The organism is Legionella gratiana, from assembly GCF_001467695.1.
GTDB lineage: Bacteria > Pseudomonadota > Gammaproteobacteria > Legionellales > Legionellaceae > Legionella > Legionella gratiana.
Window position 1 is genome coordinate 617,769 of record NZ_LNYE01000029.1, and the last position, 57,671, is coordinate 675,439.

Below are 57,671 nucleotides of genomic sequence, written 5' to 3' on the forward strand. Positions count from 1 at the left end.
ATATTATTAAACCACTTAAATATGAATGGGAAAATGCTGGAAGGACGTCATTTTATAGCATTACTATTATCGTTGGCATTACTATTATCGTTGGCATTACTATTATCATTGGCATTACTATTTGACTCTAATTTTTTTTCAAAAAACCCCTTATGTAACAATCGACTAGACTCAAGATCTCTAACGATTTTATCTAAGTCAGAAAAATTACAACTATTCGAGTTATATAAATTCATTATTCCTGCTAGTGTTTGATCTAAAAGAGATTGATTTTGCTCTAATGTTCCAAATATATTACAATTTATTTCGCCAAAGTTCGGATCAAATATAAGATAACCTGTAGTCTTTGTGTTTTCTCTGATAATTTTAATAGCTATAACATGCCCAGGAAGACCGCCTAGATGTACTTGAATAGTTTGTTGGGAATTAAATTGATGATGAATAATGTCGTGATAATTATTTAATTCGTCAATATCCCGATTAATATCAAAGTCCTGATCGTCATGGCTTTGTTTTGAATGAAAATAGGTTATTTTGTCTTTAAACTTATTGACATCTGAGGGATCTTTTAGGGAAGATTTTTCAATTTTTGATTTTAATTTTTTTATATAGGCACCCATATCATAAGGACTTTCTTTATGTTTGATAACGTGCCTCGCCCAATCAACACATAAGCCAGCGCATACGCCATTTTCATTTAAGCTATCTGCTCCAAAAGCTTCATTAAATCGCTTAATTAAATTTTTTTGCTCAAAAAAACTGTTCGTATTAACAAAAATAAAATTTTTAGGCAATTGATTAAATTTTTTCAACTGCTCTAAATCCGCAACCATTAATATATAATTTTTCTGAGAACAATTAAGTCCATTAATATCAATTTCTGGTATATTATTACAATATATCACCGCGTTTTCTTTAATTGTTACGTTTCGCAAATCTAATTTCTTACCTACTACAGTTGATGATATAAATAAGTTATCGCATGTTATTCGAGATAAATCCAAACAAGCATCAGGTAGATTAAGGTGAGAAAGACGTAGGTTATTTTCAATAATTAAATCATTTCCTTGTTTGCAGTCAAGCAACGTTTTTACATCGACACTTTCTATGACTATCCCTGCGGCTATTGCTTCTTTTATTTTTAATGTAAGTGTATTTTTATCAAGATTTATATATTCTACAGTTTTAAAGTTTATTTTTGATAAATCCAGATTGTACTCACTTAATGTAGATGGACTAATATTAATTAGATCTGTTGAATAACCATTATTGATTAAAATTTCTGATAAATTAAGCTGACTTCTATCATCAATATGCTTAATTAAATTAATCAGATTTTTTTCAGAAATAGTTTCGGTATTTGAATATATTTTTTTACTAGAAGTATAAACACCTTGTGTACCCAGTGAATGAAAAGCCGTATCAACTTTTAAGTTATTCTCTTCCAGCATTAACCAATACGTATCACAATTACTATTAGGCACTATTACATCCGAAAAAGTTACCTGTTTTCTCACATTAGTATCTTTCACGGAACTCAATCCAGAAAGATTACAGTTTTTAAAATTTAAAGTATTACAAACCAATGAGTTGATTGTCGCACCTTCAAATTGACACCGCTCAAATGTAACCTCTTTTGCTTTAATTTTGTCAATAGAAACTGCATTATGGTTATCATCCCATTCAAATTTAGCATCTGAAAATTCTAAATGAATATCTCCTAAATCATATCCACCATAAATATCCTTCACACCAATAGAGGTTACTATTATCCCTGTGTCTTCATTACAACCAAGCAATTGTTTTACATTAATGTGTTGAAGACGACCACTTGTCTGATAATGAGATAAGACTTTTTCCATTAGATCAGAGTATGATATTGTTATGTAGTTAGTTTTTTCAAACATGATTTAAATACTTCCTACTAGGCAAATAGTACACCTAAAAATAGTATAGAACACAATGTAGCAGATTTTTGTAATTAACTGGGGTGGTAAATATCGGTGTTTACATCATTCTCATTCCAAAATGGCTGTGCTTTTTTTTGAGTGATATTGAGTATATCTTACCGATAGGATAACCCTATGGGGCGCTTGCTCCTGCAGCGAGAATAAATAATGTTTCTGTATTAAACGCTTTGAATCTGCTTTGCTTCAATTCAACAAGCATATCAAATATTTATGGTAAACGATTTTCTATGAATTGCGCAAATACCAAGTCGAGCTATGGCCTCTTTGTGCACGGAGGTAGCATACCCTTTATGATGACGAAACCCATAACCGGGATATAAAACATCTAAACTCGCCATTTCTTCATCTCGAGCAACCTTTGCAAGAATAGAAGCAGCACTAATAACATTGACTAATAAATCGCCATGAGTAACTCCCCAACAAGCCATAGTAACCTTAGGTATATGTATGCCATCAATAAGTACTTTATGAGGAGTAACAGGTAATGCTTCTATTGCTCGCTTCATCGCCAGTAACGTAGCATGATGAATGTTGAGTAAATCTATTTCCTCAACTTCTGCACGACCATAGGCATAATAAAGAGCTTCTTGCTTAATTTGGAGGCTAAACTGTTCACGCCGTTTAGGAGTTAACTTTTTTGAATCGGTAAGACCAAAGATTGGCTTTCGCAGAATCACTGCTGCGGTAATCAATGGGCCTGCTAAAGGACCGCGCCCTGCTTCGTCTACTCCGGCTACAAGAAACATACTACTACCTCTTTATAATAAAATTATAGTACTCTCAATAAAGGTAGCCCTTAAGACTAAAGTAAAGCGGATATTTAGTAAGATCTTACAGAAGAGAGTAACACTCTTGAAATTCTTTTTCGTGGCGCTTATTCATTTTTTGAATATGATGAGCAGATTAGGGAGACACATTTTGAAATATAAACTATTCTTAGAATGTATCTATTTTAGAATGTTACATCATATGCCAAAAATAAATCATCTGTCTCAAATGATACAGAAATATTCCAATCAGTGTCCTGATAAGATTGCACTTATCTGCAATCAGGAAAAAATAACCTATCGCCACTTCGATGAAACAATCAGCAATATCGCTATGAATTTTGCGAATCAGGCTCCACCACACTCTAGAGTTATTTTACATTTACCAAATTCACTCCAGCTTATTTATGCTTATTTTGGTTGTTTCTCTGCTGGATTAACTGCAGTACCTATAAGTATCAAACTCAAGCCCCCAGAAATTAACTATATTTTAGAACAAACTAATCCTACTTATTTCATTTCTCATGATAAATATCTAGCTGCAGTGCAGGAAATCAATTTTGATAACGACCACTTAAAAAAATTATTTATCATCAACGGAGACAAACGAGTCAAACTCAAATGGAATATTGTGACACAGCCATTTGAAGATTTATTAATACAAAATAATGATCTTTTTTCTTTACCCTCGCCTGAAAATGACGCCGCAGTATTTTTTACATCAGGATCGACAGGTGTGCCTAAAGGAGTTGTGCACTCTCACTCATCGTTACATGCAATGGCTGAAAATATTGCTTACTGTGGCTCCCTTACACATGAAGATCGATTTTATGTCAGTGAGGCAATGACGAATGCTAGTGGTTGTACGCACGTTATGTCAGCTCTATGTAAAGGAGCAACAGCAATCTTAGCCGACGAAATTAATAACATACCTAATTTCGTGAACGATCTTCATCTTTATCAACCAACTGTTATATGCATCATGGGAAAAGCAAATTTTGAAATAATAAATGATCCCTCAATTACAGCTGATGATTTTCAGAGTGTTAGAGTTAATTTAACGGGCGGTGATAAAATCACTAAATCGTTATTGCAAGATTTTAAAACCAAAACTAATGTTGCCCTTTGCCAAGGATATGGAATGAGTGAAGTTTTATGCATTACCATGAATAAAAGCCACGATCCAAACAAGCTTGGTTCCATTGGAACTGCAACCAAAGATGTCACTATTTTTTTAATGGATAAGAACGGAAAACCTGTGCGCGCAGGCCAGGTAGGTGAGGTCTATGTTTCTGGTCCCAATGTAATGTCACACTATTGGAATGACACAGTGCTCACTCAAAAAACTATAAAAAATGGTATGTTACGTACAGGTGATTTAGCTTATAGGGATCAAGATGGATATTATTGGTTTTACGGACGACAAAAACAACTCATCATTCGTGAAGGAAATAATATTTCACCATTTGAAATTGAAGAAGTATTGATGCAACACGAAGCGGTGAAGGTGGTTGGAGTAACGGGTAAACCAGATCCCCTCGAAGGTGAAGTACCCATCGCCTTTGTAGTATTAAAAAATAAAAGTGTTGATTGCGACGAATTATTAGCATTTGCAACAAAGCGGTTAGAAGAATTTAAGATACCCGTTGCCATTTATATAATCGATCATTTACCTCTTACCAAATCAAACAAGATCGATAGGAACAAGCTCAAAGAACTAATGCGTTATCATAAAGTTTCATACCCTAAAAATTCCACCTAATGTGATTCATAGTGTCGCTCATAGAGGGATTCTCTGCCAATTCGGCGCGAATTTTTTGAAAATCACAACAGCCCTGCTTGGAAAATGCGTTAATGATATCACGCGCGTTTTCAGTATAACCACTTTCATCGGAATGAATAATTTTATCTTTAATTACAATAATGGCATTTGCTATATCTTCCTCTTTTGAAGGATCAAGCTTTCCCACAATATCTCGTATCTCTTTGATGATTTGCTCTTTCAAATCCACATGAAATCATTGCGCTTATTTTTTCGTCGGATGGGAGCGTGCTGATGATTTTCTGTGCAGAAGATAAATCTTTAGTTTCCAGAAAACCGCTACATTGTTCCAAAACTGGCAATATTTTAGCTTCAATTATAACTCTATTTTCGATGATGCCTTTGATCATGTTCATGCGTTCTTTAGCCACAGCCGCTTCTGGAATATTAATATCCTCTGGCCAATCAATTTCCTTAGGGAACTCTTTTAATAGTTGCTCCAATTGTTCAACATCATTCTTTTGCAAAGCAACGATACATTTACCAAGAACTGGACTCACGCTCTCCTACCCTTTCTCCAATCAGTTGCATTCATCCTACTTACTGGTTCCGCGATAAGTAAATACATAGTGACGATGCACATTTCGTTGGCTTCCAACAACACTACTGTCCTAATTTTTAGCTAATTAGTGTAGTAGTTCACACTTGACCTAAAAGCTGCCGGTTTTTTAGAAACGTCTATCAAGTCAAGTTAGAATGCAATAAGCTATTTCCAGCTTTGCTGATCAAATAAGCCTTTGACAGAATACTCTGCTGAAAACTCACGGATAAGCCGCGGGACATCGATTGGCTATTTTGGACAGGCTTGTTTGTTTAGTTCTTCGAGATTTTCATTAATTTCTTCACACAAAATGCTGTCATATGTTGACTTTAATTCCTTAAAAAATCCGAAATCATTCTTACCGGTAAAAACAGAATGTGCGGCTAATGCTAAATGAGCAATTCCTACAGTCAATAAACCAACGGCAATATTAGCTAAGATATAGCCTGCTGTAGTGTTCTCAAAAATCTCTTTTTTTGAACTAATAAGATGCTGTGTTTCTTCAACTTTTATTGAGAAATTTTTCTTGGCATTTTTTTCATTTGCCATTGTGGTTAATGCATTAACGTTGGTATTTAATTTTTGCACTAATTCTGCTAACGTTTCTTTTTGTGTATCATCTAAATCAGATTGATTCTTGTTTAACCGATCAATCTGGTATTGAATATCCTTTAGTTTACGTGAAATATAGTTTCTTTCTCTTTCTGAAAAAGTTGATTTGTCATTATTGATATCTTCTTTTTCGTGATTAACTATGTGATTATTGAGATTTACTTGGGAAAATAAGGCAATTGCCTGTTCAATGGTAAATCTTGAATCAATATCAGCACGCATCATTCCCTGCAACATTGTGCGAATAATTTGTTTATTAGGCTCATCTAAGTCGATACCCGAAAATAAAGAATCCAACCGCACATTTAAGGCATTATGATAAGCCGCGTTAACGCTCAAAGGCGAATAGCTACTCACATCAACTCTCCAGAGAAGCGCTAAAACTCTACCTAGAGAAAATACATCAATTTTTGTAGTTTGTCTTGCATTCTCAAATAGTTCAGGAGGAGCATAAGCCAACGTGCCAGGACACTTTCCATCGAGTCGGTTAGCATCAACGCTTAAACCAAAATCAAAAATGTTAACTTGTATAGGATTAGACTCCAAATCTATAAAAATATTCTCACCTTTTATATCACGGTGAATAATTCCTCTATCTGTTACTTGTTCTTTTAGAGCCTTTAATAACAATTGAGTTAATTCGAATCGTTGCGTTAAAGTTAATATCTGGGAATTATTATAATCAGCAAAAAGAACATCAAAAAGCTCTTTTCCTTTTAGCTTTTTCATTACTGTATAGCTCGTTTCTCCTTCAACTGTGGGTTTTTTTATGCCCAAATGAGTAGCACCTTTAGCCAAATTATATTCTTGCAATGCAGCTTCAACCGGATTGCTGATATTGTGTTTTTGAATTTTAACTGCACGTGTTTTACCATTAAGCCCATGAGGTTTAAATTGAACTCCATTTGAAGAAACTGCTAATGTACCCTCTATTTCGTAAACCTCACCAAATTGTCCTTTTCCTAACAGACGATTACTAATAAATTCATAACGGTACCCACTTTTATTTTCTTTACGGTCACGTCGTACAACATCAGAAGTAAATTTAAATTGTATGCCATCTTCAAAAGCAAAAATTTGTCCTTCTTTCCATACCTTAATTTCTGATGCCTGTGAATTAAAAAAATTTGCTAGTTTCTGTGAATGCTCAAGAGATATTTGTGCAGGATTTATAGTAAGCATGATGGAACCTTTTTATAACGATACAATTTAATTATGCTTACTAATTATTAGGGAAATATTAAATCTTATATAAATTTTTTATATAGGGTATTCCTAAAAGTTTTACTTTCGAGACTTAACTTAATGAACAACATAAGCAGTAATGTTAGCTTAAAACATCTCTAATTTATTGACACCAGCTAAAAATGTTGTGATGCCAAACCATTTCAATTAAAGAAATGACAAATTAGCTAAGATGAGAAAAGTTACACCTTTTTTTTTCTTCCCCTCTGCTCAGTAGAATATTCATGATGCCTTGCATATTCCCCAGGGATTTCCCCAGCAACCCATCAAGTACAAACACATTATCTTGCGATAAGCCACTGCTATCATGACCATGTACATAATAAATCATCAGATCTTTATGGCGGCATTCTCGCTTAAGATCTTCATAAGTTCGATTCCAAATAAGCCTTTCTAATCCTCGTGCAGCCATACCACTTACATTAACACGGGGATTAAATAAACCACTAAATAGTTTAGCCAAATTTCCGTCAGTATACTTTAATTGTAGCTGTTGATTTATAGAGATAATACTATTTTTAATAGATAAGGCATGACTATCATCAAAAGGAACATTAAGCTCATTTGCAATTTTACTTATCACATGAAGATCAATCGGAGCATGAGAATATATGATTAAAAGGTCCTCTTCATTTACTTTCTCATAAGTGTAGGATAATGCTTTAAGCTTTGGCAATATGGCTTTTGTAATTGCTAATTGCAACCACTCTTTATTAACCCAACCATTTCGAACAATTTTTATGAGCATTTGCAGGGACTCAGTTACTACCGAAGAGATTGTTATTTCTTTATAAGGTTTATCAAATCCATAAAGCTCAAAAAACAGTAAAAACTCAACATCATGATTTGACAAAATAATTTCATAATCAAGGTGATGTTTATGTAAATGCGCCAGAATTTTTAAAGTAAAATAATCATTAGACCCTCGATCAGCAAACATATCCCCTAAAAACCTAATTTTCTTTAAAAGGTTTACTGATGAGCTGTCTATAATTCGATTAAAACAATTAATATGTTCTTTGGTAAGTTTTTCTGAGGGTAAACAATAAATTTGGACAAAAATTTCGTAATCCCTCTGGTTTATTTTAATAACTCCATAGCGAATTAAGAAATTTAATAGTAATAAGGCATTTCCATGTAAATCACCCATACTAATTTCATAATCAACCTCGCTTTCTTGGTGAGGAAAGAGACGAAGATCACAATGTATTAATTGTTTTTTAAATGGCAATCGTCACCAAATAATTTAATAAGCATAGAACAAAGTCTAGCAAGTTTTTCAAGAAATTGACAATCTGACGTTAGCTTTATAGTGAGTGTTCAGCAGAGCATCAAACCCTATTTTATCTAAGATAGTGTAGTAATAAATAGATTCTAAGAACCAGTCTAAATACTGGTTCTGCATGCTTAGCTGCTGTTGTGAAATAGCACCTGTTATAAACGTAACAGGATACCTTGCTCGGGTTTAATTAATTCGACACCGATATCATTTTCCTGGGATAATTCGCTTATAACCTGACTTCCTGCATCTTCCTCAGAATTTGAAAAGTCAACTAATCTGGGTTTAATATGAGTCACAACAACTGGCAATCCTCGTAGTGAGTTTCTTAAATTTAAAGAATCAACAATCGATGCCAATTGTCGCAACTCAAGCATAAATAAGTTTGGTTTTAAATGACCAAATAATTTGTCGTCTGGCTGTGAATTTAAAAAGGAGCACTCGAGCATGATGGCATGAAGCTGCTTATTCCTTATGAGTGGCGCAATTTCTTTCCAAATACGCTCCATGTTTGTCGATTTTTCAATGCTATCAGCGCCAGTATCACCAAAATATAAAATATATTCAGTCTTATAACGTATTAAAAAAGCGCTTGATGCCATTCCACCATGACTCAAAGGGAACACTTTTACTTGCAGATCAGTATTCGGAATATCAATCCATTGTACTAATGGCATCGTTTGATAATGCTGATAATTTAAGTGCGGAATTTCTCCTCTATCTCCAAAATTTCCCCAAACCGACCAATTAAAAATATTTTTCTGCAATGCCTGCATTGTTTCTTCACGCGCCATAATGGTTTGCCGCTCTCGTAATTCGGGTTGCGCCATCACAAGCCCCATAAGATGATCAAGATGTGCGTGAGAAATAAGATACGCTGGAATATATTTTTGCAGCAACTCTTCAACATTTTTATTACGTAGTGATTGTCTATCGACTGCAACTTCAAGCCCATGTACTAAAGTACCCCCATCAAGAGCCGTATAATTTTCGCTCTCAATGGTTTTTAATAAATAAGCTGATAAATTTCCATCCTTTAAACCACCATGGACTCCAAGAGGAACAATTTCGAAGACAGGTGCACAATATGCTGCATTAGATAAAAAAATAAAAATTGTAATCAATAACTGGCGCATGAGGATTTCCTTAAAATGATTCAGTTTCCTGCGTTAATCACCGTATATACAGTAGAAAATAGTAGCAATAATAGCACGCAATTGCTCTTGTCAATAATTTAATTAATCCTTCTGGTCCCCGTTCTCCAACTCAAGACTCTCATTTTCAAAGATCTTTAGCTACAGTGCTTTCTGTTTTGGGGCCATCCGCGCCCTCTTCTCCACAAGCGCATAATGTAAGCTCTTAAAGGTGCTATGCAAATCCATGGTTTCGGAATTTTAGTCTGGTAATACTAATAAATTCCATTTTTAGGACTTACACCAATTAAAGAGCACTTTCTAAGCTCATACATATGAAAGGTATTAGTGATGATATTATCTATAGAAACCATCCTTTTGTAGTGCGATTTATACGAACATCCCGTCAGGTGTTTTTAAATTAAACTTCAACGAGCTGATACAGTTAAACCCCTCTCTTTTTCGTCTTCGTGTTCCCTCTGTTGCTTCGGCAGTTGAACCTACTACAAATGGGCCCTCTCGCTACGATTTAACTGCCGAATTTAGGTTAATATAATGACTCTAACATGCTCCCTTCATAAGGACGAATCATATCATGATTATGTAATTGCTGGATTAAGTTTGGATTTGCAATAAAAGGTCTGCCAATTCCAAGTAAATCAAAGTCATTGTTTTCAATTTTATCTTGTCCTTCTTTGAAATCATAACTCCCACAAGCAATTAAAGTCCCTTTATAATGCGAACGTATGAAACTTGTCATAGTTTGATTATTCAACTCTTTGAAAGTCGTTTTATCATTAAAATTACCGGTATGAACGTAGGTAATTGGAACGAGATTGAGTTGTTCTAATAAATATTTGAATACAAGAGCATCACGGTTATCGCCAATAATTTCATTAAGATAAGCCCCTGGTGAAAGTCGAATCCCTACTCGTTCAAAACCAATAGCCTCACCGCAGGCTTTAACCACTTCTAAGGCAAAACGCGCCATATTTTCAGGAGTTTCCCCATAAACATCGGTCCGATGATTGGTGTGATAATGTAAAAACTGATCGATGAGGTATCCATTCGCTCCGTGAATCTCCACCCCATCAAAACCCGCTTCGATTGCATTTTTGGCTGCAATTGCATAACTATTAATGATGTCTTTTATTTCATTTAAAGTAGCTGCACGTGATGCTCCATAGTTTAAGCCCACCGCTCGTGTCACTCTGCCTGTCATTATCGTTTCTGAGGCAGAAATAGGTAATTGACCATTTAAAAAATGGGGATGCGACACTCTACCCAGATGCCAAATTTGTGAAAAAATGTGGCCTGATCTTGCGTGGACTGAATCTGTTATTCGACGCCAACCCTCAATGTGTTCACGTGTAAAAATACCTGGCACATTACTATATCCTTTTGCATCAGCACGAATAATGGTTCCTTCGGTGATAATTAATCCTGCATCGGCCCTTCGTGTATAATAATCTTTCATCAATGATGTTGGGCTAAGATCATCATTAGCCATATTACGCGTCATTGGAGCCATTACAATACGATTTTTTAACCGGATTTTTTTATTCAATTGGAACGGTGATAAAAGTAAATCAAGATTCATAGCGACTCCTTTAATTAAATCTATATATCGCAAATTTCCGATTTTAATACAACGCGTTTTTAAGTTGCTCCATGAATTCACTAATAAAGGATTTATTGAGCTTGCAGTAGGTCCATTGACCTCGGCGTTCCATTATAATCAGCCCAGCCTGCTGAAGTTGCAAAAGGTATTGGGAAACCGTGGATTGTGACAAACCTATTTTTTGTTCAATTAAACCCACACAAACACCATCCGTGCTTACATCGCAATGCGACGAAGTGAAGTGTTTGCTTGGCTCTTTTAGCCATTCAAGTATTTGAAGGCGATTCTCATTAGAGAGCGCTTTTAAAACAATTAATCGATTCATATAGACCAGTATATCGGGATTTCCCGATATGTCAAATAGTTTAATAGAGCTTATGGACCATACTCGTTGTGAAAAGATGCTTTTTCAAAAACAATTGACCGTTAGCGAGTGCTCTATTTATGGCCAATAATAGGTGTCAATTCAGTGTCTTGTGTGTAAAAAGAGATTAATAGATTAACCGCTTTTTTACTTCCTAAGAGCTTCATTAAATAAGAGATCAGCAAGTTATCCTTTTTTAATAAAACTGCCTCTGCGGGGGGTAGTTTTTCAATCGCCTCACCGTTAACAAGAGATTTAAAATAGGTAATTACTTTTTGTAATGCTTTTTGCTCATTGTGATATTGTCTAAAGAAAGGAGGCTGCTTTGAATCTAAATACTCATTTATCGTATCAATTCTCTTTTGTAGACAAGCTACTAAATCAAGGGTTAACTTTTTGGATATATGTTGTGTCTCATGTAAATACATGACAGGAACAGGTACTCTTTCTTCCTTTTTAAAATCTAAAGCTACTAACTGACCATTTTGATTATTGCCACAACCCCATAACGCTCCAGAAGCACTTAAAAATAAGGAGTAATCATCCCCGGCAGCTATAGCAATAATATTTTCTCCTTTCAAAGCGGTGATTTCAGTAGGTATAAGACATCCTTCTTTATTATCTTTAAGACCCAATTGTCCAGAATAATTATTCCCGCAGGCAAAAACTTTACCTGATTTACTTAAAAAGAGAGAGAAATCTGCTCCTGCTGACATAGCAGTAATTATTTCTCCTCTCAAAGTGGTTATTTGGGTTGGTATAAGCCTACTCTTTTTATCATTTAAACCCAATTGGCCAAAATCATTATGGCCACAAGCAAAGACTTCACCTGATTCGCTAAGAAAAAGGGAAAACTGATTGCCCGCAGCCATAGCAATAAGACGTTGGTCTTTAAGAGTTGTGATCTCAGTTGGTGTATGTCTCTTTTCTTCATCACCCAAACCAAGCTGGCCATATTCATTTTCACCACAAGTATAAACTTTACCTGATTTACTTAAAAAAAGTGAAAAATCATCTCCAGCCGCTATAGAGATAATTTCTTTGTTTTCCAAGGCGATGATCTCGGTTGGCTCAAGTTCATCCTCTTCTTCACCAAAACCAAGCTGACCACATTCGTTATCGCCACAAGCATAAACTTTGCCTGTTTTACTTAAAAAAAGTGAGAAATAACCACCTGCAGCTATACAGGTAATTGTTTCATTTTTTAAAAACTTAACCTCTATTGGTTGCACTCTCTTCTCTATATCACCTATACCTAGCTGACCATATAAATTCTCACCGCAGGCATAGACTTTACCGGATTTACTTAAAAAAAGAGAAAAATCCTCACCATTGGCCATACTCGTAATGGCTTTATCTCTTAAAGTGACTATTTCAGTTAATTTTCGTCTGTCTTTTTTATCGCCCAAACCGAGTTGACCGTATTGATTGTTTCCGCAAGCAAAAATTGTACCTTTATTTAAGATGAAAGTGGAACTTGTACTAGCAACAATAGGGAATGACAATTGATATAGAGCTTTATGATATAAGTATTCAATCGGTAGTGCTATTTTTTTACTCAGTCCAGATTGAGATTTTAATTTCATGAAAGCCAACATTTTGATAGCTTTCACCATTTCAGAAGGAGAAAGATGCTTTAATATCTCGAACCATAAATCTTGGTGTAAAGAACTCCAGTCATCTTTAAATCGCTCTCTATCCTTTCTAAGAGAATTTATTATATCAGAAGTGCTTTTCATAACTGCTTTATTAATTGATCGTGGATTTTTATTTTTTCATTATGTCACAACATTAAACACACCTCAAATTATTATCCTACTCAATATAAAAGCAAAAAACCGAAATTCAACAAGTAATTTACTTATGAACTTTATTAATAAATTTTAAATAACAGATTAGATCATCCAAATCTTTATCATGTAGTCCAATATAACTCGAACCACTCATTCGACCATTGGGAATTTTTCTTACTGATTGAGGATCACGTACAAACTGCTTAAACTGTTTGATGTCTGGATAATAATCAAATGGATTTTTAGGCCACATTAAGTCCGGCCCTATACTTGCCTTTCCTTGATAATTTATTGTATGGCAAGAAGAGCAATGACTCACATAGACCTTATAGCCATTTAAAATTTGTTTTTTTCGAGATAATGGGAGATTCTTTGGCGCAAGTATTACTCCAGTCATTGAAGTATGTTCGATTATTTGGGTAACACTCCATGCCCAATACTCATCTGAAATATACGAACGTTCTGGGTTTGTCCATATGAGGGCATAAGGCCCTGCTGTGGTATTAGTATAATTATCCAGAATTGGCCATTTATTTTTTGGTTCAATGACCAAGTACGCTATAGATGCATTTTCATTACAGTTTAATACATAATGTGCTGGGATTAATACCGAAAAATTATCTTCAGCTATAAACTCGAGAATGCTGTTTGGTTTAATGGAGTAATCCTTCAATAAATTACATAATCTAATGCCCTTATAATTCATTAATCTCTTAGGATAAGCGCGACTGTAATCCATTTTTATTGTTTCTAACTTCATATTAATCAAGGCAAATCGTGAAAAGGATGTCATTTTTGCATGGGTAATTAGAGTCAATGATTTGCTGTCTGGTGCACTGAAAACAAGTTGACTTCCTAAACTAGCAAGTAAGATACTCATCAATAAACAGAAAACGTTCATTTAATTAGCTCTCAAAACAATCTCAATGAATGTCAGATGAGAGTAATTGAATTAAGGCAAACTTATTACCGTATAAATACGGTAGCGTTTAAAATGAGATAAAATCTTTTTTACTCAGAAAACTGGGGGGAATATACCTTAAATAGCCACTGCTTATCGCAAGACATATCAGTTCTGCTTTTGATACACACCTCATTTTATTTTTAATATTCTCTAGATAAAATTCGATAGTTCTTTTTGATAAATTAAGTTGTTCTGCTATTTGTTTCGCAGTCATCGCTCTAAGAGTAAAAAATAAACATTCCAATTCTCGATGTGAAAGCTGAAACGGATTGTCCACAGCATCTATATAATATTCGTGAGGCTTATGGTGTGTGCCATTATTTTTTGCATCATAAGCAATCAATTGTTTTATAAAATCGGATTGAACTAGTGGCATGCAATGATAAAGGATCCCAATAATCGCATTTTCTTTATTCATAATAGGTTTTTTTATAAGATAATAATAAGAACCATCATACGGTAAAGATGAACGGTGAATGCAATGCACTGTTTGACCTCTTAAGGCTAGGACATCATTCTTACGATGAAAATTATAATTTTCTTCAGAATAGTCCGGCAGTTCAAAATCACTAAGTCCTTGTATTTGGCTAGGCGATTGAAGACCCATAAGTATCGCCAAATTAATGTTACAGGTTAAGTAGATTCCCTGAGAATTTTTCATTGCTGCATAACCAGGAATCTGGGACCATAATTGAGAGTAATCTTGAAAGTTCATAAAATCCTTAGTATTGAACCTACAATAATATAAAACCAAAATATCAGACTTGAAACATTTCATCCAAGATTATTTCACCTGAGTTCCACTGCCATTGACTAAGAAACTGGCAGTCATCTTCGCGAAACTAGGAATCCATGTTGATGGAGGCACTAAGCTTATATAGAAATAGATTCTAATCTTTTGGCAAGCGTGCATTTACCCCTTTACTCCACATGTAGATGTGTGCACAGATCATTCTTGATTAAGTAGCCATTTCAAGTCCACGTTAATGAAAAATATCTTATTGATTTATATATTTATTTTGTGCTAATTTCAAAGATACGCAGATCAATAAAGGAGCACACTAAAAATATAATTAACACTATTGCAAACAATTTTTGTAATTAAGGGATGCACTTTACAGGAGAGTACTATGTTTGAATATTTCATGCAAAAAGCAAAAAACACTTATTTGTATTTTTTTGACTATAAACAATATGTGTTTATCGATAGATGTAATATGTTATTAAATCAACTTTTTGACAAAATTAAAGAGATAGAACCTGAGTATGTGAGTCATTTTAATTGGGATGAACTTAAAAGTGAGTTTAAAAAAGATATTTCTAATCTTATTTCTATTGATAACTGGACAGTTTTTCATGATATTGTTGTTAATTTAAATGAAAAATCTTTAACCGATATTACTGATTTTGCTGCAGGAATATTTGTAACCGTTTTATTAAAAGAAAATAACCCTGAAATTTTATCTCAGATAAAGGAGGTCTTAGAACGAGACAAACAAAGCTTTATTGTATTAAATAAAATTTTCAATCTGTATTTAGAATTAAAATCCCTGTATGAACTCAATACTTTTGAGTCTCCCACTGAAGGTCTTATCATCGCCAAAACATTTTCAGAATCAATTTTACAATTTTTCATATCAGACCCATTAGTAAATAAATGGTTAAGCATATTTCAAGCTCCTATAGTACCGGATGAACCTACTATCCCATTATCTTTTAAATATCTTCAATTTAAAGGATATACCTTACTACCTACACCTTCTCATTTTAAAAATGCAGCGATATATGAAAATCAAAAGCAAGAGCAATTTATTTTTAAAAAGCCTAAGTATTTAGAAGATATTTTAGTAAGCAGGATTGCAAGTGTTATTGCTTATCCGCTTTGTTCAAACATATTGCCGACTCAATCCGTTTGCTCAGATGAGGGTAGTATATTTCTAACTCAACCCTTTTTGGCTAATTTAGAAACTATCGTTCCTAGACGTCTAGATTTTATTACCTCCCGAAATTCTATATTTCAAAGTGAACAATTATTTTCGAGATTTCAAGATGAAAGCCATAAAGAAGATAGTCAATTTTTGACTCAGTTTTGTCATATTATTGCCACAAGTTTTTTAGTTTCAGATTGGGATCTGCATCTTGGTAATATTGTATTAAATAAACGAAATCTTTATAAAATTGATCATGATTGGGCTTTAGATGAATTAGGGCAAATTAAGATTTTATCATTTTTTGCAAAACGGAATATTTTAAATACCGTATATCAAGATCGATTTCCCCCAAGTAATGCATTAAGAGATTATGAGTACCTTATTAACTATCATGAATTTTTTGATGCATTGAAAAATATTGCCGATAAAGCTGAGGAAACATTAAAAGCAACCCTAGTTAATGTTCATAATACCTTGTTGGATACATTAATTCCTTTTACAGCAGATGAAAAACGTACCGCTTTAAAGGGATTAATGGTAAGGCTTGGTGGTCAATTTACAGATAAACAGTATCAGCTTGATAACTGGTGTGAAGATATTGTCAATACCATTGGCATGGGCTTGCAACACCGTATCCATGGTATGAGATTAATGGTGATTTGTTCAAAACTTTATAATCTTGAAGATACAGTTGAAATTGAAAAACAATTGCATGTGATTCAAGAGTATTTGCTTCAAAATGATAAGGATCTGGCACTAGGTTGTAAAATTATCCCTCTGGAAGCTCAAGCGCTAATTAGGCAAGGGTTGAGAAAGCTGGCGATGAAAGACTTGAAAACTAATTGTGATATTTTGGCTAAATGGTTTTTAGCTGATAATGTACATCAATTTAAATTTTTCCAATCAGAAAAACAGGAAAAACAGTCTGATGCCCTTGAGCTAAACTCGGTTATGGAGGTTAACCATAAAAGGGGTTTGTCGTACTAGTTTGGAACACAAACGGAGCGTTTTTGGGGTGGTGCATCAAAACTCTTGATTCAGACATTTCTCCCGAACTCAGAAGTGAAACGAACCCAGGTTTTATTCTTTGAAGCGGCTTTTATGCCGCTTTTTTTATAGAATTCCCCCTTTTTTACTCATATTAAAATGTTTGAAGTTAATTTCATATATTCATTATCCTAGAAAAATCAGTTAAAATTTGAGAGATTTCGTCAACTTATTGATTATCTGTGAAAAATTGATGAAACTACCTGCATTATCGGTTCACCCAAAAGTTGAATTGGAAAAACCGAAAGAAAAGTCTATTTATTTGTCAAAAGGAGGAGTGGCTACTCGAAAAGAACAAAAAATTTCCTAAGAAAAGATCACATAGTGTTTGCTCTATTTAATTTTATTAATATACTATTTCTCAGATCACGACATTTGTTTAAAATCTCATCTTTAGCATATAATTCTATTATTTCTTCATCGCGACTTATTTTTTCTATTAGGTCTGAAAACTCATTAAGTTCAGAAATAATTAGTTTTATTCGTTCTTCTACATTTTGATTGGCCAAGTACCGTTTTCTTTTATCGATCATATTTATATAATTGAAATTATTTTTATAGGCACTAACAATCGTACTCATACTTTCAACCAGTAAATTAAAATTTTTTAGCTCAGGCTCTAATTGCTGTAATAAATGTTCTAGTTCAGATAAGGCGTTATTATTTTCCATTATCCTACCCTAGGATCATTAGATTTGTTCTGTTTATCAGATATTTCATTCTTTTTCGAGAGTATCTTCAAAAAAGTACCAATTGAATTAGCAACATTAGAAAGTGTTTGTATAAATTTTTCTTTTAAACTCGGCAAAGTCGAGTTTTTAGACAAACTTATAGTTTGTTTCAATGTTGATTTAGCAACAGAGCCTTTTTCGTACTCGTGAAAATTCGGACTAGAGAAACCTCCTATCTTGATCTTTTCACCATTTAAAGATTGAATTAAACTAGATATTTTTGGATCATTAGTATTCTTTTCTGTAGATTGATTTATTGCGTTTAGTATTTGTACAACAGCCATCTCTTTCTTCTGGTCACTATAAACTTCTTTGAAGATGTTATCCTTTGGTATTTTCTTACAATCTTTATCCGTATTATTAATAATTTTTCTGATCTGCCGAATTAATGGCGTACTCTTCAAAAATCTAAAAAAATCCACCGCTTCCTTTATTTCTTCGTACAGTTGAGACCCATAGCTCATTACTTACTCCTAAGACAAAAGAGAAAGAAATTAAATATACAGTTAAAGAAAAAATAATTCCTAATTTCTTCTTTCTGATACCTAAATAATAGATCATAAATCTGATTTTTTCCTGTTGGAGTCTCCCATGACACTATTGTGTGCAACTGCTTGTCTCATGGCTTTCGTAAGTTTGATGAGTTGCAGGCATTCTACCCAGAACATTGCCTGCCCATCATGAAGTGGCTTTCAATTCCATTTAAGATGGACGAGGAATCAAAACAACTTGGGCATAATGAACAACAGCGTCTAATCTATCATCAAAAGCACAGCAGACCTGTGATGATGGAAGCAAAGGGGAGAATCTGCTGTCCTCCAAACAAGTCGAGCCTAATGATTCCCTGGGTAAAGCCATAAATTACATGCTGAAGCATTGGGAGAAACTCACCCATTTTCTACAAATTCCTGGTGCGCCCATCCATAACAACGACCTGGAGCGGGGATTAAAAATCCCTATCAGAGGACGTAGGCTAAACAACAACTCTGTCTTTAGTCACGCTCGCTTGCCGAAAACTCGGAATGGATTTAAAATGAGGACATCCTTAAGTCCTGGAATTTATAACGAACTAACGTCAGGCTTATATGAGTAAATATGTTTTTCTTCCAGTTGCTCACTATAAGAACAATCAGCTGGTGCTATAGATGAACCACTGGAATTGAAAAGAGAGTATAATGAGGTTCCTAGAGAAGATAAGTCTAATTTATTCTTATCATGATAGCGAACATTAATAAGATCAATCTCGTTCGTTAAGGATTTAGTTGCATTTTCGTTTAGGTCTAATTGTATTTGTTCAGCCAAAATCAGCAAATGCCATAAGTCGTATCGCAAAATACCGTATGCGTCATTGATCAGCCCTATCTGCATCGCTTTAGTTTTAAAAGTAAGCCCCTCCTCATCTTTCATATCAGCAACTTTAGACATTCCACCCAGTTGATTAATTAGGTAGTAAAGCCGAAAAATCTCTTCAACGTTAACCGTTTCAATCTTTTTAGCTTTGATTAATAATTTATGAACAGCAGATTCAGAAATCGAGACTCCATGACGTACCAAATATTTGAGTAAGAATAAGTCTCTTATTTTGCATGCATGATCATCAGGTAAATCACCCGATGTATTAATAGAATAAGTAAATAAAACACCATGTTTCAAAAGAATATCCAACATAGTGTAATCAATTGTTTTTTTAGAAAATAATGTGGATAAAAGTGATTGATTTGTTGGAGTGACAATTCTATTAATAAAATTTGGTTTGTTCTTAAGACTCTCATCTACTTCTTGATAAGAGCTATTGTAAACTGCCTCAAGAAGATTGAGAAATATAGGTTCAATGACATTGTTTTTTATGTATATAACATCAGTATGGTTCCCCATTTTAACCCTCGACTTAAATGATAGATGATTATCTAGTGATCAAAAAATAGAATTCATAGTCGCTCTATCAATATAAACTATTTTTGTAACATTTATTCTTCTTTAGTCTCATGAAATTTTAAAAATAACCGCAGTCCATATCAGCATCTTTCCTTAATTTTTTCTTAATTTCCTCAAGGTACATTATGAAAATTAATAATCATATTGAATCATTTTTAACCATGAAAAATTATAGAGATATTGCTGAATTATTAAAAAGTTATGCCAAAGAAACAACTGAAATGGTCATTTCGTCGTCATATAAAACAACTGAATCAGTTAAAAACGTATCTGATTGTACAACAGTTTTAATACATCAATCAGTTAAAGAAACAAGAAAGGTACTTGAAGAGGCCTCAAAAGAGACAAGAGAATTACTTGAGAAAACCTCAAAAGAGACAAGAGAATTACTTGAAAAAGCATGTAATGGGACAGAAAAATATGGTACAAGAAAAATAAATTCAGACAGACGGAGTTTAACTCATGCCTCATCAACTGAGTTTACTCGATCAGAACAGATGCAAAATGAACCTCAACTCCTAACTGATACACTCGAATCATTATTTTCTCTTTTAATCAATAAAATCGACAGTAATAAAGAACAAAAGCAGCATTTGAGGGCTATATTTCTGAAAGTCATTCTTAGTAAGGATATCGCTCTTTTTAATGAGCTTCTACTAAAACTTGAGCTGGATAAATCAAATTTTGAACAGTATGAGAGACTTTTAGATTTACATAAAAAAGCGCCTCTATCTATTCTCAACTCCCCTGTTTTAGCTTATGTGCAAAAAGAACTTGCTAAAGAGAACATAAAATCTTTGATTTCTCTACTATTAAATGTATTTCAGTCCATCCCTGAATTATCAAATGAGAATACCGGTATTTGTCTCAGCATGCGTGAAAAAAAAGAATTATTACCAGCATTACTCGAAAAAACTAAAGCTTCAATTAAAATGTCAGCACTTTCTCAGCTTACAGATTTATCTTTTGACTCCTTATTGCCATCTTTTAGACCTTCTCTTGGTGATAAGAATTACATACCTATGATGTTAACTCACAAAAAATATCTTGAGGTTGTTACTAAGGGTGTCGATCAATCTATGTTCATTACAATGACTATTGGTTATTTAAGTTCAAATAAACTTGCCTCAAAAAATTTCTTACAGAAAGTAGCTGCTGATTATTTATTTGTAAACTATGAAGGTTGTTTAAATGCAATTGAGGCATATTTCCGAGATTTGATCCTACCAAAGGACTTTCCTAAGTACTATGAGAACCATTTTCGTTCTATTTGTAAATATGTTAAAGAAGTTGATTCTCTTAAAAATGATACTCGACGCTTTTTTGAAACACGTCTTGCGCAATACATTAATGGATTAACTCACTCAGAAGAAACATTAAACAGCCAAGATGAACCTTATGAGGGTTTATTTGATGACAGCAAGCTGAAATTAAAAACACTGAACGCAGCCAATAAAATATTAAATTTTTTCCTTGGATCGGAAGGACTTGTAAGTTCCCCCATAGACATGGAAAGAAAAATTAGTATTTTTGCTAATGGATATAAAGATAAAGAAAAATACAATCAAAAAAAGCTTTTGCATTTTATGAAATCTTGCCGTGCATATCAGGGAAGAGACCGCATTCCGAAAGCAAAAGAAACTGGAATTTTAGAAAGAAAATATGAAACATCAGCACAAAAAGTAGGTGCAGATACCTGGAATTCTGCTGGAGGAGTAATGCGTTCCACTTCTGCTACTTTTGTTGATGCGCAACGAAATCCTATGCGTAATATGCTCGTGGATTCCAGTGAGGTTTCACCTAAAAAAGATATAGACCCACCTCAATGGTTTTGGTCTAATAATCGCTTTCGGGCAGCTTATGTAGGTTCGATATCTGGCCATACTTGCCATATAGTATTCATGCTTAATTGCTATATGCAAGAAAACCGACAAGATCCAAATTTAAGCCAGGATATCAATCTATTTTTACTTCAATTGATAGCTGTATATGCAAAACGAGGTTATCATGGCATGCTTGAAGTTATAGATGTTTTACATGATTCATTGATTCAAGAAGTTTTTAAAAAAAATAATGTAACTCTTGATTTATTCAAATACTTCAGTTGTGATCTGGAGGTCGGTGCATTTCTGGAATACGCAATGAATGATACTTCAGTTTATGCTCAGGTTTTAGCAAACAAGCAACATGTGAAATACGAGTTAAGTAGGCTCTTTAATCCAAGCATGATATCTGTAGGAAAAGAAAGCGTCAAATTAGACAACATGGAAGATGACAAAATTATGGACATCATGTTACCCTCCAATAACTAATACTTTAGGATAAAAAATGGTGCTTATATCTCAACTAATAAATAAAGTTATTTTATTAACACCATTCCTTCAAATTTTTTTATCCATTTTTTCTTCGCTAACACCTAACATTAATCTTTTTAATTTAAGAGAAAATAATATGTATGAAAAGACTAGCTTTGATAAAGAAACAGTGAGTCACTATATTAATTCAATTAAATTCTTTAAATATCAATATCCGAAAGAACATTGGGCAATAGATTACACTAAGGCAGGAACATCTATTGCTCACGTGAACGTAAACGCTAAATACAATTACTCAATCATCTTGAATCCAACAGACTGTAGAGGATACAGAATTATAATAAGATATCTGAATGATACTCAATCCGATATTGCTTCAGCATTAAACCGCCCCTACACCGTAGCAGAAGAACGAGGATTAAATGAAGTCACTGCAATGATGGAACGAGTATATGAACATATGGGGCTTATTCCACAATTTTCTCAACTTGGCAACAACTCACAACACTTTGATGAAATAACGCGCGAAACCATCATAGGCAATGAAGAAGAGCCAGGTATGCTCCATCTTCATCTTTGGGGAAGAGGAGACCCTAAACATGAATTTATTCCTGGAGTCCCTTTACGCGGCCCTGAACCAGGATTAATGTTTGATCTGATTGCAAAATCGAAGTCTACGCCAACAAATCAATTTGCGATTAAGTGGGATCCTAAAGAACTGGAAATTGCTTTATCTGCAATTAAAAATGAGCTTAGTTCTTATATAAATTCTGAAGAATTTATACAAGAATTTAGTGACTCATTGGAAGTTTCAATTGATCCCGAATCTTATCCTGTTCCAATGTCAACAATTAGCTCACACTCACAACGCTAAAACAGGAATAAAAAAAACTTAATGATATCACTGATAATCAGAATAATGTTTACCTGAATCATCTAATTAGAACTTGGTAAAATAAAAAATAAAATACACATTCCCATTATTTTGTTGTATGGTTATTCACTGAATATTTATTACTCGGTTGCAATCAATGACCCTATATTTTTTGTTTGGTAAAACTGGCTCAGGAAAAAGTTATATTGGAAGGCTACTCGAACAACTAAACATCATCCATATCGATGGTGATAAACATATCACACCAAGGATGTTAGACTGTTTAATCGAAGATGAACAAATGACTCCAGAAATGATAGATGAGTTTGTCAATGTCTTGATTGATGTTATCAAGACACAAAAAGAAAAAACTCCGAAGCAGGATTTTGTTATCTCACAAGCCATGTATCTCGACAAGCATCGACTTAAGTTACTAAATGCTATACCCGAGCTTAAATTTGTAATGATTAATGTCGCACCAAAACTTCGAGAAAGTTTCATCGCCAGCCGATTTCAAAATAATGAAAGCAAAGTAAGTCCGCAATATGCTAAAGAGATGGATAAATTTTTTGAGAATCCCTCACATGAAATAATACTATTTGAAAACAACCAAGAAGCAGATGAAATTCTTATAGAACAAATTCATGAAAAAATGCCAGCTCTTTTTAACATAGTGGCAAAAGAAGAATTAAACTCATGTAGACAACTGCAATTTAGCTAAATTCAGCCACTTTATGATAATAGGATAATTGACCACAATGCCTATAATCATTACAAGGAATATGCAATGATAAAAAAAATAAGTCTCATCGTATTAGGCTTTATTTTAGTTGCTTGTACACGGAGCAAAGAACCCCAGTATTATCTATTAAATCCTATCGCTATGCCAAATAAACAGACGAATCACTATAATAACTTACGCTTGGGCATTGATGATGTTACCCTTCCTGCCTACCTTGAAAAACCGCAGATAATGATCTCCTCCTCCCCAAATCGGGTCGCATTAGAAGAATACCATCAATGGGCTGGAGCCCTTGATAAAAACATAAAAAGCGTCATTTCAACCAATTTAGCTAGTTTATTACCCGGCGCTATTGTCGAAACTTCTCCTTGGAACGTTAAATTCAAACCAACCTATCAATTACAAATTGATATTGAACAATTCACTATCGATATGCAAGGCAATAGCATATTGCGTGCTGAATTCATTCTTTATCATCAAAATGATATTTTGAAGAAAAAAAACGTTTATTATCGACTAAAAATTTCCAACATCACCATGGAAAATCTTATTGCTAGTATGAACAATAACTTGACGCATTTAACACAAGACATCGCTAAAGTTTTTGCTTCTTACCCAGATAAGTCATGATAGCAAATACTGTCAAAATTACTTAGATTTCTCACGATTTACCTCGGAATAAAGATTCGGGATGTCGCGATAAATAATCAGTTAAATTTTCAAATGAATTTGCAGCTTTTGAAAAATTTGTTAAAGCCTGAGTAAAATAAGCAATAACTGGTACGGTATTTTGATCAAGATTATCTGCTAATTTTTCAATACTATCAGCCATAGCTCTAGTTTGCTCAATTACTCGCGCAATTTCTTTAGATTGTAAAAAATTATTGATAGTATTTAACGTGGTTTTAAAAGAAGCTAAGGCATCAGAAAATGATGTCGCCTTTTTATTTTCTATCGTTGGAAAAATTGGATATGTATTATAAAAATTTTTTTTGGCAGTAAATATTTCTCTAGATTTTGTAGCTGGAATTAGTGCAATTTCTGCATCTCCGGTCAAAAAGTTAGTTTGGGTTACGGTAGCTGCGTAGCCTTTTTTTATTAAAATATCAACAGGATGATATTTTTTTTTATACGTCCTGGCCACATAAAAGTCGACGTAAACAGGTATTTCAACTTCGGTTTTATTTTTATTTTCTGCAATTTCTATGAGCTTTACTTCACCAATTTTGACCCCACGATAAGTTACTTTGGACGTAACCTTTAAACCTGTTAATGAACCTTGAAAAAACATTACATAAGTATCATGCCTTGCTAGTAAGTATTCTTTATATAAAAATTTGGCGGCAAAAAACATCAAACAAAGTGCACCTACAACAAAAATACCCACGAATGTATAATAGCGCTCTTGATGCATAACTATCCTATTCCAATTAATTCCAATAAACCCCTATTAGGGCGAGCCATAAAAAACCCCTCGTCATAATCCGTGAAACCGTTAATCTTAATGAAAGGTTTCTAACAACCATATCATAGTGGTAATACCCTATAGTCAAGCTAACAATGGTACAATACAGTGAGGTTTTTAAAATTGAGTAGACTACGTCATAAAGCGTTATAGCCGTTAGTATACGTATCATAGGTACGTATAGATTAGTGTACAAAAAATATTGGTACGTAACATAAATGCCTATAAAAAATGCAGCGACAGAATACGCATACAACAACCCACCCGCAATATTAATACCAATGAGAACAGGCAATATATGGTTAACAAGTACTTGCTGCGGTAAATTAAAGTCTTCTTCATTTTTCACATTAATTAAATTTAATGCGGATTGTATGCATAACAATACTCCAATGAGAAATGGTACTAAATCATGAGTTAAAATATTCTGTGCAATTAGCCGCCCATCACGTTGCAAATTATACGGGGTCAGAATGCTGTTAACTTTCATTACCATTGAAATACCTAAGACAGTACTGATTAACATTAAGGGGATCGCAAGCCTGGCACCTGAATAATATATTGTTCTTACAATATTAAGCCAGGAGAGACTTAATCGACCAATCAACATATGAACAATGCTGCAATATAAATGCCCCATGAAACGTAAAAATAAAATAAATGAATAAACAAACTCTATAACGTAAGCGCCCAATTTATTGAAAACATACATCATATTGTCCTTTATTAATTAGGATGATCAGGTAAACTTTATCAAAATAACGAGGTTATAGATACGATGCAATTAGAATACTTATATAGATAATTGACATCACGCTATCAATCTCCAGTTCTAACTGAATCTTTTGAAAAATGCATTTTTTAAGCTTGGAGAGCTAAGAAGTTACTCTTTGCTGAAGCGGTATCTCGCCTACGATTGTATATACTTATATACTAAAGAATACGGATGAAAATCTTTTGGAAAAAGAAATGCTAAACATAATGTTAGGTTTTTTACCTTGGATTTTATATTTTATTTTCTTAGGTTATAACCTGCATATTTTGGCTATTAGTGCTGCCTTAGCGGTTACTGTTCTTTTAAGTTTTGATGAATTAAAAAAAGGTTTTATACTCACTTGGGGTACTCTTCTATTTTTTTTATTATTGTTTGGTATAACATTTTTTACTTCTTTTGACTGGCTAACTCTGCACGCTGATTTAATAGCGAGTTATGCCTTAGCAAGTATTGCTGGTTTTTCTTTATTGATTAATAAACCATTTACCTTGCAATATGCACGGAAACAAGTCCCTAAAGAATTTTGGAAAAGCGAAATTTTTATCCGAATCAATCAATGGATTACTGGAGTTTGGACTACTAGCTTTTTGATAAACGCTTTCATTGATAGTTTACAATTCTATACAGCTTTTAATCCTTGGTTTTATCAAACCATTTCCTATCTGCCTATTGTGTGTGCAGTTTGGTTTACACAAACATTTCCTGACTGGTATAAAGAGAAAAAAAGTCGCCAACTCATTGAACAATCCGAATTAGCTCAAAAAAACAATCCCTTTTTACAACAAAACTTTGCTCCGATTACCCAGGAATTAGAAAGATGCAATTTGTCTATTACTGGCGTATTACCCAAAGACTTGCTAGGAATTTATGTACGTAACGGCCCTAATCCCCTCTTTCCACCTTTTAGTTATACCTATCCTTTCGATGGGGATGGGATGCTGCACGCCCTTTATTTTAAAGAGGGTCAAGTTACTTATAAGAATCGTTTCGTTGATACAGCACAATTACAAGTAGAACGACGGCTAGGGAAAGCAATATATGGTGGCGTAGAATTACCCTTCATTCGTGATCAAAAACTGTTAAAACCGACTGATCCTTCACTACCTATTAAAATTGGCCGCTTTATTCATGTTATTCGCCATGCTAATCATTATTTAGCCTTACATGAAGCAACTTCTGCTTATGAAATTGATGCGCAATTAAATACCATTGGGGAGTGGAATCCCACTAATGCTGCTGAAGCCATTGCATTAAATGCCCACACGCGCCGAGATCCCCAAACCGGAGAATTATTTACCATAGCCTATGGCATCCAATCGCTCATTACTTACCATGTGTTTGATAAAGAAGGGAAATTGATAAAACATGGCATCATTAACGTACAACACAATTACATGGTCCATGACTTTGTCATTACTCATCATTATGTCGTTATTTTCCTATGTCCGGTTATTGTCGATTTTATGGCTCAAATGAAAGGCAAACATTTTGCTACTTGGGAACCTCAACTTTCAACTCGAATCGCGGTTTTATCTCGCGCTCATTTAGATAAGGAGATTATTTGGATCAATTCAGAAGCCTTTTTTTGCTTCCACTTTGCTAATGCTTACGAACAGAAACAAAAAATAATTATCGATTATATTCGTTACCCCGACTTTATGATGGCAGATTTAAAACCTGCTTTTTTATATAGAACGACCCTTAATCTACTGCAAAAAACTGCTTACCATCAACAACTTGATGATCGAAATGTTGAATTTCCACGCATTAATGATCATTATACAGGGAATCAACATCGTTATATTTATACCCCTGTTTATTTACCTTCAGCAGCTACTAGCAGTGATATTTATCATGCGTTGATTAAATATGATTTAAATACTAATAGTTCAATTGTGCATGATTTTGGCCAAGACGTTGAAATTAGTGAGGCAGTTTATGTTCCCGCCAATCAATCCAAACAAGAAGATGATGGTTACTTAATGTTATTTACCTATCACAAAACAACTAAGAAGAGCTTATTTGTTATTTTAGATGCACAAAATTTTGCATCTAGCCCGCTTGCGATAATTAAATTACCACAACGTGTCCCTCATGGATTACATGGTTCTTGGTTACCGGGCTCCTGGTAAAGTTAACATTTTAAGAAAAATTTTACTAATTTAGGTAACGTCTCTAAAGTTTTTTATAGTTTTCTTTGTTAAAAAGCAAATATATCCTATATATCTGCATCTTGATTCATTCCATATGAATATTGAAGAGCTTTATCATTGGGTAGCACCCTCAAATTGCATCAGACTATTATGTTGGTAGTAAAGGGATCATTGTAAAAACGCGTGATTCGATTGGGTTCAAGATTGACCTGAAAGAAACAGAAATAAATATGGATATAGAGGAGATTAAACCCTTAAATCATTCATCCTGTTCGATAACGTAGAAGAAACATACTCTACATTTAGTTTTTTGTGAGCTCATTGCCAGTTTGGCCTGGATCGACGAAAACCCAGTATTCCTTTTTGTCATTACCTACTCATATAACGTTAACTCTCTTTTCTTAAACTAATAATAAGAGAATTATGTTAAAAGGCGATTGTATGAATTTGTCTCAGGCACAAATAATTCAAAATATTAATCAATATCTTGAATTGAATAATCTACCTTACGAATTGGATGAAGAGGGTATATGTAATGGCTTAGCTACTGTATATGCTAAATACGTATTGGAGGAAAAGGAAGAGAAATTTATTGAATTACTGGAATATGTTTCAGGAAATAAGGAAACTCCAAAGAATGAAGTGTCACGAATAAATAAATTTTTAATTGATGTGATTCTGAGTTTCATGCCTGAAGAATTTAATAAATCATTGAATCAATCACAGTCTTATTTAATGCAGTTTATAGATAAGAAGCCCTTAAAATCAACCTTTGAATTGGCCCTATTGACTGAAGATGAGAATTGGAACAAGGTAATTGCTGATATTGATTTGCAACGGGATGAAGTGATGTTAGTGTGTAGTAAGAGTCATGCCATTGCTATTTCCAAAAAAAATGAGCAGTACTTTGTTTATGATCCAAATTACATAAATGGCCCCAAATCTTTTACTCATATAAATAATATAGTCAAAGAGTTGCATAAAAATGTATTTCAATGCAAATCTCAAATGTGTTTGCGGATTAATATTCTCTTGAATCCAATAAAAGAGTCGCACAGACGAAAACCTTATCCCAAAGTAGAGGAAATTTACGATAAATATCTAAACAAAAAAGATCCAAGCAAAAGATATTTATTAGAAGAAAGTGAAATAAGTACCATAGAAATGGCTAGTTGCTTTAATAATACTGAAGTGATGAAAAAGTTAATCTCTTTAGAGAAGAATAAAGAGAATATTATCAAAGCAGCCCTTATAGCTGCGAACATGAATAGCACAAAATCATTAACCCCATTGTTGCCTATATTAGATAATCGCCAATTAGGAAAAGTACTCTTTGTAGCATTATTGTGTGGCCGAAAAGATGTTTTCGATCTAATCCTCCAAACCGAAAATGGAACGAAGATTTATAATTTTTTTAGTGAATATGCTTATTTTAGAAGTAAGCTATTAGGCTATGCAGCAGAAGGAGGAAATGTATTACTTCTTCAACAAATTATGGCCTCATTTGAGAAATCAGTAGAAAAAAAGATGTTAGTGAATGATATTCTTACGCTACATAATGGTAATGATGCAATAACACGCGCAATTATTGGTAAAGATCCAGCTTGTTTAAGGCTACTTCTAGAAAAAGTAGATGGAAATGATGAGCTCTCTAATTTAGACAATGAAGCAAAACGGCATTATTTACTCCTTGCAATCGAGTATAATCAACCTCAAATAGTCAAAGTTCTAATCGACAGAATGCCAACTCATTTATTAGACACACTGTCATTGGATCTCACTTTACTTGAAAAAACTAATTTAAGCATCTTAAAAAATCTTAAAGAGAAAGGAATAGTTTTTTCAATGCAAGCCGAAGAAATTGTGGCACGAAAAGAACATCATCCCGTAGGTTTCATGTATTCAATGGGTGTCGTTTCTACTCGATTTGTCGATTATTTCAAGGAATATATCTTGCAAATGGGAAAAAATACTACTTCATTCGATCATGAAAAATTTTTATATTATAAAAAAGCATTCAAATTGGAAAGAAATAAAGCTCAAGTTGATTATGAGGCACTACAAATAACATACAAAGATAGCTCTTACAGAGCTTGAAGATTATCATCAGGAACAATTAGAAAGGCCTTAAGTCAATGGCAATGAGGCTAGGCTGCCATGCATTCTGTAGAATAAAATCAGGCTCAAGATTCAAGAAATGATTGAAATTGCTCTATCCATTCCTTATCCACATAATTTGGCAGCAATGTATTTTCAGTTGTTCTTCCTGTTTTCTCGAAATGATTATATAAATAAGGGCGATAATAAGAGAGATTAGGCACATCTATACCCATTTTCTTTGCTTTTTCATCATTAACGCGCACGCGTAATATGTCTTTAAAATGAGGATTTTTTTCAAACTGAAACATTTCTTCATCGGTCATCACTCCTCCTTGAAAGGAAAGAGTTTGTTTACTTGCTTCTGATAAACGATCAAAATAATCTTTTTTCTTTCCCGCCAAATAGCGCTTGGCTTTTACATGATTGCCTATAAGCAAAGCAATTTTCGCAGAAAAGCCCAGGCTATAGGCTAATTTCGCGCCGATCCATTCATGGTGGACTACGCCTAAATTTGCCATGCTATTTTGTAGGGTATCGGAGGCAAAATGTCCTATGTCATGAAAGAGACAAGCGAGAATGACCTCCTGACTGTGTCCGGCTTGTTCGGCAAAATAGGCACACTGTAATGCATGTTCTAATTGCGAAACCGGCTCACCAATGTAATCCATATCTTGAGCTATATACAAGCATTGGAAAACCCTTTCGATTTGTTGGTCAATATTCATTGTTTTCATCACATGGCTTCACTAATAGGGTTAGCGACATTATAAATAGCAGCACCTGCTGAATAATCTTTATTGGGATCTCGCTCACAATCCGGTGGAAATTTTTCCCTCTTATCTTGATAATAAGCCGCACGTTTTATTCCGCCTTCAGAAAATTTGCTAAAGGTAATAAAAATTGCTCGACGAGGTTCATTACTCTGGTTCGCCTCAGAGTAATGAGGCAAATAGGAGTCAAATAAAATGACATCTCCAGTCTTACATTCAATTGGAGACCATTGAAATGCCTCAGCAATTTCTCTTTTAATAGAACCATCCGCTTCTTGGGGAAGAATTACAGGCTGATTAGCACCTCCTTTAACTACTTGCAAACAGCCGTTTTCTAAAGTGCAATTATCAATTGCCACCATCATCGTGATGTGAAATCGCTGATTAAAACTAATAAAGGCGGGAGCATCTTGATGAGGCTTGAATCCTCCCCCACCAGGAAACTTATAATTAATTTTTTCTTTAAAAATGGCTGCCTGTTCTCCCATTAATGAGGAAATTAAGTTTAAGGTACGTGAACTATTAGCCACTTCATGCATGCCTGAATGATAATCTATAAAATTTTCAACCCGGCAAAGCTGGCGTTCACCTTTAGTATTTTTTTCAAAATATTTCATCCACTTCCCTGGAGTTTCAGGCCAAGAAGTTAATTCATCACACCAGGTTTGCAAATGCTGCTTCAAATCAATACGGAGAAAATCACGCAAAAATACAAATCCTTGCTCTTTCCAAAAGCTATATTGTTCTTCATTTAATTGATAATTCATAATTTTCCCTCTTAATACGTTGATAGCAATCTATTTTCAGAAAAATGATCCGATTGTTCAGTTAGTTTACCTGTTTCCCGCTCCATCCATTTTGTTAGGAACCATCCTAGCAGAAGAGTACTGGCAAGAATTGCTAATGTCAGGTAGATACCTAAGCGAGTTTGAAAAATTGGTAAAAATACAGCTCCCAAAAACGCGCCAAACTTCCCTGTACCCGCAGCTAATCCATGTCCTGTGGCTTTGAATTCAGGATGATAAAGCATTGCGGGCAACAGATAAGTTGAAATCCCTGGCCCAAAATTTATAAAAAAATTGAATACTATGAAACCCGTAAAAATAATACTGGTGCTTGGAAAAAGAAAGCTGATGCTAAGAATTAATAATCCTATAAATGAAAATAAGAAACCAGTTTTCTGCAGTTTAATCAAAGATACTTGATTCACGAAAAAAATAACCGCAAAAGCGCCTAAGGAAACAAAAATATTGACCACTAAGGTATTTTTCAGTACCTCTGTTTGCGCCTCCAGAAAATTGGCCTCGCTCGAAAGATTAAATGCCTGTAGAACATAAGGAGTGAATAAACCTATTCCGTAATAAGATATGTCTAATAAAAGCCAGCAAAGACAAAGACAGACAGTAATTTTTATCAATCTGGGAGAAAATATAAATTGATAATGAGCGAGAAGCACACGTCTGGAACGTGGTTTTAACTTTTTATGGACTTCCCACACAAAACTTTCTGGCAACTTCGCTCGAAACAGTAATCCTATTATCGCAGGTATTGCTCCCGATGCGAATATCCACCGCCATACGTCGAGCTGAGGATGGAGTTTGAATAAAAGCCAGGCAATAAGTACACCTACTGGGGATGCCAGACAATTGATAAACATAGCAGCTGCAATAAATTTGCTGCTTTTATTCGGTGGAATCATTTCAGCCAAATAGGCGGCACAAATAGGGTAATCAGCACCAACGCCGAAACCCAGTAAAAATCGAAAAATACAAAGAGAAGTTATATTCCAAGCAAATGCGGAACAAAGAGCAATCACCACAAAAAATATAAGATTGATGATCAGCATGCTTTTCCTTCCCACCATGTCTGCTATTCGCCCAATAATGATAGCGCCAAACACTGCACCAAGAGGTGCTGCAGCCTGAGTGAGGCCTATCATCAGTGAGGAAGGATGATATAAAGCATTAATGAAAGGTTCCGCTACAGAGGTAATATATAAATCATAACCATCAATGAACAAACCCAACGCACAGACTATCCAGACATGCATAGTCAAGCCTTTATTATTTTCGTCCATGAAAATCTCTTTAAAAAAGGTAATTTGCTACTTTATTGAAGTAACTTCTCAATAAATCCGAGCAAATTGCTTTCTGATACGGTTTTGCCAAGACTTATTGAGAAGTTATTTATTGAATCATTAAGCAAATGATTTTTAACATAATTACCACCTAAAAACAAACAAATACGATTGCCTGTTTCTCAAGCAAAAAATCCAATTTTATAGGTGTGAATTATTCAATTCACTCTCCTTTTTAAGTTATAAATACTATTTTATAAGTAGCGAGGGAGTGTCTCAATTTTCTTGTGTTCTTAGTTCTTTTATCCTGAGTTCCGGTACTATTCGATATACGAATCGCAGTATTTTCAAAAAATAAAAATAGAGGGAATTAATCATTAAATCAACCAGTACATATAAGATTGCGGCTCCGGAAGGTGTAAACCCTATAGATGGGAAATGAGGATGAGCTCCTGTCACTCCATACCAAGACCAGGTATAAAATACGGTGCCCATCAATTCCAAATAGTACACAATCGCAAACATCAGTAAATAAAAAAGCGTATTTTTGCGAAAACGTAAAACGGCCAGGAATGCAAGATAACCAAGAAAACCGGCAACATCTTTGAGCATCAATAACGACAGGAACGCGGCTAGAAAAGCAAATTGAGCCAGACTGTATTTCACCATTGCTTTGTTCCGAATCATACAAGGGCGTTTACTGGTATAGTAAACCGCAGCATAGAGAAGAGCATGACAGAGCGGAATATAGACTGGAATATTTTTTAAGCGATACTCGTAAAGCGCTAGAATCAAGGAGCCAAAAATTTCGCCACACAAACCGCATAAAGTCATTAATAAAATCAGCCAATACAACTTTCCTCGAGTAAAAAGAAGGAAGAGGCTATAAGTGACGATACTGAGTAAATTGCAGATATCTTGCCCATGGTTAATGTATTGAGCTGCCCAAGGACTGTCAATTAATAAAAACATAGGAAGGCCAAACAATACAAAATTGACCAGCCTATACATTATTTGATCCGAATGAATAGTGCTATTTACCGACATATCCTATGTTTGTTAATAAAGAATGGTTCCTATGATAACGTAGCTTCTATTGTGAAAGCATTATAAAATATATTTTTTTAAAGGAAGTTTTTGATGAGCAAGGAAAAAAAAATTCTGTTATTAAAGAACTGGATTGAACAACTTGTTCGTAATCCTAATCTCTATGTTGCCCTAGTAGTTAGCGCACTTCTTGGGGGCATTAGCGGAGGAATCATTGGTTTTGTCTCCGGTGGATTCATTGGTCAGTCATTCTCACTTTGCAACAGCTGCAGTGGCTGTGTTTTGAATCTTAATCCCGTAATTATGGTTGGGGCGCTGTTGGGATTAATTGCTGGCATACTCTTGGGAGGAGGCATTACTATCGCTATAACTTTGTTTAAAATTTATAAGAAAACTAAAAATTATCCAGTATTATCATCAGATAATATTGCACAAGTGTTATCTGCATCTTTCTGGATAAATCTAGAAATTATCATCGGAATGGGTTTGGGAGCTATTATTGGTAGCTTAAAATCCAGGGGAATAGGTACTCTAACAGGGGCAGCTCTCGGTTTATTGATTATTTGGATGACCTCAACATTTAATCCTTCTAAAAAAGCGAAGAAGACCGTGAAAAACTGATTTCATTTTTATAATTGCGTAATCTTATGAACGTTTCTTATAAATATCTTGAATAGGATACTTTTGAAGTCGATGCCGTTTAAATTTCGCACATACTTTTCAAACATTAAGCACACGTAGCAACAATTGCTACGTGTGCTTTATTTTAACCAGAGACATCTGGCATCCGTTCAGATGAACACATACAGCGTGTCACTTAGCGCATCGTCATTACTCTATGAGCAACAGAAGTCGGTTCAGCAATTGCATAAAAAAGTGTGCCTCCAAAGAAATCCTCCAAATCTTGTTCTGAAAGTGAACCACCACACAAGTTCATTACGTTAGTGAACGCTACAATCTGGAGCGGTCTCAAAAGCGCTACAAATAATTTACCTAAGCCAGTTGTGGGGTGTCGTTTTCCTATCTCATCCACTAAAGTAACGATATCCTCTTCTTCAAGCTTATCACGCCCATTCAGGATTCTTTTTATCATATTTTTTACAAATTTATCATGGGCATTATTGTTAAATTTAGCCGGGTTCTGATTAAAAAGGGCAGTATGAGAGATAGGATGGGTTAAATCATGAACCTTTTCGATAGGTGGTTCTAATTTTTGGGTGCCTATGATACCTCCACCAATAACAAGGAAAGTATTTAAATAAGCAGAAAGAGTACCAAATCCTAAATCCTTAAATCCTTGCATGACATTCAAAAAGTTTAATTTTGAAGTATTCTCAGAGTCAAAAAAACTAACATGACGCATTAGGCCTGTCCTTTGATCTAATTTCTCTTTGAAATAAGTTTGAATAGCTTCTCGATATTCTTCTGGATGGATTTTTGCTTGCTTATTCAAATATTTTGCTAAATTCTCTTCTGATTTCATATTTTTCAGAGCAATACGAAAAATGTCGGGCAAAAATTTAGATTGTTTTTGCAAAGAAAATGATTCATCTGAACGTTGCTTTTTAACTGGAACACCAAAAAAGCTTAAAATGCCTGACATATTTATTCTCCTTCTATATAACTTTTGTTTCTCATTAATTCGATATTTATTTAAATTCATCAAAATGACTATTCAGATAACATAACATAAACTCTATGAGATTATCTACAATTCAAATCAAAAGGAAAAAGTAATCTATACTTAAAGATGAAATCAGCCAGTATAAGATGGATAACATGAAACAAACAGGGATGGTGCTACAAGGAGGAGGCGCACTAGGAGCTTATGAATTCGGTGCCTTAAAACGTCTTTATGAGAATCCTCAATTCTCACTAGATATTGTTTCAGGTGTTTCTATAGGTGCTATTAATGCAGTTACTCTAGTTGGAGCTAAAGATGAGCCTATAGCTACCCTAGAAGCAATATGGGAAGAATTTACTCTTTTTTCTCCCTTTCTGAATGATAAATTGGCTTCTTATTTGGCCTTATTTGGTAATCCATCCTTTTTTTATCCACGCTCTGATTATTGGAATTTAGCGGACTGGACTAGTTTTTATTTCACTAAACCTTTGCAACAATTATTAGAAAAGTATATTGACTTTAAAAAAGTAAATAATACCTCCATACGCTTAATTCTTACTGCAACAGATATTGCAACAGGAAAGGTGAAAACGTTTACGAATCAAGGTAATGATCGAACAGAAATTACGCCTTTGCATGTTTTAGCAAGCGGCAGCTTACCTCCTGGTTTTCCTATGACCCTAATAAAAAATACCCATTACTGGGATGGAGGTTTATTTGAAAATACACCACTCTCTCCTGTTTTAGAATGTCTTGATCCAAATCCTGCTGTAGAAAAGCAAATTATTGTCATTAATCTGTTCCCTAGCCAAGGCAAAATACCTACCAATATGATTGATGTTTTTGACAGGATTTTTGAAATTCAGTTTGCCAATAAAATCAGATTTAATAAAGAATTAACGGAAAAAATTAATGAATACATAGAAGTAATCAACGAAATTGAAAAAATAATACCTACAAATAGCTCTATCAAGCAGATGCCAGGATATCAGCGTCTAATAAATTACAAGTATATTGAAAATATTCTTTATATTGAAAATAAAGATCCAGAAAACGTAAACGCACCTTTTGACTTTTCTTCCAATACCATCAGAAAGAGAATAGCTGCTGGTTATCGAGATGCAGAAAAAGCATTAATATCGATTAATTAACGTGAATTCGAATAAATAACATAGACCATAGAAATGTGCTTTTTCTAGGACTATAAAGTCAGAATTATTGACGCACCAAAATCTCCTCCATTCGAAAAGGTTCCCAATGCTACACGATCACCTGCACGTAATCGCTTTATTTCTAAGGCATCAGCCAGGGTAACGGAGATTGAACCTGAAAACAGATTTCCGTATTTTTTCAGAGTATCATGCGCCTGCTTATCTTCAATACCTATTCGTTCCCTCCAGGAGCGAATAAAAAACTCATTAGGCTGATGCGTGATGAAACAATCCACTTCATTAATCGCCAGGCTCGCTTGTTTCAAAGCTTCTGCAATCATATTGGGAACAATACTCAGTGCGTTGCTTCTGATTTGATCCAGCAACTCTTTGGTAAAATTAACTGTAATAGGCCCGCAACCGCGTTCCCAATAATTGTAAAAAACACCCCCCACCATATCCGGCTCAAAACGCATTAATCCGTAATTTTGACCAAAAGAGCGTTCGCATACTGCCAAAATCGAATCCCTATTATCAAGCCGCATTAAAGCAGCGGTAGCTCCATCACCCAATACAAAGGAGCGCGGAGACTTTTGAAACTCGGGTAAACGCGAAATAAAATTGGTCACCGTAAGAACAGCCACATTGCGTGCCTGTCCGGATTTTATGTAAGACGCCGCTGTGCGTAGTCCTGTTATAAACGAACAGCAACTGGTATCAATATGAATAAAACTGGCCTGTTTTGCGCCGGTCCGAAATTGTACCGTGGAAGCAATACCTGGCCAGAAACTGTCATTAAAGATGCAGCTAATAAGTATCAAATCCAGCTTATCGGCCGCTAATCCAGTTTCGTGCAATAATTTTTTTAAAACACATTCCCCCAGATCAGCAGAACTGTAATCGGGGCTAGCAAAACGCCGTTCCTCAACCCCTTTAAAAAACGGGTTATCAATCAGGGCATCCTGTTCCGGCGAGAGAACACCTTCGTTTATCAACTGCTGCATCAATTGTGCGTTATTAATTATTCGCTCTGGCATGTAATGGACAACATGTACCAATCTGGCTTTTTTCATGTTTTGATGCTCCTGAAGCGTTGTAAAAATGGTACAAAAGGTGGAATTTCATGATAATCAAGATTAATCGATAACAATGCCGGTAAACGATAATCAGCCAGATCCAGTAAATGTCGGCGTAAATCACTTCGAGAATTAACATCGTGACTGTAAAATCCAGGAAACATATGCGCCATCCCAGTGCCATATTGACTTTTTTCAAATACATTGGCTTCGGTTTTTCCGCTTAAGTACAAGCGATCCCGGTCATAGCACATCGCATGGGCGTTGTTGTTAAACACGATGAAACGTATAGGCAAGCCATACTGAATGGCGGTGTGTATTTCCATACCATGCATCAGTAAGGCTCCATCACCCAGAACACACCACGTACGTTGCCCGCTTTTCAAGCAACTACCAATGCTCGCACCCAATGCATAACCCATCCCCCCCATGCCCAGAGCGATCGCGAAAAAAGACGCGCCTTTCAAATAATGAATGGCCGCTCCACCTGTATTTCCTGCATCAGCAAATACAATATCCTCATGATGAATTGCTTGATTAAGTAATGAAAAAACCGATTCAAAACACAGTTCACAGCTTTCAATTGAATCAAAATAATTGGTTTTTTCATAAATAAGGCCAGAGTTCGTCACCATTAGGCTGTCACTAACGGGTAATTGCTCTGTTAATGTTTGCAAATTAGTTTTCAATCCACCACTCAAAATATGGACATACTGTCCATTATTGGAGAAGTCATAGCAAGGAGCACTGGTATTCAAGTAAATAATTGTTTTTGAATCCAGATAAGGCTCTAGACCCAGGCGGCTCATTAACTGTAAACGCGTTCCGATAACGATGATCGTTCGGGATACTCGGGCTGCTTCGAGCACTGAATTATGTCCGGCGATACCACTTACACCAACAAATCGTGACGATTCGTTGCTCCAGGCTGATTTTGCCTCTGGAGTGACAGCCACCCGAGCATTCAATCGCTCAACCAATTTACATAGGTCATTCTCTAAGTTCTGACGATGTATTTCTTCACCAACTAAAATCAGCACTGATCCCTTTGACTTGTTACATATCTGTAACAGTGTCTCCAGTAGGGTAGAATCGCAAGTCTCATCACATGCTACGATTGGGATTTGGATTCCTATTTCCGGTTTTTCAGCTAGATGTTGCATTTGTAAATTTTTCGGGATCAGCAAAATAGAGGTACCAAACGGTGGTGTGAGCGCCTGTCTAATAGCTTGCTGCAATTGCTGCGGAAAATCATCCACCGACTGCACCCAGGCAAAATATTTGGATGCCAAAGCCGAAAACAAATCCTCTCCTCGCAAACTGCCGTTCAAGCCACTGGAATCCTGAAACGCCCCTTTACCTTCCAAACTCTGCGGTGGCATCCCTACTATGGCTAATACGGGTTGTTCGGATGCCAGAGACTCGCCAAGAGCAGGAACCAGATTCAAAGCGCCACCTCCGGAAGTACTCATCACCACACCCAAAGAACGAGACACTCGACTGTAACCATCAGCCATACAACCGGCTGAAAACTCATGCTTGGCCAGGATAAAACGTAAAGGCAAATCAAGTCTTGCAATAGAATCTAGAATGTCCTCAATATTAGCGCCACTTACTCCAAACACATGGCTTACTCCGTTTTCATAAAGATAGCGAATCAGATAATCAGCTAGAGTCATCATAAAAAACCTTGATGGGATGCTTTAAAACGAAACTCCAAAATACGTTTCAGATTATTCATCTCAATTTTATGGATGGCATCAAATTGATGCCAAAAATCTCCCACCCAGGATCGATTGGTTTGTTCTTGTCCCTTTTTAATGTAGTCAGGTAAATGGGCTGTTTTTCGATCATAATAAGGGTGCTTACAATTGGTCCAAAGCACCACAGTTCCTGGTTTATTTAGAGTTGGCTTAGCATCAATAAAACGAAAATAATAACGCATCCACAATTCAAGCGCTTGATCCCAAGCACACAAATAATCAACCACTCCTGAATCAGGGTAGGCGCATACTTTAGTATAAACAAAGGTTTGTTTACCTAGGCGCTCTTCCGAACGCCATACACCACCGCCAATGTATTCAAAATTCCTCATGCTGAAGGTCCATTCATTGAGACTTAAAACATTGGAGCAATATTCAAAAGCCATCTCGGGCGGACATTCAATGTACGCACCTAATTGACAAAATTGCCCAAAGATATCCTCGTGGGGGTAAACGTCCAGAGTCATATCCGACATCAAACGGGTGATCGCATCCAGATCATGATTTTCATTAGTAATAAGGCCTGGGATGGTTTTGACATCGATACCACAAGAAAGCAAATCGTTTGTTTTATTGTCAGACATGCTTCGCTCCTTAATAATCCACACGGATAATTATAGACCATTAGATGTCGTTTCTTAGCTTCAAGCAGCATTCCAATGCATTTGTACAAAAACCACTATAAATTCTTGCGCAGTAGGCATCGATTTGATAATTTTTCATCAAAGCTGTTGAATGAGATGGACCTATGAACCCAAGACATGAAGACAATAGTGTTGTTTTAGAAATGCAAGCAATATCACGCGAAACTCATTCAGCATATGAACGAGAGTCGAGTGTCACTTCTTTGCCAAATTATCACACTTTTGAACCAACCGATTTTGCAAATGCCATCCTGTCTAATACTCACTCTTTCACTGCCTTGCTTACCCGTTACCTGCCTTCGCCCTCCTCGTTAACCCGCTATTTCCCTTCTTGGTCAACCTTAGCTTATGGTAGTGCTGCTTTTGTGACTACACTCCCCTTTTTACCCTATGTGTTGACAAAGACTCCTGCTTCACTAGGGGCCGATTGGTGGGCCGGTATGGATCTGAATACTCAATTATATCTGATTGGTTCTGCAGCTATTTTTCTCGCTGTGGGTACGGGAACGCGTTTTAATTATTATCAGCACATGATGGAAAGCTTAAAAAAAATTGCTGGAAGCTTCTGTATCAGTGTCAGCAATTTTTTATCGAACTCCACCATCATGCTGATCTCAACCATTTCCGCCATACCTTCAGGAGCAATGGGATATTATGCTGCCAGCTGGGCCCCACAAGCCTTATCCAGTTTTTCTGCTTTATCCAGTTTTTGCATGACCTCTGCCGTACGCCTGGTCTTCCTACCAAATTTCTTTACCCTGATTAAAAATAAATTTGATGAAGACAGACAATTTCAGAAACAAATCATAGCGCAATTAAGTCTTATTAATAAGCAGCATCCTGATGCATTAACATGGATAGGCCCAGCGGATCAAACCTTTGATGAGGCATTAATTCAAAATAAGTTAGAACAATTTTACCAACAACTGGTAGAGCATCCTGATTTATTAGCACCATTTTGCTCTACTCGTCTTAGTGAATTTATGACTTTTCTAACCACGACAAGTACTGGTGCTTGGTTAAGCGCTGCATTTTTTATATTTTGCAGTCAAGCTGGGTATGATGGTTTCAAACTGATCTGCCAACTCTTGTTAGACAATTGCTCCATAGATGAACTGCATTATGCGGCTAAACTAGCCATTGCCATCATTCCTGGAATCACGGCGGGTATGGTGGCCTTCATGTCAGGATTTGAATTTCCCGATCACGTTGTGGGAAACGCTTTTGCCCACATCAAACAAAAGCCTGTTGATCTGCTCAAAGCATTGTTACTCATCGGCTGTTGCAGCATCACTGCCCTAGGGCTAAAAAATGCAGCTGAAAGTCTTGCAGCACATCCTAATTTATTCAACTTAGCACCGAATGGCACTGATCCGTGGGAGTACCTCTATTATGCATTCTACGTGTATGGAAATTATGGGACAGGAATAGTATTGGATTTAACTGCTTGCACCAAACTATTAGGATTAATCCAAAATATTTATCCGACTTCTGCAGATAATATGGTTACTTGGTTAGAACAAAACTCATTGTCGCATGAAGCCATCAGTGCATTAAAACAGCACGGATTTTTCAATCATAGAGAGGGAGTATCTCCTCCTAGAAATGAACTTACCATCGAACCAACGTTACCCTAGGTTTTAGGATTCATTGCTATGGAAACAATAAGCGGTCACGGGGGATGGTGATCTTGGCCAGAGCGGACAGGTTCAACCTGAGCTCAAACATGACCGCTCTCTGATACGGGCCTGTTACTGGAAACAAAACCGGATTACTCCTATCGATCTACATTGCTATTTATCTAGATCAATTATTACTGGGCAAATTTTGCAAACACTGTCTATATTTAATAATAAAATACAAGTAACAATAGATATGTTTACAAAAGAATTCTTAAATAAATATGCCCAGGAATTACAAACATATAAAAAAGCAACAAAAAACGATGCGGGCATTCCTTCTTATGTACAAGGCATCACCAATAGCTTAAATGAGTTTTTTGACAAACAATCAGAGAATCTTAATGGAGATACTTTTAAAAGAATAGCTGAAGCCTCAAAAAATGGTGGAGACTTATTTACTGACTTAGAAGAAAAATCTGGAAAAAAACGAACTTGGACCACAGTTTTTACAATTGGTGCATTAGCAAAACTCCGTAAAGAAAAAATAATAAAGGATAGCCCCGAACAAGAACATCTAGATAAAATCATTGATGGGTTGAATCAAGGTTGGGTTGAGGGATTTGGCGGTTTATCCCTGAGTGGCATATCAATTAATAAGGAAGTGATGAATAAATTATTAGGTGGCATAGAAGGATGGGTTAAAAGTATGGAGCCTAATAAGCCTAGTCCTGGAGAGTTTTCTAAAACTGTTATCGCAGCGATTACATTAGTCAACCTATTAGAAACGAAGCTCATTGAAAATAAAGCAAGAGTTGAGAATATACTTCCAGATGCATTTACATCTCTAGCTGAAACGAAAAAGGAACTCCTACTAAAAGCACCTCAATTAGCTATTAGTTATCTTGCACAAGATGACCGTTTATTATCTGAGCTTCTTACTCAACAACCCGAAGTTGCTCTAAACCTTTTTAAGGAAAAACCGTCTCTTATTGGCTCTCTATCCCTTATTGCGCGTATACCAGACACTTTTGCTAAATTTTTAGGAAATAATTCAGAATTTGCTTTAGAGTTGCTGAGTAAGAGTACTGATTTAAAAGAGCAACAAAGCTTTATCGTATCTGCTTTATTAAAAAGTAATCCCAAACATATTGAAACCTTATTGAATCATGCAGACTTAGTAAAACAAATAGTACAAGAGGATAGAGAACTAGTTCGATCGATACAAAGTTGGCTCGAATCAGAAGAGGCGCGATCAAAAAATCTGAAAGCTGTAGAAGAACTTATGGCGCCTTTTCAAGTTAAAACAACAGCAGATGTTTTAGCAAAATTAGGAACATCTCATGGTGCGGCTCCTAGCCTTAAATTCGCCTTAGAGAATATACAGCAAAAATATGATGAAGACAGAAAACCGCTACACGAGAAGCAAAAACGTCTCGCAATATTTTCTAAGTTTATAAATCAAAATCCATTAAATGCTGACCGATTTTGGATCAACTATCCTACCGAAGAAAAAATAAACCAGTTATGTGATGATCTTGGTTTAAAACCCGATTCAACGCAACGAGAATTCCTATTAATTCATGTCAGCAGTTCCCTAGGTAGCTATTTAAATAAAACAATTAATCCATGGGGACCACCTAAACTTTCAGATATAGTGCACAGTGAAGAGATAAAAAGCGCTCATAATTTGGTTACAGAAGCACTCCAGCAGTCGCTCAATCCTTTTAAAACTCAACACAGCATAATTCAAAGCTTGGAGGAACAACTGGAGCAACTTGATCCTACTTTAAAAAAAATCTCCCTCGATGAATGGATTGGGAGTCAGCAACAATTTCAGCAATCAATCGAAGCTAGAGATAGTGCTAATCCAATGCAAGAGATTCAGAAACAAGCCCAGGCGTTAACTCAAGCATTAACGTGCTATCAAAAAGAATTAGATAGACTGAATGCTATTGCCTCATCTATAAACAAACTTAAAGAGTCAGGGGTAGATGTTACAGAAATATCACGTTCTTTAGACCAATATGTTGAAGCGGTGTACCAACAAGGCGAAAAGCTCTATGGTGAAAAGCCAGAAAACTACAGTGATTTGAATATAACGCAAAAAATTGCTCATTTAAAGAATAAAATAGAAGAACAGATTAAAGCAACCGATACAATCAAAAACAAATTTAGTTGTCTACATAATGCGGCAATGGCCTATAATCAATTAAGTTATAAAACAGATATTAGTATCATTGACCATGCTAGAAATGTAATTAATAATTCAGGAGGCTTTATTCATTGGATTTTAAATAAATTTAGCTCCAGTTATAGAGAAACATTCCGTGCTCTTAAAGAAACAGTAACGAGCTATGACAAACTTTCAGCGGCTCAGAAAAATGAAAGTGTACTCGAATGCGCCGCAAAAATTCGAGGCATATTACTAACAACACAAAGCAATAACGATAAATTCATTACTATGAAGCAAGCGATACAAAATCTTCAACAACAATGCAGCTCAGCTCCCTTACTAATACACATTGAAGCCCAGCATAATCAAAAAACTTCATCATGAAAGAATAAATTTACATGATTTTTGTCTGCCGCACTTGTAGTGAGCGTTTACCTCGATTAAAGTGCCTCTTAAATGAGTTAAAAAATATGTTGTTTTTTCACTTTATGGCTTCCAGAATGTCTTTAAAAAAATTTAGTGTCTACAGTGAACGATGTCCATCACATAATGTTCTTGAGGGAATTAGCGATAAATGGTCAATTTTAGTAATTAACCTATTATTAAATCAAACTTACCGATTCGGGGAATTAAAACGTGAAATTGGTGGAATTTCTCCGAAAATGTTAGCACAAACACTAAATAAATTAGAACGTTTCGGGTTTATTGAAAGAAAGTCTTTTCCAGTATTACCGATGAAAGTTGAATATTCATTAACAGCATTAGGTAAGGAACTAGGTACTATTCTTAATTTACTTACAGCGTGGACCGAAAAAAATATGGATGCAATAATTACCGCTGAAAATAGATTTGCAGAAACACATGAATATCCATAAAATTATTCATAGGTGACCCAATAAAACCTTATTCTTGACTTACCTATTTAAATAGCCGTATGACATAAACGCATTCTGCCGCTATTTTTGCACCGCATCTTTAGGATGCAAAATCAAGTTTATAAATCTGATGAGATATGAACGCATTATTAACAAAAACTCGCCAATCAATAGAACACTTTAAGTGATCTGTATTAATCAAATAATAACTATTTTTTCCATCTTTAGTTCGTAAACAAGAGGTTGATCCAGCGTGCAAGAGTATGCATTGTTCACCTTGATTTTTGGTAATTAATGCTAAATTGGCATAATGCAAATGACCAGTACATACAATATGAATAGGACTTTCTCTTAAATAATTTATAAATTCTTCCGCATTATTTAAGGGATGGTGCATTCCTGAAAAATATTTAAGGTTGTGATGGAAAAATAGAATATTTAATTGCGTTGAAGTATATGAAAAATGATTTTTTATACGCTCTAATGTCTTTTGGCTTAACCGACCATCTTTAATCTGATATGGGGTAGCACTATTAACTCCCAGAATATTTACTTCTTTATTATTAAAACTGACCTCCAGCTGAGCAGAAATATACTTTTTGTATCGTTTAAATGGATATAAAAAACGGTAAATGGGATTACCTAATGGAATATCATGATTGCCTGGAACAACAAGCAGAGGAATAGTTAAGCGCTGCAAAAATCCTAATAATTGTTTATATTGCTCAGGACGCGCTCTCTGTGTTAAGTCCCCAGATATCATAATAACATCGGATTTCAATAAGGTTAGATCGTCCAGAAGAGATTCAATAATCATAGGATTATGCATTCCAAAGTGAAGATCGGAAATGTGTATTATTTTCATGATGAACTTTTTAAAAGATTTAAAGAGCGCGGGAGTGTTCGATAATACAATGGAGTTTTTGTTTTGATCGTATCGCCATCTAGAGAGATAGTCACTTCTTTATCATTATTAAAATGAATTTCAATAGGATGTTTTGATTGAATTCTTTCAAAACAACTTTTACTGCAAAACATACTTTGTATTAGTTTAAATATTTGTATTTTTCCCTGTTTAAAATAATAAAGTCCAAGCAAAGCTTTTTGAAAATTCTCTCTTTTAATTGTTGCTGGGAACTGATAAGAATAGAGATTATTACTGACCATCAAAAAAGAAGTGTGTAAAGATAAATCGAGATTTTTGCTTTTTACAGTTAAATTAAACACCGGATGCTTTTTTAAACTCTCAATGAACCCCGCTATATAACTTAACCATTTGTTATAGCTTTTATTATACTGCTCTCGTTTAACAGCAAATTTTGGATAAAAGCCAATGGAAGAGTTATTAATAAAAATAATATCATTGACCTCAGCTAAGTCGATTTTAATTGTATGAGATTTTTGCAAACAAGCAACTAGCTCTTTAACACTACAAGGTAAATCGAGTTCCTTAGCAAAATGGTTAAAAGTTCCTAAGGGAATTACCCCTAAAATTATTGAAGTATGGGCGCAATAATGAGCTGCTGTTCGTATCGTCCCATCTCCGCCGCCAATCAAAATGATTTTATGTTCACTAATACATTTCTTTATCGTCGTTGGCAATTTTTTTGGTGTGGTCTCATAGAGAGTATAAGAAATATTCGCGTCTTTTAAACCATCGAGATAAAGTATCGCTTTAGCGGGATTATTGGCCATTTTATTTATAATAACAGCAATAGTATCCATCTATTCTCCTTTTACTGTTAGAAAAGAGAAATGCGAGTTCTTATGATTCCATTTTATTCAAGAGCTGCCTTATCATTTAATTCTCATACCAGATGGATTAAAATCTGAAATAAATGATCTTCTATAAAGTAATAGATTTTTTTTTGAATTAGTCAATAATTTCGTTATAAATAAAATACATTTACTGTTTTTCAACCGTTCTAAAGTTCAATACTACGAAAAGTTTAAATTGATTGAATAAAATTATAAATGACATTAATGCTAGTATTTAAAATATAAAATAGAATGAATATATAAATTATTATAAAAAAAACTGCAGTAATTAAAAGAAACCCGTCTTTTTCAATTAATCCTATAGAAATCAATATAATAGCAAAAGAAGTAATAAAATTGAGATAAGGAATAGGTATTATTAACAAAATACTTAAAATAAATATAAAACTAATAAAAAAATATTTAATCGACCTTGAACTAAAAAAAACTGCTCTCTTTTTTATATATTTTTCTATAAATTTCACATAAGGCATGATTTTTAATATTCCTTCACTGATATTATGAGGAATTTGTTTATTTTTAATTTTTGTAGGCAACCAAATTTTATTACGACCTATTAAAATTTGACCAGTAATGAAAACTATAGATAATCCAAATAAAGCAGTCATTCCAGGAATAAAGGATATAGGAGTGATAGCAAGCAGAGCTAATAAAATAATTAAAAACAAATTATCCTTTTGTTGAAGTTTATTTAGTAAATGATTAAGAGTAATCTTCTTCGATTTTTCTTCCGAAACTAATTTTTTTAAACGAGTTGAAATTTTCATTAAAAATTCTAATTTATTTAATCTTTTACTAGCTATTTTATGCATTAAATAATCAATGTGAAGCGTTAAACCATTTTATTAATGTATCCTCTCCCAAATTGTCATAGATATAAGATAAGTATAAAGTTAATTCATCTTCATCATTTTTATCAAACATATTGTCATCAGAATTTAGTAACGGCTCATGGTGGAAGAAAACCCCATCAAGATAATGATTACAAAAATCATGGTAATCCCTAGTGAATAAAAGGAATGTATGCCACATATTATCTATGTCACTCATCTCTGAATGTATAACGCATGAAAAGTTAAGTGAGCTATCATTGGGACGAAGCCACTTTTCTGCCTTATGCTTCTGACAAAGCCAAATAAATTTCATTAATTCTTTCAGTGCTTCTTCTGCTTGCATTTTAGCAGCAGGATAGTCTTTATCATATCGAGAAATAATTTTATTATTCTTATAGCATGTCAATCGGTTTAAATCAGGTAGGTTCATAATTAAATCTTATTCAGGTCTATGATATTGTAATTCACGCAGTATATTTGTGAATATACTGCGATCCCGTGTAGTTAACTAATGCTAGTACAGGGTCTACACCAACCTTTGCTCTTCTTTAATTTTTTTTGTTGGACAATTTTTTTAATAATTTCTTCTTTCATAACATACTCCTTTATTAATAATTAAATTCATTTAAAGCATATAAAGTCATTATTAATCAGTCAATTAGTTACTTTTTAGTAACTATTCTACGCACACCAAAATTAAATTCGAAACAATGCCTTAGCGTTATCACTTAAGATTTTTAGGACAAGACTTTCAGGAAGATTTGCTTGCTTAATATACTCTACAGCCCTGACGTATTTATCATGATTTGCATAAGGATAATCTGTACCTAACAGCAAATGATCGGGCGAATAAACAGCAACGGCATTATGTAAGGCTGGGATATGTCCATGAGCTACGGTATCAACCCAGAATTTTTTTATAAAATCACTGGGCTTTCCTTGTATTTCACCCTCCCCCCAATCAGTGTATAAATTATCAAGACGTTGCATAATCATGGGCAAATAACCGCCTAGATGAGTACTAATAAATCGAATATCGGGAAAACGCGAAGTAACACCTGAGAGAATCAAATGCAACACCCCATAAGTATCCTCAAATGGTGCGCCAATCATCCAGGTCAGTCCATAGACCTTAGTTTGTTCGCCCGTGCAACACCCGGCAGGGTGCAAAAATACAATAGCTTTTCTGCGATTCAGCTCGGCAAAAATAGCCTCAAAACGGTTTGCTTCGACAATAGAATGCTGTAATACAGTGGTCGTCAAGGTAACTCCCAACATTCCCAACTCATCAAAGATGCGATTGATTTCATCTAATGATTCTTGAATATGGGGTAGCGGGAAGATTCCAAAAGCCTGAAATCGGTTAGGGTATTTAGCAATAAGCTGCGCATAAAGATTATTAGCCATTTTCGCACTAGCAACAGAATCATCTTTATTTGCAAAATAAGGAACTTGAGGGACGATTGAGAGTACTTGTAAATCCACTCCAGCATTATCCATCACACTAAAACGTGCTGCTAATTCTTGCTCCTCCAATCCAGCATTCATATAACGAGCCACATTAACCAGCTCTCCTCCTTTTTGTTCAATATCATCAAGATATGCCTTGGGAAAACAATGGGCATGAACGTCAATAATCATAGTCAATTACCTCCGGTGGAGTACTCATTAACTTTAATTATAGCTAGGCTCACGAAGGAAGAATGAACATCCCTAGTTTCCATTTATTTTATGTCAATTTTATTAGTGTGACGTTTTGGCCGATTCACTTTTTGAGCCACCTCAGTCGAGTAAGTCCCTAAAACAGGCCGTTCTGATAAATAAGTGAATAGCATGACTCTAAACCAAACTTGTCGTATCTTCTATTGCTAACAATAGTTCATGTGACTTGGCTAATTGCCCAGTCACATCATAACCCCTGTGGCAAAGGAAATGAGTAGTTTTTATTTTAATAATTTCTTAATATTTTTCATTCATAATGATTGGTTATAATTCAAAACGAATAAACATTTATATTTAAACTTAGTGAAACTCTATGAAAAATCTTATCTTAAGCTTTAATTTTTCAAAACTTACTGGTGAAGCCAGTCCAAAATTTACTTCATTTGAAGAAAAGCTGCAGTTGTATCTGCGTGCTTTTGAAGATGGATATAACTTAGCAAGACAAAAATTTCCCAAGCATAGAATTATCCTACTCACTCATGAATATGCAATAACTAAGACCAACCCTTCAAATTCGAAAATTCTTGATTATTCTGAGCATCTGAGGGTCCAGGAACGATTAAAAGAGTTTACTCGATTAAATCAAAATTGCGTTGTTATTTTTCCATACGCCTTCGCCAAAGAATATCATAATGAACATCAATTTCCTAAGTTGCTAAAAATAGCACAACGCTATCAAGAAAATTCGCACAAAAAAAGTGCTTATACGGTTGAACAAGAAGACTTTGAAAACTATTTAGATAAATCTCAAACCAATAACTCTGACCATACAATTACTGTTGTACGTAATGTTTGTTATCTGTTAAGCGGGGGGATAATATTGAATAAAGTGGACAAACGCGTTCCTTGTTTTGAATACACTTTACCTAATAGTTCAACAGTGAGAGCGCCCTTGGTACAAGGCAGTACTTTATTTCAGCCCGGTACCAATAGAAATATAATATCTTTAAACAAAACTCAATCATTAGCTATAGAGATTTGTGCAGATCACGCCAGTGGTTTATTAAAATCTACCTGGAAACCAAATAAGTCTCCGGCAACCTATCATTTGATCGTGGCAGACTCTACCCCTCTGAATACTAAAAACTTAATTGGAAAATTTAATATACTTTGTGACGCAATAACCGGAACATCATTAATACAACAAAAGGGCATGGATAAGAAGGAAGCTCCCATAGTAATAGCTATCAAACCGGAATTTAACGAAGGATTACTCGAATACACCCATAAATATGTAAAACCGGAGATAGTGACTGACAGCGCTATAAACCTATCTCCTATTTGAGACTCATTATAAGTCTAATATAGATTTAAACGAAGGCAGTGAGGATCCATACAAGTGGTAAACATTAATTGATGTCAAAAAAATCAAGAGGTATATCTCTTTCACTTTATTACTCACAATAGACTACTATCTGAAGAATGAATATTTAGGGAGAAACAGATGTGGCTCTACTATCTCGAGAACATTAATTCAAGTATGGATATTACTTATGTCCTTATAAGAACATTTATAATTTATATTTACGCTATTTTTTTAATCCGAATAGGTAACAAGCGCTTTCATTTTGATACGACTATCGATTTCGTTCTGATCATTATTATTGGAGCAGTGTTAAGTAGAACAATAAATGGACCTTCAACGTTGATACAAGCAATGGCAGGAAGCGCTTTACTTATTTTTTTACATTGGTTATTTGCTAAGTTTTCTTTTAAATATCATAAATTTGGTAAACTAATAAAAGGGAGACCAATAATTCTAATTAAAGATGGAAAAATTATTTGGAATGCGCTGGAAGAAAATCAAATATCTAAAGATGATCTACTAGAAATCATAAGAGATAGATTAAAAACTAATAATTTAGATCAAATAAAAAAAGCCTACCTAGAGCGAACTGGAAAGATAAGTTTTATTATAAAAAATAAGAAAGTATAGTCCTATTTAAAACCGCATAAATTTGGATGCATAAAAAATATTTTAATACCAGTCTGAATGCTCTTAAGAGGTATGTGTTCAGGGGATATACTTGCCTCTTGGTGAAAGGCGATATTTGACATGAACGCGTACCTTAAGAGCAAAAGTAGTGTAAATGAATTGTTAATAGTCTTAATTCCCTTACAAAAACGTGCTGCTCTTTCATAAAGATTGAGGGTTTTTATAATAAATTGACAGTTTTTTTATCATCCAGCCATTATCTGGAAAAGTTGTCCCAGGTACTTCCCAAACACCTGTTGCAAAAGCGCCAGCTCCCCATAAAATAGCAAATATATGTGCATCAACCGCACTTCTTAATTGAGTAGTATTATTATGAGCCCAATTAAAGTTGTTTAATGTCAAACACTGCGTTGCATTTTTGCCAGCACATAAGCTATAAGCAGCTGGTAAATGAGCAACATCATGATTAATCCAGGGAGCGATATTGCTTAAATCTTGTTGTAAGTTTGCATCACCAAAAAAGTATACCGGTGCAGTACCCTCTTCATGTGCATCGAGATCAGGCTCATCCTGTGTTGGGAGATGAGCAGCCGGTATTTGCCATAACATAGCAGGAATATAATTCTTGCCTGCTTGTTCTCCCAATCCCTCACTTATTTCTTTGGTCATAGCTAGAAAATTTTGCCATGCGACATCATTATAAAACGTCGCCTGATTAATCAATAAAGTAGGAAATTTGCTGCTGTAATCATCAGCACCATAACGATCAAAATAAATAAAATCAGGTTTGTAATTGCCCATGAATAATTCAAAACTTTTTAAATCAGCTAGAACCTTATTCACATAAGGCCTTACAGCAGTGGGTCCTTGATGAATCCACCAACCTCCTTCTGGAACCGCGGAAATATTTTCATGAACTCCAAGAGCAACATGGGGACCAAAATATTTAGCCATCCAGTTTTGCGCTTGTAGCCAACCATTAAAATTATCTGTAAACTCAGGAATGTCGCTCGTTGAATTTGATGCACTACACAGCGGTTGTACATATTCGTTAACGCAAGCAGCAAAAGTTTGCCCTGCAGTATAATTATCAGTTTTAGATTTGAGCCAAAGAAGTAAATCAGTCGGGGTACCTTTGACGAGTACCGGTTTATTATCCCAACCATAAGTACAGTTTGGCGTATTACTACTATTATAATCAACTTTTTTAGTCATCATACAATAAGCATCGGAAACAGCTTGACCAACCGGTATATTTAACGATTTAACAGTCTCCACGCGATTTGTATTGCCTAAATAACCAAGCATATCGGGGTTTAATAATATAGTGCCGTAGGTTCCAGTATTGCTATAAGCATTATCTTCCAGTGTTTTTGACAAGAACATAAGATTAAAAAAATGTTTTGTTAATTCATCCAACTGCGTCACACTATCAGTATTCCAACCGCCACTGAGTTGCCAACCATACTCCACTAAAACAGGATTAACAGAATAGCCCGTATTTGTTTTTATATTTTTAGCCATGTTAATCATATTCCAAATTTTATATGGGGTTTCTATTTTTCCAGGATCACCATCACCACCTGCACCATTGTAGGTAAATACAGAATCAACACGAATATTCGTTGGTTCTTGCAAGGATCCATTAGTTATAGTTCCCATTGCTAAATAATTTGGCCAACCAGGAATCAGAAAATTATTTTTATCTAGATCATAAGCAAAGGTTACAGTGCTCATTACACTTAGAGTCAAAAAATTAAGAATCATATTTTTCATTAAATACTTCCTAAATTTAGTCATTAAAATTGCAAATAACCATAACAAATATCATTTGCTGCTTATTGTTTTTACAGATTATATCATGATTACTCATATTAGCTAAAAACGAGAACACAAACTCTTTGAATAGATTAGGACTTGTCACCATGCCTTATTTTTTTAAGGTCGTTTCCGTAGTATTTGAGGATAAATTAGAAAGTTGCTCTTGAGTCCAATTAAATAATTTTTGGCCGACAGCCATTCCTACTGCAACTCGTGCAGTACCCCATCCAATCCTAAATTGCTGTTGAAAAAAACTCATCCGTCCTAGAAAAGATCGCTGTGAATCTTTTGACTCACTCCACACTTTCGTCAACACCTCCTGCATCGATGGTGGTTTAAAATTGGGAGGCGTTGCATATTGCATATTACGAACGTAATTGAATGGGCTTGATACAATTGTAGCCATTCCAGCCGCACTTGCATTATAGATAAATTCAAGAGCAGGTTGATTTGCATCAGACGTTTTATTCTCAGATTTTTTTGTCGTATTGTTCATAAGACTCCGTAACATTTCATAAGTACTTCCAAAAAACATGTCGCGTGTCATTGTAGCTGTGGTTCCTTTTAGAAACGGTGCAATTCCTCCTAGCCCCCACATCTCGCGAATACTTGAGCGAAAGGAAGCATTTTCCTGCCCCCAGGTATGGTACTTGATGGCAGAAATACTGTTGGTTAATACTCCTCCGATACTTCCCGCAGTCATACCTACAAAAAATTGAGAAAGTGTTTGGCTAACTCCTAAAGTATTACGCAAGTAAGGCAATAAATATCTATTTAGTTCCCCCTGTGCTACATAGTAAATACCTCCAAGAAAAGCACGTTGTACGAATGCTTGAGAAAAACCTTGATAAGGAGACTTAAAATTTTGAAATAATAGAAAAGGACGGTTATGTTTCACCGATAAATATAAAGCACGATCCCAGGGATTAAAAAGTCCTGAGTTTGATGCACCGGCAAGCAATCCACTTACAACGTCAATATTAAATTTTTGTTTGTAATTTTGTTTTGAAGTCATGAAATCACCTGTCAGTATAAATTCTCATTATGTTAATCAAAATTCGTGCATAACGCTAATCCATTAAAAATTATCACATATTTGCACAATATATATGACATATAAAAACAATCAATTGTACACATATTAGCCAAGATGGTTAAATGATAATAACAAATATATTCTAATGGTAATGTACATGCGAGACGATAACATACAAAAGTATTTAAATGATCTGAGAAATGGTGATTTTTTAGCAGCTGAAAATCTTTCTAATTATATCACTACAAAATATAAATCTTTTTCACCTATTTCAGCAGTTGATCTTATGATCTTTACTGATTATGAGCTTTGTAAAACAGATATAAATGAAGAAGATTTAGGGAAACTAAATTTTTTGGTAGAGTTTATAGCCCAATATTATCCAGAGGGGATTGAAGCATATACTTTAGCAAACTTGTATGTATCAGCAACTACTGTAATAGATATGAAAAGACATCCAGAATATAGCAGTGTAATAGATAATACAAACAATAAAGAACTTATTAAGAACTCTGATTTCTCGCAACTACAAAATAAAGTTATAGCAGCTAAAAAAAATAATAACGCCCCATTGTCAGATAGCTATCTACAAGATGAAATCGCAAAGATGAGGCATGAAGAAAAAAATAAACTGATAAAAAATGTCTCTGTCTTGAGCGATAGATATGAAGATAAATTTACACTTTTACAAAAAATAGCGAGGAATATTGATTTTCCTATAGTAGCAACAAATTCTATTCAAAAAATAGGAGATGCTGGATTCATAGCCCAAAAAATTCCAAGTTTTATGCTGGCGTTAATAGTAAAAAACTCCATGATAACAGAAGAGCAAAAAAACAAGGAACTTACACTTTATGATATAGCAATTCAATTTGGGCAGTTAGATGTTGCAAATGCCTTGGCAAAAAAATACGAAAAGTTGACGCTAAATAACGTATCTGATAATCAACCAAACGAGGGCCTCAAGCATTTAATATATTGTAATAACATACTGGCTGAAACAAATAAATTGAGCGTGATGGGCCAGCAAATGATTTTGAAATTAGCCAAGAATGAGCAACAACGCCACACCCTTAAAGAATTTTTTCAATCTTTAAAAGAAAATAAAGCAGGTAATATGGAAGGTTTTAGAAAAAATCTGGCTCTGCAGTTAAATATCCCTGATAATCATAAAGAATTTAATAAGGCATTTAATATTATACAAAAAGGGGATGCGTTAGAGAAGCTCATAAATCAGTATAAAATTAAAGACATAAGTACCTTTGGGATGAAATTAAAGGAATTTAAAAATAAAGCAAATGACATACTCAGCTCTTTAAAATCAAATTTACCAGTAAGTGCTGTTGGAATGAAATCAGAAGAATTTAAAAATAAAGCACATAGTAAACTCAAACCTTTAAAATCAAATCTGCTAACTCGTATTTTGGAGTGCATTCGTAATGCAATTAATCGGTCTCCTGATTATCTTAGTATGAAGCACCAAGACAAAATTAATTCTGCTCTCAACTCAACTCCAACGCAAAAAGAAATGAAAGCGTTTATTAAGCAAATAAGAAGGGAAGAACGTGAACAAAATAAATTGGCAGCTACATGCATTAGATGAGGGCTCTACACATCGATCTTAATAACAGCTGTAATCTTTTGAATCGATAAAACAATGACAGTACCAAATAATTAGTAACTAATCATTTGATATTGTTGTCACTCCGGAAGAGATACAATAGAGCCAAGGATCCTATCCTTCTGGCTTAAGGAGCATGATTTTATGAGTTTGATTCCATTAAATAAGGCACCATTCTAAAAACTCATCAAGATTTTCCGAGTTCGTCACTGGATGCAGCGGACAACAAGCCTATAATAAGTTATAAAAAAGCACAAAAGGAGGATTGCAATGCAACACCTGTTTTGGGAGGTTTTAAAGCACTTGGGTAAATCGTTGGATATCACATTGATTCATATGTTAAGCTTTAAAAAAAGCCCAAGTAATTTATTTTGACATAAATATAAGTAATGAATAACCAAATAGATCAAGAAAAAAAGCAATTATGGATTATTTTATTGATTGTTCTCATCAGTTTTCTTAGCTCATCCATTGCTTACCCGATTTTTCCACCTTTATTTTTACAATCAGGTAGCCATTCAATTATTGGAACCGAATGGAGTGAAACAGGAAAGCGTATTTTGTTAGGGCTTACTCTTGCAATTTTTCCTTTAGGACAATTCATTGGCGCCCCCATTCTAGGAAAAAACTCTGATCGATATGGTCGAAAAAAAATCCTTATTATTAGTTTAGCAGGGAGCTTACTCGGTTATTTACTCACCGTCTTATCATTTTGGATCAATTGTTTTTGGTTATTGTTATTCAGTCGTTTTTTAACCGGATTTATGGAGGGAACTTTTGCAGTTGCACGAGCATTTGCTTCCGAACTGACCACAATTAATAAATTTGTAAGTTTTGGCAGGATCAACAGTATGGCTGCTATTGGTTATATTATTGGACCTGTCATTGGTGGTTTATTATCCGATTCGAAGATTATTTCATGGTTTTCCTGGTCTTTTCCTTTTACTATTGCAGCCTTAGTTTCTGTTGTAACATTAGCACTTGCATGGTGGAAATTACCAGAGCATAAAGGACAGAGCATCTCGACCAAAGAATCCATATGGAACCAGCTGAATATTATTCGTCAATTTTGGCAATTATTTCAAAATCACCCACACTTGAAACATTTAATGCTCATCAGTACACTTTTTACCTTCGCAGTAGATATCTTTTATGAATTTGGCCCCGTTTATCTGGCGGGTAAATGGCTCATGTCACCAGCGATGATTGCCATTTATAATGCGGCTTTATCAGCAACCCTTGCTTTAGGTGCATCATGGCTTCCAAGGCATCTTTCAAAACACATCCCCATTCACAAAGTTATTACCCTTTCCATGATCGCTACGGTCTTGATTTTTGTCTGCATGATTGCTTTTCAGTATCGTGTTCCCATGTTTTTATTTTTCGCGCTCATTGGTTTTAGCATTACCAGCGTGACGACAACCATGACGATTCATATTTCAAATAAGGCACACTCCGCTATTCAAGGAGAAGTCATGGGTGCTCAATTAAGCTTACGAACACTGGGGGATGCCGTCATTTGTCTTTTTGGCGGTTTACTCATCGTAGTTTCTCTTATTTCGCCCATTATACTTTGCTGTGCCACAGCATTGGTGGCAAGTGTTTTATGTATGTTATATTTAAAACCGGATGTACAATAAGAAAAACTCCATCGCCTCCATACAAATAAGGCCAATAGTGTTATTTAAAGGGACTGCAGGATGCAAGAGCGAATTTACTCTCTAGGATTTAGAGGATTATTTTTATTACTGTTAATTTATCCTCATAGTTCTAAAGCGAATCAACCTTTATCAACGAACGAACTACCAAGCCGAGGGAATTATTCCTTGGTAACCTCACAACAACCAGGCCCGTTTTTTTCCTTTGGACAAAATATTGTTGATAAAAATCAATTGATTGTTTCTTATAATCCCAGTTATTTA

The 57,671-nt window shown here is 34.8% G+C and carries 51 protein-coding genes (1 of these 51 only partly in view); 19 read left to right on the forward strand and 32 right to left on the reverse strand.

Annotated elements, in window-relative coordinates; translation table 11 throughout:
• Nucleotides 1–47 precede the first annotated feature (47 nt).
• Complete coding sequence (locus tag Lgra_RS15730; protein ID WP_058500102.1) at nucleotides 48–1,907, reverse strand: hypothetical protein; 1,860 nt, start codon at nucleotides 1,905–1,907, stop codon at nucleotides 48–50.
• 263 nt (nucleotides 1,908–2,170) lie between these two features.
• Nucleotides 2,171–2,716 (reverse strand): ribonuclease HII, encoded by a 546-nt coding sequence (locus tag Lgra_RS15735; protein WP_058500103.1) that lies wholly within the window; start codon nucleotides 2,714–2,716, stop codon nucleotides 2,171–2,173.
• A gap of 172 nt (nucleotides 2,717–2,888) precedes the next feature.
• Here Lgra_RS15735 and Lgra_RS15740 point away from each other — a divergent pair, with 172 nt between their 5' ends.
• A complete protein-coding gene (locus Lgra_RS15740; RefSeq protein ID WP_162264329.1) occupies nucleotides 2,889–4,499 on the forward strand; it encodes a class I adenylate-forming enzyme family protein in 1,611 nt (536 codons plus the stop codon).
• Here Lgra_RS15740 and Lgra_RS15745 read toward each other — a convergent pair.
• From Lgra_RS15745 to Lgra_RS15790, 10 genes are all read right to left on the reverse strand, one after another.
• Nucleotides 4,483–4,707: a hypothetical protein gene (locus Lgra_RS15745; protein WP_058500105.1), complete on the reverse strand. Its 225-nt coding sequence runs from the start codon at nucleotides 4,705–4,707 to the stop codon at nucleotides 4,483–4,485. The two genes, Lgra_RS15740 and Lgra_RS15745, sit on opposite strands and share 17 nt — an antisense overlap.
• A complete protein-coding gene (locus tag Lgra_RS15750; RefSeq protein ID WP_058500106.1) occupies nucleotides 4,694–5,059 on the reverse strand; it encodes a SidE phosphodiesterase domain-containing protein in 366 nt (121 codons plus the stop codon). The genes Lgra_RS15745 and Lgra_RS15750 overlap by 14 nt, the downstream gene beginning before the upstream one ends.
• A 290-nt stretch (nucleotides 5,060–5,349) precedes the next feature.
• A complete protein-coding gene (locus Lgra_RS15755; protein ID WP_058500107.1) occupies nucleotides 5,350–6,894 on the reverse strand; it encodes a protein kinase domain-containing protein in 1,545 nt (514 codons plus the stop codon).
• 226 nt (nucleotides 6,895–7,120) lie between these two features.
• The gene (wip, locus tag Lgra_RS15760) at nucleotides 7,121–8,188 is read right to left on the reverse strand and encodes a Dot/Icm T4SS effector Wip (RefSeq protein WP_058500108.1); all 1,068 of its coding nucleotides are present in this window, start codon (nucleotides 8,186–8,188) and stop codon (nucleotides 7,121–7,123) included.
• Nucleotides 8,189–8,391: 203 nt separating this feature from the next.
• Nucleotides 8,392–9,372 carry an MBL fold metallo-hydrolase gene (locus Lgra_RS15765; protein WP_058500109.1) on the reverse strand — a complete coding sequence of 327 codons (981 nt, stop codon included), beginning with the start codon at nucleotides 9,370–9,372 and terminating at the stop codon, nucleotides 8,392–8,394.
• Nucleotides 9,373–9,916: 544 nt separating this feature from the next.
• Complete coding sequence (locus Lgra_RS15770) at nucleotides 9,917–10,969, reverse strand: alkene reductase (RefSeq protein ID WP_058500110.1); 1,053 nt, start codon at nucleotides 10,967–10,969, stop codon at nucleotides 9,917–9,919.
• Nucleotides 10,970–11,012: 43 nt separating this feature from the next.
• Nucleotides 11,013–11,315, reverse strand: coding sequence for an ArsR/SmtB family transcription factor (locus Lgra_RS15775; RefSeq protein WP_058500111.1), 303 nt, complete (start codon nucleotides 11,313–11,315; stop codon nucleotides 11,013–11,015).
• A gap of 113 nt (nucleotides 11,316–11,428) precedes the next feature.
• Nucleotides 11,429–13,093, reverse strand: coding sequence for an RCC1 domain-containing protein (locus Lgra_RS15780; protein WP_058500112.1), 1,665 nt, complete (start codon nucleotides 13,091–13,093; stop codon nucleotides 11,429–11,431).
• A 118-nt stretch (nucleotides 13,094–13,211) separates the two neighbouring features.
• Nucleotides 13,212–14,048: a c-type cytochrome gene (locus Lgra_RS15785; protein ID WP_065231763.1), complete on the reverse strand. Its 837-nt coding sequence runs from the start codon at nucleotides 14,046–14,048 to the stop codon at nucleotides 13,212–13,214.
• Between the two features lie 88 nt (nucleotides 14,049–14,136).
• Complete coding sequence (locus Lgra_RS15790; RefSeq protein WP_058500114.1) at nucleotides 14,137–14,826, reverse strand: helix-turn-helix transcriptional regulator; 690 nt, start codon at nucleotides 14,824–14,826, stop codon at nucleotides 14,137–14,139.
• 415 nt (nucleotides 14,827–15,241) lie between these two features.
• Here Lgra_RS15790 and Lgra_RS15795 point away from each other — a divergent pair, with 415 nt between their 5' ends.
• The gene (locus Lgra_RS15795) at nucleotides 15,242–17,029 is read left to right on the forward strand and encodes a hypothetical protein (protein WP_058500115.1); all 1,788 of its coding nucleotides are present in this window, start codon (nucleotides 15,242–15,244) and stop codon (nucleotides 17,027–17,029) included.
• Nucleotides 17,030–17,406: 377 nt separating this feature from the next.
• On the opposite strand, the gene Lgra_RS15800 is transcribed toward Lgra_RS15795, so the two are convergent.
• Together Lgra_RS15800 and Lgra_RS15805 are read right to left on the reverse strand one after the other, a co-directional pair.
• The gene (locus Lgra_RS15800; protein WP_058500116.1) at nucleotides 17,407–17,760 is read right to left on the reverse strand and encodes a hypothetical protein; all 354 of its coding nucleotides are present in this window, start codon (nucleotides 17,758–17,760) and stop codon (nucleotides 17,407–17,409) included.
• The gene (locus Lgra_RS15805) at nucleotides 17,760–18,284 is read right to left on the reverse strand and encodes a hypothetical protein (protein ID WP_058500117.1); all 525 of its coding nucleotides are present in this window, start codon (nucleotides 18,282–18,284) and stop codon (nucleotides 17,760–17,762) included. The genes Lgra_RS15800 and Lgra_RS15805 overlap by 1 nt, the downstream gene beginning before the upstream one ends.
• Nucleotides 18,285–18,685: 401 nt before the next feature.
• On the opposite strand from Lgra_RS15805, the gene Lgra_RS18390 reads away from it, so the two are divergent.
• On the forward strand, nucleotides 18,686–18,913 hold the full coding sequence (locus Lgra_RS18390; RefSeq protein WP_238584468.1) for an IS66 family transposase: 228 nt from the start codon (nucleotides 18,686–18,688) through the stop codon (nucleotides 18,911–18,913).
• On the opposite strand, the gene ankJ is transcribed toward Lgra_RS18390, so the two are convergent.
• Nucleotides 18,880–19,695, reverse strand: coding sequence for a Dot/Icm T4SS effector AnkJ/LegA11 (gene ankJ, locus Lgra_RS15815; RefSeq protein ID WP_058500118.1), 816 nt, complete (start codon nucleotides 19,693–19,695; stop codon nucleotides 18,880–18,882). The two genes, Lgra_RS18390 and ankJ, sit on opposite strands and share 34 nt — an antisense overlap.
• Nucleotides 19,696–19,880: 185 nt before the next feature.
• Between ankJ and ceg14 the strand changes: the two genes are divergently transcribed.
• From ceg14 to Lgra_RS15835, 4 genes are all read left to right on the forward strand, one after another.
• Nucleotides 19,881–22,067 carry a Dot/Icm T4SS effector Ceg14/sidL gene (gene ceg14 / locus Lgra_RS15820; protein WP_058500119.1) on the forward strand — a complete coding sequence of 729 codons (2,187 nt, stop codon included), beginning with the start codon at nucleotides 19,881–19,883 and terminating at the stop codon, nucleotides 22,065–22,067.
• A gap of 16 nt (nucleotides 22,068–22,083) precedes the next feature.
• Nucleotides 22,084–22,944: a hypothetical protein gene (locus Lgra_RS15825; protein WP_058500120.1), complete on the forward strand. Its 861-nt coding sequence runs from the start codon at nucleotides 22,084–22,086 to the stop codon at nucleotides 22,942–22,944.
• Nucleotides 22,945–23,101: 157 nt separating this feature from the next.
• Nucleotides 23,102–23,665, forward strand: coding sequence for a zeta toxin family protein (locus Lgra_RS15830; protein ID WP_058500121.1), 564 nt, complete (start codon nucleotides 23,102–23,104; stop codon nucleotides 23,663–23,665).
• Nucleotides 23,666–23,731: 66 nt separating this feature from the next.
• Nucleotides 23,732–24,316 (forward strand): PqiC family protein, encoded by a 585-nt coding sequence (locus tag Lgra_RS15835; protein WP_058500122.1) that lies wholly within the window; start codon nucleotides 23,732–23,734, stop codon nucleotides 24,314–24,316.
• Nucleotides 24,317–24,347: 31 nt separating this feature from the next.
• On the opposite strand, the gene Lgra_RS15840 is transcribed toward Lgra_RS15835, so the two are convergent.
• A complete protein-coding gene (locus Lgra_RS15840) occupies nucleotides 24,348–25,100 on the reverse strand; it encodes an MlaD family protein (protein ID WP_238584469.1) in 753 nt (250 codons plus the stop codon).
• A gap of 16 nt (nucleotides 25,101–25,116) precedes the next feature.
• Nucleotides 25,117–25,863, reverse strand: a complete 747-nt coding sequence (locus Lgra_RS15845) for a hypothetical protein (RefSeq protein WP_058500123.1) — start codon at nucleotides 25,861–25,863, stop codon at nucleotides 25,117–25,119.
• A 257-nt stretch (nucleotides 25,864–26,120) separates the two neighbouring features.
• On the opposite strand from Lgra_RS15845, the gene Lgra_RS15850 reads away from it, so the two are divergent.
• On the forward strand, nucleotides 26,121–28,058 hold the full coding sequence (locus tag Lgra_RS15850) for a carotenoid oxygenase family protein (protein ID WP_058500124.1): 1,938 nt from the start codon (nucleotides 26,121–26,123) through the stop codon (nucleotides 28,056–28,058).
• A gap of 462 nt (nucleotides 28,059–28,520) precedes the next feature.
• On the forward strand, nucleotides 28,521–30,176 hold the full coding sequence (locus Lgra_RS15855; RefSeq protein ID WP_162264330.1) for a YopT-type cysteine protease domain-containing protein: 1,656 nt from the start codon (nucleotides 28,521–28,523) through the stop codon (nucleotides 30,174–30,176).
• An 86-nt stretch (nucleotides 30,177–30,262) separates the two neighbouring features.
• Here the strand turns inward: Lgra_RS15855 and Lgra_RS15860 are convergent, their stop codons facing one another.
• The 4 genes from Lgra_RS15860 to Lgra_RS15875 all read right to left on the reverse strand — a co-directional run bounded on the left by Lgra_RS15860 (nucleotide 30,263) and on the right by Lgra_RS15875 (nucleotide 34,037).
• Nucleotides 30,263–30,913 carry an HD domain-containing protein gene (locus Lgra_RS15860; protein WP_065231764.1) on the reverse strand — a complete coding sequence of 217 codons (651 nt, stop codon included), beginning with the start codon at nucleotides 30,911–30,913 and terminating at the stop codon, nucleotides 30,263–30,265.
• A complete protein-coding gene (locus tag Lgra_RS15865) occupies nucleotides 30,913–31,716 on the reverse strand; it encodes a phytanoyl-CoA dioxygenase family protein (RefSeq protein WP_058500126.1) in 804 nt (267 codons plus the stop codon). The genes Lgra_RS15860 and Lgra_RS15865 overlap by 1 nt, the downstream gene beginning before the upstream one ends.
• Before the next feature lie 11 nt (nucleotides 31,717–31,727).
• Nucleotides 31,728–33,026: an MFS transporter gene (locus tag Lgra_RS15870; RefSeq protein WP_058500127.1), complete on the reverse strand. Its 1,299-nt coding sequence runs from the start codon at nucleotides 33,024–33,026 to the stop codon at nucleotides 31,728–31,730.
• Nucleotides 33,027–33,302: 276 nt separating this feature from the next.
• Complete coding sequence (locus Lgra_RS15875) at nucleotides 33,303–34,037, reverse strand: hypothetical protein (protein WP_058500128.1); 735 nt, start codon at nucleotides 34,035–34,037, stop codon at nucleotides 33,303–33,305.
• A gap of 129 nt (nucleotides 34,038–34,166) precedes the next feature.
• On the opposite strand from Lgra_RS15875, the gene Lgra_RS15880 reads away from it, so the two are divergent.
• A complete protein-coding gene (locus tag Lgra_RS15880) occupies nucleotides 34,167–34,694 on the forward strand; it encodes a hypothetical protein (RefSeq protein ID WP_058500129.1) in 528 nt (175 codons plus the stop codon).
• A gap of 196 nt (nucleotides 34,695–34,890) precedes the next feature.
• Here Lgra_RS15880 and Lgra_RS15885 read toward each other — a convergent pair whose 3' ends face one another.
• The gene (locus Lgra_RS15885) at nucleotides 34,891–35,736 is read right to left on the reverse strand and encodes a caleosin family protein (RefSeq protein WP_238584470.1); all 846 of its coding nucleotides are present in this window, start codon (nucleotides 35,734–35,736) and stop codon (nucleotides 34,891–34,893) included.
• A 116-nt stretch (nucleotides 35,737–35,852) separates the two neighbouring features.
• Between Lgra_RS15885 and Lgra_RS15890 the strand changes: the two genes are divergently transcribed.
• Nucleotides 35,853–36,848 carry a patatin-like phospholipase family protein gene (locus Lgra_RS15890; RefSeq protein ID WP_058500131.1) on the forward strand — a complete coding sequence of 332 codons (996 nt, stop codon included), beginning with the start codon at nucleotides 35,853–35,855 and terminating at the stop codon, nucleotides 36,846–36,848.
• A gap of 50 nt (nucleotides 36,849–36,898) precedes the next feature.
• On the opposite strand, the gene Lgra_RS15895 is transcribed toward Lgra_RS15890, so the two are convergent.
• Genes Lgra_RS15895 through Lgra_RS15905 form a run of 3 tightly spaced genes read right to left on the reverse strand, consistent with a single transcriptional unit; the run spans nucleotide 36,899 to nucleotide 40,271 of the window.
• The gene (locus Lgra_RS15895) at nucleotides 36,899–37,921 is read right to left on the reverse strand and encodes a 3-oxoacyl-ACP synthase III family protein (protein WP_058500132.1); all 1,023 of its coding nucleotides are present in this window, start codon (nucleotides 37,919–37,921) and stop codon (nucleotides 36,899–36,901) included.
• Nucleotides 37,918–39,606 carry a thiamine pyrophosphate-binding protein gene (locus Lgra_RS15900; protein ID WP_058500133.1) on the reverse strand — a complete coding sequence of 563 codons (1,689 nt, stop codon included), beginning with the start codon at nucleotides 39,604–39,606 and terminating at the stop codon, nucleotides 37,918–37,920. Before Lgra_RS15900 ends, Lgra_RS15895 begins: the two co-directional genes overlap by 4 nt.
• The gene (locus Lgra_RS15905) at nucleotides 39,603–40,271 is read right to left on the reverse strand and encodes a hypothetical protein (RefSeq protein WP_058500134.1); all 669 of its coding nucleotides are present in this window, start codon (nucleotides 40,269–40,271) and stop codon (nucleotides 39,603–39,605) included. The genes Lgra_RS15900 and Lgra_RS15905 overlap by 4 nt, the downstream gene beginning before the upstream one ends.
• Nucleotides 40,272–40,435: 164 nt before the next feature.
• Here Lgra_RS15905 and Lgra_RS18395 point away from each other — a divergent pair, with 164 nt between their 5' ends.
• The 3 genes from Lgra_RS18395 to Lgra_RS15925 all read left to right on the forward strand — a co-directional run bounded on the left by Lgra_RS18395 (nucleotide 40,436) and on the right by Lgra_RS15925 (nucleotide 45,001).
• Nucleotides 40,436–41,968, forward strand: a complete 1,533-nt coding sequence (locus Lgra_RS18395; protein WP_238584471.1) for a hypothetical protein — start codon at nucleotides 40,436–40,438, stop codon at nucleotides 41,966–41,968.
• A 238-nt stretch (nucleotides 41,969–42,206) separates the two neighbouring features.
• A complete protein-coding gene (locus Lgra_RS15920; protein WP_058500135.1) occupies nucleotides 42,207–44,510 on the forward strand; it encodes a hypothetical protein in 2,304 nt (767 codons plus the stop codon).
• A 116-nt stretch (nucleotides 44,511–44,626) separates the two neighbouring features.
• Nucleotides 44,627–45,001, forward strand: a complete 375-nt coding sequence (locus tag Lgra_RS15925) for a winged helix-turn-helix transcriptional regulator (protein WP_058500347.1) — start codon at nucleotides 44,627–44,629, stop codon at nucleotides 44,999–45,001.
• 100 nt (nucleotides 45,002–45,101) lie between these two features.
• Here Lgra_RS15925 and Lgra_RS15930 read toward each other — a convergent pair whose 3' ends face one another.
• The 5 genes from Lgra_RS15930 to Lgra_RS15950 all read right to left on the reverse strand — a co-directional run bounded on the left by Lgra_RS15930 (nucleotide 45,102) and on the right by Lgra_RS15950 (nucleotide 49,254).
• Entirely contained in the window at nucleotides 45,102–45,866 is a 765-nt protein-coding gene (locus Lgra_RS15930) for a metallophosphoesterase family protein (RefSeq protein ID WP_058500136.1), read from the reverse strand.
• Complete coding sequence (locus Lgra_RS15935; protein WP_058500137.1) at nucleotides 45,863–46,726, reverse strand: diacylglycerol/lipid kinase family protein; 864 nt, start codon at nucleotides 46,724–46,726, stop codon at nucleotides 45,863–45,865. The genes Lgra_RS15930 and Lgra_RS15935 overlap by 4 nt, the downstream gene beginning before the upstream one ends.
• 224 nt (nucleotides 46,727–46,950) lie before the next feature.
• On the reverse strand, nucleotides 46,951–47,592 hold the full coding sequence (locus tag Lgra_RS15940) for an exopolysaccharide biosynthesis protein (protein ID WP_238584472.1): 642 nt from the start codon (nucleotides 47,590–47,592) through the stop codon (nucleotides 46,951–46,953).
• A 7-nt stretch (nucleotides 47,593–47,599) separates the two neighbouring features.
• Nucleotides 47,600–48,043: a glycine-rich domain-containing protein gene (locus Lgra_RS15945; protein ID WP_058500138.1), complete on the reverse strand. Its 444-nt coding sequence runs from the start codon at nucleotides 48,041–48,043 to the stop codon at nucleotides 47,600–47,602.
• A 266-nt stretch (nucleotides 48,044–48,309) separates the two neighbouring features.
• Complete coding sequence (locus tag Lgra_RS15950; RefSeq protein ID WP_058500139.1) at nucleotides 48,310–49,254, reverse strand: amidohydrolase family protein; 945 nt, start codon at nucleotides 49,252–49,254, stop codon at nucleotides 48,310–48,312.
• 394 nt (nucleotides 49,255–49,648) lie between these two features.
• On the opposite strand from Lgra_RS15950, the gene Lgra_RS15955 reads away from it, so the two are divergent.
• Both Lgra_RS15955 and Lgra_RS15960 read left to right on the forward strand, forming a co-directional pair.
• Nucleotides 49,649–50,620 carry a hypothetical protein gene (locus Lgra_RS15955; protein WP_058500140.1) on the forward strand — a complete coding sequence of 324 codons (972 nt, stop codon included), beginning with the start codon at nucleotides 49,649–49,651 and terminating at the stop codon, nucleotides 50,618–50,620.
• Nucleotides 50,621–50,815: 195 nt separating this feature from the next.
• Nucleotides 50,816–51,271 carry a DUF421 domain-containing protein gene (locus tag Lgra_RS15960; protein WP_238584473.1) on the forward strand — a complete coding sequence of 152 codons (456 nt, stop codon included), beginning with the start codon at nucleotides 50,816–50,818 and terminating at the stop codon, nucleotides 51,269–51,271.
• A 201-nt stretch (nucleotides 51,272–51,472) separates the two neighbouring features.
• On the opposite strand, the gene Lgra_RS15965 is transcribed toward Lgra_RS15960, so the two are convergent.
• Entirely contained in the window at nucleotides 51,473–53,047 is a 1,575-nt protein-coding gene (locus tag Lgra_RS15965) for a hypothetical protein (RefSeq protein WP_058500142.1), read from the reverse strand.
• 154 nt (nucleotides 53,048–53,201) lie between these two features.
• Nucleotides 53,202–54,107, reverse strand: a complete 906-nt coding sequence (locus Lgra_RS15970) for a hypothetical protein (RefSeq protein WP_058500143.1) — start codon at nucleotides 54,105–54,107, stop codon at nucleotides 53,202–53,204.
• A 178-nt stretch (nucleotides 54,108–54,285) separates the two neighbouring features.
• On the opposite strand from Lgra_RS15970, the gene Lgra_RS15975 reads away from it, so the two are divergent.
• The 3 genes from Lgra_RS15975 to Lgra_RS15985 form a co-directional block, all read left to right on the forward strand.
• Nucleotides 54,286–55,731, forward strand: a complete 1,446-nt coding sequence (locus Lgra_RS15975; protein WP_058500144.1) for a hypothetical protein — start codon at nucleotides 54,286–54,288, stop codon at nucleotides 55,729–55,731.
• A 407-nt stretch (nucleotides 55,732–56,138) separates the two neighbouring features.
• Entirely contained in the window at nucleotides 56,139–57,389 is a 1,251-nt protein-coding gene (locus Lgra_RS15980) for an MFS transporter (RefSeq protein ID WP_058500145.1), read from the forward strand.
• 60 nt (nucleotides 57,390–57,449) lie between these two features.
• A protein-coding gene (locus tag Lgra_RS15985; RefSeq protein WP_058500146.1) for a hypothetical protein crosses the window boundary here: on the forward strand, nucleotides 57,450–57,671 show its 5' portion. The gene runs 726 nt beyond the window's last position; 222 of the gene's 948 nt are visible here — the first part of the coding sequence; it begins with the start codon at nucleotides 57,450–57,452; its stop codon lies beyond the right edge, outside the window.

What these genes read in the sequence shown, in the direction of transcription:
- Lgra_RS15730 (WP_058500102.1), bottom strand. Translation starts at nt 1,907, where the DNA reads ATGTTTGAAAAAACTAACTACATAACAATATCATACTCTGATCTAATG.
- Lgra_RS15735 (WP_058500103.1), bottom strand. Translation starts at nt 2,716, where the DNA reads ATGTTTCTTGTAGCCGGAGTAGACGAAGCAGGGCGCGGTCCTTTAGCA.
- Lgra_RS15755 (WP_058500107.1), bottom strand. Translation starts at nt 6,894, where the DNA reads ATGCTTACTATAAATCCTGCACAAATATCTCTTGAGCATTCACAGAAA.
- Lgra_RS15765 (WP_058500109.1), bottom strand. Translation starts at nt 9,372, where the DNA reads ATGCGCCAGTTATTGATTACAATTTTTATTTTTTTATCTAATGCAGCA.
- Lgra_RS15770 (WP_058500110.1), bottom strand. Translation starts at nt 10,969, where the DNA reads ATGAATCTTGATTTACTTTTATCACCGTTCCAATTGAATAAAAAAATC.
- Lgra_RS15775 (WP_058500111.1), bottom strand. Translation starts at nt 11,315, where the DNA reads ATGAATCGATTAATTGTTTTAAAAGCGCTCTCTAATGAGAATCGCCTT.
- Lgra_RS15780 (WP_058500112.1), bottom strand. Translation starts at nt 13,093, where the DNA reads ATGAAAAGCACTTCTGATATAATAAATTCTCTTAGAAAGGATAGAGAG.
- Lgra_RS15785 (WP_065231763.1), bottom strand. Translation starts at nt 14,048, where the DNA reads ATGAACGTTTTCTGTTTATTGATGAGTATCTTACTTGCTAGTTTAGGA.
- Lgra_RS15790 (WP_058500114.1), bottom strand. Translation starts at nt 14,826, where the DNA reads ATGAACTTTCAAGATTACTCTCAATTATGGTCCCAGATTCCTGGTTAT.
- Lgra_RS15795 (WP_058500115.1), top strand. Translation starts at nt 15,242, where the DNA reads ATGTTTGAATATTTCATGCAAAAAGCAAAAAACACTTATTTGTATTTT.
- Lgra_RS15800 (WP_058500116.1), bottom strand. Translation starts at nt 17,760, where the DNA reads ATGGAAAATAATAACGCCTTATCTGAACTAGAACATTTATTACAGCAA.
- Lgra_RS15805 (WP_058500117.1), bottom strand. Translation starts at nt 18,284, where the DNA reads ATGAGCTATGGGTCTCAACTGTACGAAGAAATAAAGGAAGCGGTGGAT.
- Lgra_RS18390 (WP_238584468.1), top strand. Translation starts at nt 18,686, where the DNA reads ATGCTGAAGCATTGGGAGAAACTCACCCATTTTCTACAAATTCCTGGT.
- ankJ (WP_058500118.1), bottom strand. Translation starts at nt 19,695, where the DNA reads ATGGGGAACCATACTGATGTTATATACATAAAAAACAATGTCATTGAA.
- ceg14 (WP_058500119.1), top strand. Translation starts at nt 19,881, where the DNA reads ATGAAAATTAATAATCATATTGAATCATTTTTAACCATGAAAAATTAT.
- Lgra_RS15825 (WP_058500120.1), top strand. Translation starts at nt 22,084, where the DNA reads ATGGTGCTTATATCTCAACTAATAAATAAAGTTATTTTATTAACACCA.
- Lgra_RS15830 (WP_058500121.1), top strand. Translation starts at nt 23,102, where the DNA reads ATGACCCTATATTTTTTGTTTGGTAAAACTGGCTCAGGAAAAAGTTAT.
- Lgra_RS15835 (WP_058500122.1), top strand. Translation starts at nt 23,732, where the DNA reads ATGATAAAAAAAATAAGTCTCATCGTATTAGGCTTTATTTTAGTTGCT.
- Lgra_RS15840 (WP_238584469.1), bottom strand. Translation starts at nt 25,100, where the DNA reads ATGCATCAAGAGCGCTATTATACATTCGTGGGTATTTTTGTTGTAGGT.
- Lgra_RS15845 (WP_058500123.1), bottom strand. Translation starts at nt 25,863, where the DNA reads ATGTATGTTTTCAATAAATTGGGCGCTTACGTTATAGAGTTTGTTTAT.
- Lgra_RS15850 (WP_058500124.1), top strand. Translation starts at nt 26,121, where the DNA reads ATGCTAAACATAATGTTAGGTTTTTTACCTTGGATTTTATATTTTATT.
- Lgra_RS15855 (WP_162264330.1), top strand. Translation starts at nt 28,521, where the DNA reads ATGAATTTGTCTCAGGCACAAATAATTCAAAATATTAATCAATATCTT.
- Lgra_RS15860 (WP_065231764.1), bottom strand. Translation starts at nt 30,913, where the DNA reads ATGAAAACAATGAATATTGACCAACAAATCGAAAGGGTTTTCCAATGC.
- Lgra_RS15865 (WP_058500126.1), bottom strand. Translation starts at nt 31,716, where the DNA reads ATGAATTATCAATTAAATGAAGAACAATATAGCTTTTGGAAAGAGCAA.
- Lgra_RS15870 (WP_058500127.1), bottom strand. Translation starts at nt 33,026, where the DNA reads ATGGACGAAAATAATAAAGGCTTGACTATGCATGTCTGGATAGTCTGT.
- Lgra_RS15875 (WP_058500128.1), bottom strand. Translation starts at nt 34,037, where the DNA reads ATGTATAGGCTGGTCAATTTTGTATTGTTTGGCCTTCCTATGTTTTTA.
- Lgra_RS15880 (WP_058500129.1), top strand. Translation starts at nt 34,167, where the DNA reads ATGAGCAAGGAAAAAAAAATTCTGTTATTAAAGAACTGGATTGAACAA.
- Lgra_RS15885 (WP_238584470.1), bottom strand. Translation starts at nt 35,736, where the DNA reads ATGAATTTAAATAAATATCGAATTAATGAGAAACAAAAGTTATATAGA.
- Lgra_RS15890 (WP_058500131.1), top strand. Translation starts at nt 35,853, where the DNA reads ATGAAACAAACAGGGATGGTGCTACAAGGAGGAGGCGCACTAGGAGCT.
- Lgra_RS15895 (WP_058500132.1), bottom strand. Translation starts at nt 37,921, where the DNA reads ATGAAAAAAGCCAGATTGGTACATGTTGTCCATTACATGCCAGAGCGA.
- Lgra_RS15900 (WP_058500133.1), bottom strand. Translation starts at nt 39,606, where the DNA reads ATGATGACTCTAGCTGATTATCTGATTCGCTATCTTTATGAAAACGGA.
- Lgra_RS15905 (WP_058500134.1), bottom strand. Translation starts at nt 40,271, where the DNA reads ATGTCTGACAATAAAACAAACGATTTGCTTTCTTGTGGTATCGATGTC.
- Lgra_RS18395 (WP_238584471.1), top strand. Translation starts at nt 40,436, where the DNA reads ATGAACCCAAGACATGAAGACAATAGTGTTGTTTTAGAAATGCAAGCA.
- Lgra_RS15920 (WP_058500135.1), top strand. Translation starts at nt 42,207, where the DNA reads ATGTTTACAAAAGAATTCTTAAATAAATATGCCCAGGAATTACAAACA.
- Lgra_RS15925 (WP_058500347.1), top strand. Translation starts at nt 44,627, where the DNA reads ATGTCTTTAAAAAAATTTAGTGTCTACAGTGAACGATGTCCATCACAT.
- Lgra_RS15930 (WP_058500136.1), bottom strand. Translation starts at nt 45,866, where the DNA reads ATGAAAATAATACACATTTCCGATCTTCACTTTGGAATGCATAATCCT.
- Lgra_RS15935 (WP_058500137.1), bottom strand. Translation starts at nt 46,726, where the DNA reads ATGGATACTATTGCTGTTATTATAAATAAAATGGCCAATAATCCCGCT.
- Lgra_RS15940 (WP_238584472.1), bottom strand. Translation starts at nt 47,592, where the DNA reads ATGCATAAAATAGCTAGTAAAAGATTAAATAAATTAGAATTTTTAATG.
- Lgra_RS15945 (WP_058500138.1), bottom strand. Translation starts at nt 48,043, where the DNA reads ATGAACCTACCTGATTTAAACCGATTGACATGCTATAAGAATAATAAA.
- Lgra_RS15950 (WP_058500139.1), bottom strand. Translation starts at nt 49,254, where the DNA reads ATGATTATTGACGTTCATGCCCATTGTTTTCCCAAGGCATATCTTGAT.
- Lgra_RS15955 (WP_058500140.1), top strand. Translation starts at nt 49,649, where the DNA reads ATGAAAAATCTTATCTTAAGCTTTAATTTTTCAAAACTTACTGGTGAA.
- Lgra_RS15960 (WP_238584473.1), top strand. Translation starts at nt 50,816, where the DNA reads ATGGATATTACTTATGTCCTTATAAGAACATTTATAATTTATATTTAC.
- Lgra_RS15965 (WP_058500142.1), bottom strand. Translation starts at nt 53,047, where the DNA reads ATGAAAAATATGATTCTTAATTTTTTGACTCTAAGTGTAATGAGCACT.
- Lgra_RS15970 (WP_058500143.1), bottom strand. Translation starts at nt 54,107, where the DNA reads ATGACTTCAAAACAAAATTACAAACAAAAATTTAATATTGACGTTGTA.
- Lgra_RS15975 (WP_058500144.1), top strand. Translation starts at nt 54,286, where the DNA reads ATGCGAGACGATAACATACAAAAGTATTTAAATGATCTGAGAAATGGT.
- Lgra_RS15980 (WP_058500145.1), top strand. Translation starts at nt 56,139, where the DNA reads ATGAATAACCAAATAGATCAAGAAAAAAAGCAATTATGGATTATTTTA.